The following is a 52658-nucleotide window of genomic DNA, read 5'->3' as shown; positions in this document are numbered from 1 at the left end:
TGGGACTGCCCAGATTTGAACTGGGGACCTCCACCATGTCAAGGTGACGTCATAACCAGACTAGACCACAGTCCCGTGTAGTTTTCTGGAACCCCTGAAGGCAATTCAAAGTTTCGAATAGGAAAAGGGGGCTCCGTTAAGTTTAATACTATGTACAAAATAGTTCATTAAAGGACATATAAAGTCATTGAGGATATAAAATGCAAGAGTATATTGAACGTGTGACAGAGGGAACCGATCTGACGCAACAAGAATCGAGGAATGCAGCTAAAATACTATTTGAAAATGCTACAGATGCACAGATAGGAGCTTTGTTGACAGCTTTGCGATCGAAAGGAGAGACAGAAGGTGAAATTGCAGGGTTTGCCGAAGGTATGCGGGATGTGGCACGTAGGATTCATCCAAAAAGAGACCCACTGGTCGATACATGCGGAACTGGAGGAGATGGGAAAAATACAATTAACGTGTCGACAGCGAGTGCAATTGTTGCGAGTGGGGCAGGAGTTGCTATAGCCAAACACGGAAACTATTCTGTTTCATCTTCATCGGGTAGTGCAGATGTGTTATCTGCATTGGGAGTAAGAGTTAATGCAGAACCAGAATTGGTTGAAACGTCTATAGAAAAACACGGGATCGGGTTCATGTTGGCCCCAGTATTCCACCCTGCGATGAAAGCGGTCATAGGACCTAGGAAGGAGTTGGGAATGCGCACTATTTTTAACATACTTGGGCCTTTAACAAACCCAGCAGGGGCTAGTGCACAAACAATTGGGGTATATTCTGAAGAATTGGTCCCCCTAGTTTCTAGGGCTCTGAAAAAAATGAATGTTAAAAATGCAATGGTAGTACATGGATCGGGATTGGATGAAATAACGATTCACGATTCGACCTATGTTTCAGAAATAGAAAATGGAAAAATCAAAGAATATACCATAACCCCAGAAGAATTTGGGATAGATAGGAGTTCATTAAAAGAGATAAAGGGCGGGAGTCCCGAGAGAAATGCGAGCGACATACTTGAGATAATTGATGGAAAATTAACAGGAGCAAAGCTTGACATAATCTTATTAAATTCAGCTGCTGCAATTTATGTTTCGGGGATTGCAGATTCGGTGTTGGATGGAATTGAATGTGCTCAAAAATCAATTGCGGATGGATCTGCAAAAAATAAGCTCTCCGCATTAAAAAAATCCAGAGATCGATGATGACAAAAACTAAAATTTGCGGAATTACGAATGAGGACGATTTGGTTGCTTCGATAGAATGTGGAGCCAATTATGTTGGATTTATTGTGGATATTTCTGTAGAATCACATAGGAAAATATCTCCGAAATTTGCGAATGAATTAGTTTCAAAGGTACCATCGGGTGTGACTACGACTATGGTTACTATTTTAGAAGATGTAGATAGGACACTTGATTTTTTTGAACAAGTTGGTGCAGATGCATTGCAGATACATGGTGATCTTACACTCGATGTAATTCAAAAAGTTTCAGATTCAATTGATGGAAAATTAATTGTTTCAGTGGATCCGAATGCCACAATTTCTAATCAACTTGAGGGTATTTCGAATGCTGCGCTTTGCGATTCTCAGAGAGAAAAGGGTGCAGGAGGAACCGGGAAGGTAACTGACTGGGAATCGGTTAGAAAATTTAGAGAGAAAACTAAACTTCCAGTTATACTTGCAGGGGGTTTAACACCTCAAAATGTATCTCATGCCATCAGTTTGGTAAAACCATTTGCAGTGGATGTGGCAAGTGGGGTTGAGGGCCCAAATGGATTAAAAGACCATAGTGCAATTCGTGAATTTATAACCAATGTTCATAAAGCAGAAGGGGGAAAATGATGAGTTCATTTGGAGTATCGTTTCAAGAATTTGAAGAGTTAGTTGAAAATCGTCCTTGTATTGCATATGCTTCTGCAGAGATCGTCATAAGTGCGACACCCTTGGCAGCATATTCTACGATGATTGAGGAAGGTGGACAAGATTACTCCTTTTTACTAGAGAGTGGAGAAAAAGGTGCCCACAGTGCCTCGGTCCAAAATGAAAAATCAATTTCGGTAAAGGGACATGCACAATATTCATTTATAGGATATGACCCAGATGCAGTGATTACAGTGGGGTCAGAGGAGTCAGAAATTCTTGTTTTGAAAGAGTCTACAATGGCAGATCAAATAGTAAAGGGCAAAGGGGACATATTAGATATATTGCAAGGGGCCATTCCAAAATACCCCTTATATGGATTTCCCGATACAGATAGACAGCAGCTGTTAGGAGGGTTGATTGGGTTTTTATCATATGATTCTGTGTACAACCTATGGCTCGAAAAGGTGGGAATACAGCATAGTGAAACAGATATCCCCGATGCACAATTTGTTGTGAATACAAAAACAATTATTTTTGATCATAATAGCGACAAAACGTTCGTTGCATTTACACCTTTAATAACTGAAGAAACCGACTTAAAAATCCTATATGATTCATTGTGTCAAGAGGCGGGCGAGATAGAAAAGAAACTGAGGGATGCAGAAGAACCAAGAATGGGAAAAGTCACAATTTATGAAGAAAGGATAGGCAGTAGAAAGGAATATGAATCCTCAGTGGAACGGGTAATCGAATATGTGTTAAGCGGGGACATATACCAAGGAGTGTTATCTAGGAAGAGAGAGATACAGTGTAAAGTAGACCCCGTGGAACTTTATGCATCGCTAAAAAATGTGAATCCATCTCCGTATATGTATCTTCTAAAATTTGGTAATTTTGCCATAGTAGGGGCTAGTCCAGAAACCCTAATTTCGATTAGAGATAGGCGTGTGATTTCAAATCCTATTGCAGGTACTTGTGCAAGGGGAAAAAATCTAAATGAGGATCTATTATTTTCTCAAAAAATGTTGTCAGACAAAAAGGAGTTGTCAGAACATACTATGCTTGTGGATTTGGCTCGGAATGATGTAAGAAGAGTTTGTTTGCCCGGCACGGTCGAAGTTGAGGAATTCATGAATGTGTTAAAATATAGTCATGTTCAGCATATAGAAAGCACAGTCACGGGAGAACTGGATCTGGAATATACTTCATTTGATGCTACGCGTGCTACATTCCCTGCAGGGACGTTGTCTGGCGCCCCTAAAATAAGGGCAATGGAGATTATACATGAACTAGAATCCACACCAAGGGGTGTGTATGGAGGAGGTGTTGGGTACTATTCATGGGATGGTGATGCAGATTTTGCCATTGTAATTCGAACTGCAACTATTGAATTGGGGGAAGTGGATACAATAACCATACAGGCAGGGGCAGGAATTGTAGCAGACTCTATTCCAGAAAAGGAATATGAAGAAACGGAGAAAAAAATGCATGCAGTTCTAGAATCGGTGTATCGGCTAGTGGAGGAGGATCAAGAAGAATAATGACGAAAACACTTTTCATTGATAATTTTGATTCGTTTACATATAATCTTGTAGATTACGTAAGTGCTCATTCAAAAACTGAAGTACTGCTCAACACTGCTTCAGTGGAAGAGATATATGAAATGGAACCGGATGCGATAGTGATTAGTCCAGGACCAGGGCACCCAAAAAATCCAAGAGATGTGGGAGTAACTTTGGAGGTACTGAAAAGGGTAAGCCCCACGATTCCAACATTCGGTGTTTGTCTAGGGCTGGAAGCTGCAGTTTATGCGTACGGTGGTAAAATTGGCCGGGCCCCATCTCCCATTCATGGGCAATCTTCGCAAATAAGCCACGATGGAGAAGGTGTTTTTGAAGGTATAGATCAAAATTTTGAAGGTGCACGTTATCATTCTTTGGTTGCCACAGAAGTTCCAAAATGCTTCAAAGTTACTGCGACCACAATGCAAGGGGAATCTGAAATTGTGATGGGAATTAGGCATGTTGACTTCCCGATAGAATGTGTGCAATTCCATCCAGAGAGCATACTCACAAAAGTGGGTAAGAAAATAATATTAAATTTCACCTCGAAGATTGTCTGACAAAAGTAAAATTAAAGGTGCACTTCTACTGGAAAAACGAATTGATTGGCTTAGGTAGGAATTATAAATTATTACTTTCACCATGCTCACAAGAGACTTATATTGCCAGAGTTACCTAAACTAAAACCTCTAATAAGTTGATCGAGGTAACACGGTTCGCCGTGCAGAATAACTTATAGCGCTGCTAGCGCTGCATGTGGAGGAATTATGAAAAAAACAGACTCAATGATTAAATTAAATGGCAGGGGTGGAATGGGAAATGAGTGAAACAAGGACTCGGACGGATAAAGATGCAATTGTACTTCCAGTGAAGCGTACCGATGGGGCGACTTTGGAAGAGCGCCTTACAAAGAATGCATATCAGAACATCCTCCCCGCGAGGTACCTGAGAAAGGATGCAAAAGGTGAGATCGTAGAACCTCCTGAGAAACTATTCAGGCGGATTGCAAACAACATCGCCCTGGCGGAAGCAGTGTATGAGGCAGATAGACAAAATGTGAAAATAACAGTTACCCCAGATCAGATTAAGCCCGATCATCCACGGAGGGAAAAATTAATTAAAGAAGTATTTGGAGAGGGGTCCACTGACAACGGTGAGATCATAGTTGCAGATAACATGAGCACGGAATTGACGGATCGGAATGTGAGTAAATTCAGTTATGAAACAATTATACCATTGCTTCCAGAGGATGTTCGGAAACATGTAGAATCTATTGCAGATCAATTTTGTGAATTCATGGAAGATTTATCATTCATACCAAATTCTCCGACTATAATGAATGCAGGGGATGAACTCCAACAACTTTCGGCTTGTTTTGTTGATTCCCCGAAAGATGACATAGTGGATATTCATCACACAGCATTGGAAGCAGCCCAGGTTTTCCAGTCAGGGGGAGGGATGGGTTATGCGTTTTGGCGGATACGACCATATGGAGATACAGTGGGGTCCACAGGCGGAATTGCTTCAGGTCCAATAACATTTATGGAAACTTTCGATCAGATGTGTGAGACAATCGCACAGGGTGGGTCAAGAAGGGGTGCTCAAATGGCAATTATGCGCATTTCCCACCCGGACGTGATTGAATTTATTCATGCTAAAAATAAAGATGTTTCACTCGCACATTCTCTCAAATTGAACGATCCGGACGACTATACATACACGACATTTAACGAGGCACTAGCAGAAGCTAGGACTCTTCTTGATGAAGAAGGACGAGTTCCCAAGCATCTTAGGAATGCAGTGGAAGGTCACTTATCTAATTTTAATGTTTCCGTTGGTGTGACTGATGAGTTCATGAAAGCATTGGAAGAAAACAGAGAATATACTTTGTTAAATCCACGAACGGGAGATCCCCACATTGCTACAAAATACACTTTAGAAATGTATGACAGATATGATTTGGGAGACTATGTGGAAGTTGGAAAACCGCTGTCAATCCCTGCATCGATTTTATGGGAACGCATCGTAGATGGTGCATGGGAAAATGGTGAACCAGGAATAATATATCTTGACCGCGTGAACCAAGATCACTCGTTCCCCGTTGAATCGACTCCAACCGGAGATTCTTCTCCTTATGAGATTTTAGCAACAAATCCTTGTGGAGAGCAGCCGTTAATGGAATATGAAGCGTGCAATCTAGGCCATATCAATCTTTCTACACTTGCATCTTTGGATGCCCCTGATTGGAGGACGTGGTCGAATCAAAAAGGAAGATCAGATAGAGAACTCGGGGAGTTGATGTCGGATTTCATCCACGTGGCGATGGACATTGAAGAATTCGATAGGCGGATTGAATTGGGCACTCGTTTTCTTGAAAACGTATGTACTATGTCAGATTTCCCAGTAGAACGGATCGAAGAGACAGTTTACAACAATAGAAAGATAGGGTTGGGCATAATGGGTTTGGCTCAACTATATGTTCAGCTTGGTTTGAAATATGGATCACCTGAAGGAAATGAACTAGCTAGGCAAGTGATGATTTACATCAATCATGCGTCTAAATGGACTTCTCATGAATTGGCAGAGATAAGAGGTTCGTTTGAAAATTGGCCAGATTCTAAGTACGCAGACCCTGTGAAATATGCAGAATGGTTTACAAAGGAAACGGGATTGAACCCCGAAGAGTGGAAAGGAGGATTCCCAATACGGAATCATAATACCACCACAATAGCACCTACTGGAACGACGAGTATGATTGCAAACACCACAGGAGGGTGTGAACCAATATACAGTGTGGCATATTATAAAAATGTGTCAGACGATGTTCAAGGGGATGAGATGTTAGTTGAGTTTGATGATTATTTTTTAAGAACAATAGAAGCTAATGGGATTGATGTGGATGTGGTGAAAGAGGAGGCACTATCCCAGATGCAAAATAATGAATTCAAAGGAATTGGTGGATTGACAACGGTCCCAGATGCAATTGGAGAATTGTTTGTAGTATCTTCTGAAGTTTCAGCCATAGAACATGCAAGCGTCCAATGTGCATGTCAAGAAGGTGTGGACTCGGCTATTTCTAAAACTTGCAATTTTCCAAATGACGCAACGGCAGAAGAGATGGATGAAGTGTATCGCTATATTTACCGAAATGGGGGGAAGGGTGTAACAGTATACAGGGATGGGTCTAGAACTAAACAAGTTCTCACAACTCGCGCGCAAAATGCGGAATTTATAGAATCGGGAGAAGGTGGATCTGCAGATCATCTGTTAGAGTATATCAATACTCACTTTGACAGTTTGTCAGAATTTTTGAATCATGAAACGATTCGTGCTAAAATTACAGAGGAATGGAAACACCATGGAGAAGATCTCAGTATATGGGATGTTCCAGCACTTGCTTATGGCAAATCTCGAAAAAGACCACGCCCAGGTGTCCTGTATGGACTTACACAAAGGATAGACACCGGGTATGGAAAATTATATGTAAATATAAATGAGGATGAACAAGGGCGACCATTTGAATTGTTTGCAAATATCGGAAATTCGGGAGGATTTACGGCTAGTTTTACAGAAGCGTTGGCAAAGATAGTTTCTACTGCATTGAGATCCGGGGTTGATCCCCGAGAAATTGCAGGTGAGTTGAAAGGGATCCGATCACCTAAAATTGCGTGGGATCGAGGAGGTCAAATACAATCGATACCGGATGCGATAGGCACCGCTATGAAACGATACTTAGATGGTGAAATTCACAAAGAGTATCCTCAACAAAAGAACTTATCTGAAATTAGCAAGGGGGAAGCTAATCAAGAAGCTGTGAAGAAAGTTGCACCATTGGTAGTGGATGTAACTCAATCGTTAATCGATGCAGGAGAAAGTCCAGAATGCCCTTCGTGTGGATCTTTGACATTGAATTTCTCAGAGGGTTGCAAGACGTGTGAATCGTGCGGATGGTCTGAGTGTTAGGATCTGGATGCCACAAGAGAAAATAGGAAAGGGAATGGAAGACTTAGAGAAATTCGCAGAACTAATGCAACGTGGAGCGCGGGTGGGAATTACGTTGTCCATTTTATATACATTAGTTCGGGCAATAACTGAACAGGGGATTGATTGGTTAGTTGCAGATATCGTGGTGGTGTTTGCATTCTCACTGATCTGTCTCATGATGTTTTTAGGGGCATGTTCGGGTCATGCGCTGGATATGTTTGAAAATCCACCACAAACAACTAAGCAGATGTTAAAATCACTGGACATACCTCCAAAAAGTAGTAAAGGGTGGTGGTTTTTGATAGGTGCAGTTGTGACCATTGTGATGGTGACTGTGGTAGCTCTGTACTTCCTTGACAGATATTACTGGATGGGTTATCAATGGCAGATAGCACCATTGGCAGGTTTTGCGGTCGTAGTACTAGAGATGATACTCATAGCCACTGGAGGCAGTAATGCGGAATTTGTACTAAAAACTATCCGTGCATCAGGGGCAGTTGGCAGAGGTAATAGACACAGGTAGAAAGAAGTTTAGAGAAAAAATAGGTACAATAACTTTTTAGTAAACAAAGGGATTAGCTGGTGGTATGCATGGATCGAAACTATTAGTTTCAGTATTAGAGGACACCGGTGTAGATTGTGCATTTGGATTGGCAGGATCTACCAATCTAGGTATTCTCGATGAGATCGCAAAGAGCAAGATTAAATTTTACACTACTCGGCATGAACAGGTCGCCACAGGAATGGCAACCGGGTATGCGCTTGCTACAAGGAAACCAACTGCTGCAGTGGTACATGTAGGCCCAGGGGCTGCTAACATGATTTTGGGGATAGCCTCAGCATATAGAGAGAATGTCCCAGTGGTTGCTATAACGGGTAACGAACCTAGCTATAACCTTGGAAGAAATGTAAAGCACGAATGGGATGTACTCCAAGTTTTTGAACGTATTACTAAATACAACGTCCGGATGGGAAGGGAAAATACACATGACCAGATTCGAGACGCAGTAACACAATCGGTAACGGGAATCCCCGGACCAGTGCACATAGATGTACCTCATAATTTGGAAAATGAAACATTTCCAGATCTTGATGAAAACTTGAGGAAAAAAACGAGATCGCATGAATATATAGCATCGATGAATAGGTGCCGTCCAAGTCCGGAAAAATTGGATCAGGTTATTGAGCTGCTTTCCAAATCAAAACGTCCTTTAATAATTGCAGGTAGTGAAACCAGGTGGTTTGATTCTTCTAATGAATTAAAAATGCTTGCAGAGAAAATGCAAATCCCAGTTGCAAATACACACAATGCACGAGGGGCACTATCAGAAGAGCATCCATTATCAATTGGTCTAGTTGGTTGGATCGGGCTTAAACCAACAAATGGCTACCTTGAAAATTCGGATCTCATTATAGCGATAGGTGCCAGTTTATCAGACTATACTACTTCAGATTGGAAGAGGATTAATCCGGATGCATCTATCGTACACATTACTATGCGGCCGAGAGAACTAAATCGGCAATATGTGGCCGATGTCAACGTGATGGCAGATTCTACATCCGCAATAGTAGATTTAAATGGCAAACTTTCAATAAGTAAGAAAGATATTTCATTTAAAAATATTTCTTCAGTGGCAAGGAAGGAATATCAAGATGCACGAGAATCTATTTTTAATGTTAAAGAGACCCGTGGCGAGAATGGTGTTGATCCGGCACCGATACTCCACTTGCTAGATGGTTTTGCAGGAGATTATTCATTTGTGACAGGAGGAGGAATACATGCTAAATTTGCGCGGCATTTGCCAGTGACTAGCATCAATGGGCATTTTGGAACTCTTAATTTTTCGGGCATGAGTCAAGGTTTGCCGCTGGCTATGGGGGCTCAAATAGCCCTTGATGAGCAAGTATTCGTGTTTGAAGGAGATGGGGGATTCGCGATGGTTATGCAAGATCTAGAAACTGCAGTTAGAGAATCAATACCCGTGAAAATAATAATTTTCAATAATGATGCATATATGTCCCAAACCGTGAGGCAGCATCGGGCGTATGAGGGCAGAACTACAGGTTCTGTGTTCAAAAATCCAGACTTTGCAGCTTTTGCGAGAGATCTAGGTATGTTTGGGGAGTCAATTGAAGACAGTTCTCAGATTAAAGACACGATTGAGCGTTTTGTGGAGGTAAAGGGACCTGCACTAATTGATGCCCATGTTGATCCCTGGATTGGAACTGAGTTTCTTAATGCAGAATTAAATAAATAAAATATATAGTGGATTGGTATCGGTATGATAATAATCATTGGAAAGCTAAATAGAAGTACATAATGCAGCCATTCAGACTATTTCTTCCAGAATCTTTTGAAGAAGCAATTCAATTAATGAAAGAACATGGTGCAAAACCGATATCGGGGGGTACTGCAGTTACAACTTTAATTAAAGAAAAGATATTCCAACCAACGACGATGGTGAATCTTAGAAAATTGGAGAAGGATCACGCCTATATTATAGAGGAAAATGGACAAATTAAAATTGGTGCGTTGACCACATTGCGGGATATAGAAACAAGTGAAATTGTGAAAAGAAATCATCCTGTTGTTTCAAATTGTCTTTCAAAAATTGCGAGTATTAGGATCAGAAATGTTGCCACAATAGGTGGAAATTTGGCCCATGCAGATCCGGATCTGGATCTCCCCCCAGTTTTAGCAGGATTAGATGCCCACATAGACATAATAGGAGAAGATGGAGAACGTTCCATGGACATCAAAGAGTTCATACAAGGGTATTATGAAACCGATTTAAAAGAAGGAGAATTAATAAAATCGATTAAAATACCGATCATGCCAGATAGAAAGGGAATTTATTTGAAACACCGTGCGTTGTCAGAGGCAGATTGGCCGTGTGTAGGCGTCGCTGCGTTTGTTGATGAAGCCCCGGGTTCAGTTCCCGTGGTATTCATAAATTCGGTTGCAGACACACCCATAATGAAAGTTGAAGGGATACAAGAAATATTCTCAGAGGGAATAACTACAGAGGCGATCGACAAAGTAGGAGAACTTGCGGCAGACCAATGTGAACCAATAGGAGATGCGCGAGGATCGGTGTGGTATAAGAGGAAAATGGCAGGGGAATTTACGATACGTGCCCTGAGAGAAATTACCGGAGTTGGGGAGTCACTAATATAACTGGATAAGAATCAATGTCAACGCAAATACCCATAATAGAACAGGATGGAAAGGCCAAGAAAACAGGAACCATAGGAAAGCATGTACTTCGGTTAGATGGTGAGAGCAAAGTCACAGGATCCGTGGCATATACAGATGACCTCCCTTTTGAAGGATATTATGCAGAAGTCGTCAGGAGCAATATTGCCCATGGAGAAATAATTTCTATCTCTACAGAAGCTGCAGAAGCCATACCAGGAGTCGTTGCAGTTGTTACAGGGAATGATCTTGAAAATGCAGATTGGATCTCTCCTTATGTGGGGCCGGCATTTAGAGACCAGCCTGTTTTGGCTATTGGAAAGGTCCGGTACGTGGGAGAACCAGTTGCGGCAGTTATTGCAGAACGTCCAGACATAGCATCGTTGGCAGCTACCGAAGTGGTTGTAGAATGTGATAAGCTGAGAAGTGTAACTGACGTGAATAAAGCTAGAAAGAAAACCGCTCCATTGTTGCATGAGAGTGGCGAATCTGCTGCGGTTTTTGAAGATCTATCTACAGTTCATCGTAGTGAAGAGCCCAATGTTGCATACACTTATGAACTAGATGTGGGAGACGTAGAGAAAGGATTTGAAGAAGCCGACATAGTCCTTGAAGGAAAATATGCCACACCAATGGTTCAGCACACACATCTTGAACCGTTTGTGACAATTGCTAGTTATAATGCATCAGATAATTCTTTTAAGATAATAACAGGAAATCAAACCCCGCATTTTGTCCGTAGAGAAGTTGCCCGCATATTTGACATCCCTTCTTCAAAAGTCGAAGTTGAAGTTCCACAGATGGGGGGTGCATTTGGTTCGAGGACATATGTCAGAATAGAACCATTGGCTGCGGCATTATCTAGATCGGTAGAAGCACCAGTAAAACTCCGTCAAACATCTAGTGAATCATTCGATACTTCGGTCAGAGATGGGACCCAAACAAGAGTTAAGACGGGGGTGACGGTTGATGGAAATATTGTAGCTCAAGAAGTGGAGGTCATATGGGATAGCGGGGCATATGCCGATATCAGTCCCAGAAAAGTGAAGAAGGCAGGGTATACCGCCCCAGGGGCATACGATATTCCCAATGTCAAAGTCATATCAAAATCGACGTATACCAATAAACCACCTGGTGTGGCATATAGAGGATTTGGAGTGGCGCAGACCGCCTGGGCTGTGGAATCACATTTCGACGATGTTGCAAAGGAGATGGGAATGGATCCAGTAGAATTAAGAATCAAAAATATCACCCAAGATGGGGGAACATATAATGGCGTTCCCATAGAACCTCATGGTGCCCCCCAATGTCTCCAAGCCGTAATTGATGAAGTGGACTGGTTCGGAAAGGACTTGGAACAAGAAGAATCAAGGGGGAACCATATTAAGAAAGGAAGAGGGGTTGCAGTTACTTTGAAGGCCACAATAACGCCTTCGACGTCGGAAGCCATCTTGCTATTAGATTGTGATGGTAGTGTAAATGTGATTACAGGGGGAACAGAAGTTGGCCAAGGTATAATTACAACTTTGGCCCAGATAACTGCAGATGGGTTGGGAATAGGAGTAGAATATGTTAATGTGAATACACCAAATACCAACAGCGCCCCATTCAATACCTCTACAACAAGTAGCAGATCTACATTCCACTTGGGAAATGCCATATTGAGGGCGGTTGATGAATTAAAAGATCAATTAATTGACATAGTGGTGCAAAAACAAGGTGTAGAAAGAAAAGAGGTGATAGTTGAAGGGGGCCTAGTTAAGAGTCCTTCAGGAGAAGAATCGATAGGGGCAGTAGTTTCCTCTTATTTCGTGGGAGGAGGGGGAACGCTCATAGGGAAAGGGTATTTCTCTACTGAAGCGAGTAGTGGTGACCGATATGCATCTGCATTTTGGATGACAGGGGCCACATATGCAGAAGTATCAGTAGATACAAGAACGGGAAAATATACAATCGATAAATGGGTTAATTCGGCGGACTGTGGCAAGGCAATAGACCCTATTAGATGTGAAGGTCAAATTTTAGGGGCTGCAGTTCAAGCGTTGGGTCACACGATGAGTGAAGAGATGGTATTTGAATCGGGACAACAAGTAAATAAGTCACTATTGGACTACAAAGTTCCTGCAATCGGAGATGTGCCCAAAGAATCAAAGATAATTGTAGTAGAGTCAGGAGATCCAAATGGGCCCCATGGTGCAAAAGGGGTGGGAGAATCAAATACAGTTACAGTACCTCCTGCAATAGGAAATGCGATTAAAGATGCTTGTGGTGCTAGAGTTACTGAACTACCGATAACTCCGGGGAAAGTTTTGAAGGCAATAGAGGAGGTATCAGAATGAATAACTACACACAGGCTACACGTCACGAGATAGAATTCAGACTCAATGGGGAAGAATATGCGATTGAAATTCCGGCCAATCTAACTTTGGTAGAACTATTACGTCAAGAATTGCACCTTACAGGTACAACAGAAGGTTGTGGGGTGGGAGTTTGTGGTTGTTGTACGGTACTGGTAAATAATAAAGTCGTTGCCTCTTGTTTGGAATTGGCCGTCAACATAGATAGAACGGAAGTATTGACCATAGAAGGATTGGCAGACACATACCAGAATAGTGAATTCCATCCACTTCAAGATTCTTTCAGAGAATATGAGGGATTCCAATGTGGTTACTGCACTCCTGGAATGTTGATAGCTTCAAAGGCGTTACTTGATCAAAATCCAGATCCATCTGATGATGATATAAGGGAATTTCTTTCTGAAAATATATGCAGATGTACAGGATATGATAGCATCATCATGGCGGTTAAAAGTGCTTCCAAAGAGATGAACGCATAGGATTATTGAAAATATTAAAGAATGTGTTCGTAGACAACGACCTCTTCATTCTCAAAAACAAGTTTTAAATAAGGATCGTCGAAAGTAGATACCTGATAAAGACTTCGCTCATTTTTCCCCACATAAACATATTTGACATCGTAAAGGAGTAACAATTCTTTTCTAAGTTCAGAAGACCCCGTGTATATTTGGTTTACATGAGTGACTCTCTGTAAGTACGGTTCTTCTCCGCGATAGCCTACCTCATGGGACCATCCTGCGACCGTGGGGATTCCTGTGAAACTAGAGGGCGCATTAACCCACCGATAGGGAAGAGTTGTTTCAACAGAATTGCACCAGCACCCAGGTGCCGTGACTATAGTTGGTGACCCTGGTTGGTCTCCTATAAATGTAATTGCAGCCCATTCATGAGGGTGATTTATAGTAGCGTCTAGAGTGGCATCGAGGGTGAACTTAGGTTCGTTAGAGAAATGTTCCCCTATAGAAAATCCAGCATAGAATGTGGTGGAAATGATGAGTAGGGATAAAAATAGAGTTGTGAGTAGCTTATAACTTTTTTTCGAAGGGGATCTACTTTTTAAAAATTGATCACTGAATAAACGTGTGAGTGCTATTGATGCCCCAATGGAGAAGAATATCCAAACTTGCATGTAGATTTTAAATACAGTGTTCATTCGCCCAGGTCCAGCTTGTTCTTGGATAAATAGAAATTCAGTTAGAAGAATGAGTACTGCGCCAGCAAGAAATAAAACCAATTCAAATCCAACTTTTGAGGAGAAATGCTCTAGTAGCAGCCAGGAAACTATGCATAAGGGGAGAAGTATTGCTACAGCGGGAGCGCCAAACAAAAGTCCTGCGAAAAATAATAGTGCGCATAGTAAAAGTATCCTACTGTGACTATGGGATAGTTCAGTGGATAGTATAGAATACATATAGATTGAAAATATAAGTATGAAAAATAAATACACAAGAAGAAATTCGATGAGTCCACTTCGAGGGGGGAAAAATGCAATCGTGCGTAAAGATGCCGATTGAATGAAAAATGGGATGACTGTTAAAGACCCTAATAAAATTACGAAAATGGATAGGAATAGGGAAGTGATAATACGAAAAATTTCACGTCTGAAACTCTCCAAATTGATTTTTGAATTCAGAGAAGGGGAAATTATAGAAAGTGGGTCTGTTGGGGAAAATACCAATGTCAAAAATAAAAGTCCAAAAACAGTAGGATAGCTCCATGTGTTAACTACAGCTAAAAGTCCAGATAGAAGAGGGAGTATAATCAAAATTAATAATCTTCGTTCTCTGACTGAATTTGCAGGTGATAGATAATATGCAAACATGGTAAATAAAATGAGAATCATAAAAGGAGTGCTCATCATGTGTGCATGGAGATCCCCATTTAGCCATGCAAAAAATGGAAATTCATTGATAGTTCCCCGAATGACTCTGCTAGAAGTCCAATAGAAAAAAGAATCGGGATGTAGCAAATACAAAGGTTTTAAATCGGTGGTGTTTCCAACAAAACGCGCGATAGAGTTCGCTAGTCCGAGGGGGAGGACCCAAAGAAAAATAGAAAATGCAACTACAAAATTAGAAGATATTCCAACTATGATTGCCCCAAGAGACCCTGCAAATCTATGAGAATGGCCATAAAAGGTAGAAAGGGACCCAGAGAGGCCATAAGCACCCGAAACGAGAGCGCCGAAGAAACTAGCCAAAGCTAAATTGTATGCGAATTTTGCAGAGATTCCAGATAGCATAGAAAGTATCGCCGAAATTAAATGGCCGCCATAGTAATATCGGACTGTCTCTCCCGCGAACCAGAGATCTTCGGGTGGCAAAACGGAAGAGCGTAGGATGGACTGTAGAAGTCCAAAGTCTAGAAATTTTTCACCCCCAATGGGGTATATAGAGGGATCTGCCGATCGTATAGCAACGATTAACATAAATGCCATTGTGAAAACGGCGAAGGATTCTGAAAATCTTTTGAGGGGTAGCTCAGGTCTTTTTACGAAAAGAACACCCATAGAGAGGAGGACGAGGGTGGCCAATCCTAGTAATACTGTGGAAAGACTAAATGAAAAGTGACCCAGCCAATAAATAGAAAAAAAGAGCGCTGTCAAGCTAAAAGTGAGCGCAGCTGACGCCCCTTTATCTGACAATCTCCAAAAAAGGGAAGATGTTATTGGTAAACCTATAAGTGACAGTATAAGTAATAAAATCCACCAGGTGAAAATTAGAGTAAACTCCATTAGGGAGAAAGAACATCCAAAAGTACTAATTATTTTCGTATTCTAATACTGGGAGTAATGAAAAATTCTATTGGGGTGGTCATTCCAGCTTACAATCCAAATTTAAAGACGCTAGAGGGATATGTAAGAGATTTAGACGAAGTACTTTGTCCAGATGTAATTCTAATAGAAATAGACGATCCGAGTGAGCTTGTGTTAAGTCAAATGGGAGGAATATCTGCAAGATTCGAAGTATCCGATAGAAAGGAGGGAAAGGGGGCGGCCATAACACGTGGTTTTAACAAATTAAAATCGGATGTTCTGGTCTTTGTTGATGCAGATGGAAGTATTTCCGCAAAATCTGTTAAGAAGGTTTGTGATTCGATTATAAAATTGAATGTGGACTTGGCAGTTGGGTCGCGTAGACATCCAGATTCGAATATAAAATTTCACCAGGGCAATATCCGGAAATTACTAGGAGATGGATTTTCAGTTCTATCACGTGTTTTGTTGGAAGTGAAACTGCATGATTACCAATGTGGTGTAAAGGCAATAGATAGAAAGGTATGGGAAGAAGTGCAAAGAGACATAGAAAGAAAGGGGTTCTCGTGGGATATTGAACTAATTTCAATTGTGTCGATGCGAGGATATAAGATTGAAGAAATACCCATAGAATGGGATGATCAGCCTGGATCAACTGTGAAAATAATCCCAACAGTGTTAGAGTTATTTAATGCGTTGTTTACAGTTCGTAGAAAAATTAAAAAGTTGAGAGAGGCGGAGTGATGATAAGAGGGATGAAAGAAGAAATGGTTAGAATTTTTAGAATAGGGAATCTAAAATATTTGTTCTCCATTACCAAATTCTCGAAATTCACAGTGGTGGGAATTGTGGGAGCGGTGATAGACAATATAACATTGAGTTTGTTAGTTATTTCGATGGGAGTTCCATTGGTCCCTTCCAAACTGGTAGGTGCAGAACTTGCAATTATATCTATGTTCTTATTAAACGAAAACTGGACGTTCTTAGAAGATGGATTAAATGGAAAATATCAGAGACTAATTCGATTTATAAAATCAAATATTGTTCGGTTTGTGGGTGTCATGGTAGCAACTGGCGTCATGGTTACCATTGTAGAGAGGATGGGAGCAGAACATGGATGGGTTGGACTCATTTCTGCAAATATAATAGGTATATTAGTAGGATTGGTTGTCAACTATACTCTTGAATCCCTCATTACATGGCAAGTTGGGATTAAAAGCAGTTAAGAAGAGGTTGCTTCACTGATGGATTGCCACACCTTCTCATCAGTTATTGGGAGGTCTATATGAGAAACTCCAAAAGATTCAAGTGCATCGGATACGGCGTTTGCTATTGACGCAGGAGATCCGATAGTGCCACTTTCTCCAGCTCCCTTTGTCCCAAGTAGATTACTAGGTGTGGGAGTGACAATATGATCTGTTTCGATGTCGGGTAGGTGCATTGCACGGGGCATTGCATAATCTTGCAAAGTCCCAGATACTAGATTGCCAGAGTTGTCGTAAACAGCTTGTTCAAATAAGGCTTGTCCAATTCCTTGGACAATTCCCCCAACAATTTGGCCCTCGACGATCATGGGGTTTAATATAGTTCCAACATCATCGACTCCAACATAGCGTTTTAATTTAACCTCTCCAGTCTCTACATCGACTTCAACGACGGCTATGTGGGTTCCGTAAGGCCATGCCTTTTTATTATTTTCATAAACCGTTGTTATTTCAAATCCACTTTCAACACCGTCGGGCAGATTGTTCCCATAGGCTGCTGCTGCAACTTCTGCGAAGGTTACGGAATCGTCTGGAGAGTCTGTTGCGTGGAACGTGCTGTTTTCAAATGATATATTAGAAGTAGTAGTATCCAAAATATGGGCTGCGATTTTTTCTCCTTTTTCCACTACTTGCTCAGTACATCGGAGAAGTGCACTACCAGCCATGGAACCAGTTCTACTGCCAAAGGATCCAGTTCCACTAGGTAATATTTCACTATCACCTGCAACGATCTCAATATCTTTGAATTGTACACCAGTTCCCTGAGAAATTAGTTGAGTGAAGGGGGTTTGGTGCCCTTGTCCGCAGTCGGCAGAACCAACGTATGCAGTTATTGCACCAGTGGGGTGTATTCTCAACTTTGCAGTTTCGGTTCCACCACCACTTCGTTCTATGAAAGAACAAAGTCCAATTCCAATATATCTCCCTTCGTTTCGGAGAGAAATTTGTTCTTTTCTCAACCCTTCGTAATCAATTGTTTTTAACGCTAGGTCAAGTGCTGCTTCATAATCACCACAATCATATTCCGCAATGATTGGTGTTTTATATGGAAATTCATCCTTTGGGACGAAATTTTTTCTGCGGATCTCAACAGGATCCATTCCTAGTTTCTTTGCGGCTAGATAGACAAGTCGTTCAACAACGAATGCCGCTTCTGGCCTCCCCGCTCCACGGTAAGCGTCCACAGGAGCAGAATTGGTGAATACACCAGTCATCCTAACAAATACTGCAGGGATTTTGTAGAGGCCAGAAAGGAGGACACCATATCCTCCTGTTTGTAATGGTGCTTTTGTAGAAACGTATGCCCCGATGTCAAGATAAGTGTGGGCTTCGAGGGCAGTGAACGTTCCGTCTTTATTAAATGCTATTTTTGCCTTGGTAGCATGGGATCTTCCTTGGGCATCGGTTATATGTGCCTCGGAACGGGTGTTTTGCCATTTGACAGGTAATCCTAGTTGGACGGAACACCATGCGCAAAGTAACTCCCCAGCATAGAATTTACTTTTAGATCCAAATCCGCCGCCAACGGCAGGTACTGTGACATGGACTTTGTGCAAAGGAATACCTAGCGACTTTGAGAAATAATTCCGATGTCCAAATGCGCCTTGGCTCGAAAGTTTAATGGATAGTTTTCCAGAAGATGGCGAATAGTCTGCAAGGGCTACGCGGGGTTCAATTGCATTTGGTATTAACCTGGGTAAAACTAGGTCTAATTCAACTACATGGTCGGAGTTGCTAAATGCGACCTCTACATCTTTTTTATTTCCATTTTCCCAATCGTAGGAAATGTTTCCAGGGGCCCCTTCATGTAATTGGGGTGCGTTGGTGTCGGTCGAAGCAGAAATTCCAGTAACTCCTTTTAAAGACTCATATTTTACGTCGATTAGATCGAGAGCGTCATATGCAGAATAACGATCAGTGGCTACTACGACGGCAATCCCTTCACCAGTATAACGAACGATGTCTTTCGCTAGCATTGGCCTGAATGGTTTGAACAGCTCAGTTCGAATAGAAACGGGAGAATCTGGCCCGGGGTTGAGAAGTCCAACAGGAGATAGAACCTCTCCGAGTACTCCTGAGGCTTCGACGTCTTGTGCTGTGTAAACGGCTACTACATCCTCATGCGCTTCTGCTAAACTAGTATCCACAGAGGAAATTTTGGCATAGGCATATTGACTCCGAAGAATAGCGGCGTAAAGCATACCTGGGGCTGAATAATCATCAGTATATTGGGCCTTTCCAGTTACGAGGCCCCCGTCTTCTCTACGGACGATTCTGTCACCTACATCGACCACGTCTGTTGGATTGGTTACTGTTTCTGCTGTGTGAGACATATGAGTACCTAGATGATAGGGGGAAGCTTAATATTTGCTTTACAGGATAAAATAGATGTAATGGATAAGTCAAAATTGATAAGTGCCTTCGGAGATATTAAAATTCGAGTGAAGGGATAGAGTATGGCCGATCCAAATAAAGAGTTAAAGGGGCATGCGTCTAGAGTTGTTGATATTTTATTTCAAGAGTATCCTGATGCCGAGATTTCGCTGAAATACTCAGACGAGTTTGAATTGCTAGTTGCAGTTATTCTTTCGGCTCAATGTACGGATGAGAGGGTCAACAAGGTTACTGAAGTGCTTTTTAAAAAATATAGAACCATAGAAGATTATGCAAATAGTAGTGCCGAGGAATTTTCAAAAGATATAGCTTCAGTGACTTATTTCAATCAAAAGGCGAGGTGGATAGTAAACACTGCGATATGCATCATAGAAATGTATGATGGGGAGGTTCCAGGGACAATGGAAGAGCTTCTTGGATTGCCAGGAGTTGGTAGAAAGACAGCGAACGTTGTTTTGCAGCATGCGTATGGAGAAACAGAAGGAATAGTTGTAGACACGCACGTGATGCGGCTTTCTCGTCGGATGGGACTTGTGGGAAAAAGGAATCGCGACGCTATTGAGATAGAATTGATGAAAATAATTCCAAAAGAGAAATGGCGAAGATATACCCATCTAATGATTGCCCATGGCAGATCTATCTGTAAAGCTCGAAGTCCAAAATGTGATTTGTGTCCAATGGGAGAAATATGCCCATCTTCGTGGACATATTCAGAGATGGACCTAGCAAGTGGAAAATTATGGAAAAATGAGGGGAAGAATTAATCAGATAGGGTTACTTTCCAAGTGGTTGATCTTCCACGTCCCCACTTTTCAATTTGTACACCGTCTGTTTTGAGTGACAATCTAGCTAGTCTTGCCCCTACCTGTTTTGCAGATAGACCGAGGACGTCGGCGATGTATTTTGCCCGGAAGTATTCGGACCCCCGAGATACATGGTCGACTAGATATTCAAGCAATTGATCATCCTCATTTGCTATAGTAGACACAGTGAATAATATAATACAATCAAGTAAGTCCTTTCCTATTCGAAAATTTTGAATACTCACTCTATTGATACGTATTCTGAATTCTGATTTAGTGATAAATTTGTGGCAATTTCCACATTCCGCATTGCATAACCAGCGGAGCGTGTTAAACTATGGAGTACCTCTGTGAGAAGTAATAAATCAACATTGGTCATGGGAGATGCTTCGCTTATGAGAGATTCCCCTAACTGGTTGATTTCAGAGAAAAGGTCACGGCAAGTTACAGCAATTCCAAAATCGAAGGTTACGACGGATTGGACGGCATTATAGGTTAAATCATCTACTTTTTCTACGAGTTTTAATAGCGTTTTAGAAGTGCCAGTGTCGAGATCAATTGTGTGGGCATCAGATTCAAGAACCTTGTTAGCTATATCTTCGGAATCGTCTGCAGTCAATTCTAGGTTCTTTGCTATGGAGCGGTAACTAATCAAAGGGAAAACATCCTCAAATCCAACTGAATGTGCTACAACAGGGTTCTGATAAGAAATATAGATTAAACGCAAGAGTAAAAGGAAAATTTTGTTAGCTTGGTTTTCTCGATTGAGTGCGCGTTGTGCCATGTCTTTATTGCCAGTCATAAACGCGTTAATGGACTCATCTCTCATAGTTCTACCAGTAATTTCAAGTCGGGTTAGCAAATCATTTAGATTGAAATCGGTGGGGTCAATTGAGCAATTGATAACAATGGCATTTGGAGTTTCTTCTACGACCCCAAGCCCCATCAATTGAGTTTCGGCTTTATAGATGGCATTGATTATTTCAGAGTTAAGAGTGACAGCATTCTTGATGTAAATAACGCGCCTACCTAAAACATATTGTGCAATAATAGCACGTTCAATAGTAGAAGAGTTCATGTGTTCTACATGGATAGTTGCAGTGGGTTTTTGATAAGTTGCAGATGCAGGAGAGACTGCCATTACACCACTTTTTAGCTGTGTGAGAGATAGTTCATCCCCCTTTTTTACTTCGAATTCTCGAACCCAATCAGAGGGGAGAGTTATTGCCAATGTCGAAGGTCCAAGCCGTTGTACTTTCCGGGAATCGGTCATGAGACGATTAGGTTGAGAGATAATATAACCTTCCTGATACAATATAGACAATATTAATATGTAGGATTAAACGACTTCTATGAGTCGGGTTTCAAACCGCCCTATGTGAATTCTGTGCCATCCACGTATTTTAGAATCAATATCAGGGTCGCCAGTGTCTACTCGGAGTACATCAATCGCTTCTAGTTTTGCCCGGGATCCAACTATTTTGATAGTGCAACGTTCTAAAACAGAGGGTGATATTTGCCCATTTCCGCGTCCGAGGATGAATCCCTGACCCCCGATGGGAGATACTATAACAACATTAGTATCTGTTAAAGAAGAGAGGATGGCGGATTCGTTTGCGTCTTTTGTTATCACAGTTCCAGAAGGGTAGGGGGGAGAAGAAGAGGAAGTTGATTGATTTTGATTTTCGGGAGGGTAGGTCCTCCATATGTCTACTCCGAGTAGTGTCCCTTCGAATCCTATTTCTTTTTTTAGCTGATGAAGTGTCCCCCCAGGCCCTAGTATATATGTAACGTCGGTAGAAAGTTCAGACAACAATCCTTCTATCGCACCTTCTACAGTTCCGCCTAAGAGTTGCTTGGATGATTGCAGTTCTTCAGATAAGGGGACGGGGCGGATGGAGTGTATATGAGGGATAATTTCCCCTTGACGGTACGCATCTTCATCCAAATCCATTACCTCACGAAGTTCTGTTGTTGAATAAGAAGATATGATAGAACCAACGTCGTGTGGAGAATTGGCGAATACAGAGGAATAAACTTTAACACCGGAAGGGATTCCCAAGATAGGAATGGAAGATTGTAGTTCGTCCAAAGTATGGGATATATCGACAGCAGTTCCATCTCCCCCTGCAAATAAGATCAGATCAACCTTTTGGGATACGAATGAGTGGATTGAGTTTTGAGTGTCGATGGCGGATGTTTTTTTGTTTTGAGGATATCCAACAACGGTAGGACTGAACCCAGCTTTAAGCGCGATTTCTTCGCCCATGCTAGAGCCATAAACTAATAATTCGGAGATGTGGGTATGAGAAAGGGATAGTAAAGCTATCAACGCCCTATCGGGGGAACTGGGTTTTGCACCCATTTCAATTGCTTTTTGAACGACGTTATCGGTCCCTTTTAATCCTACTTTCCCCCCCATTCCAGCGATGGGGTTAATTAAAAATCCAATCCGCATATAGCACCATATCAGATACGAATAGAGAAAAATCTACTCAGAAAGGGGAATTTGATTTTTGAGCCACGATACGGCTTGTTCAACGTTGGTTGGGTCAGTTCCTTCTATTCTTATTTTTACCCCACCTTTTTGAGGATAACTGCCAATCGTAACATCAAAATTTGTTAATAAATAGTCAAAATGTTTGACCAATCTACTTTCTCCAGTCTGGGTAAATACAAAAACTCGTGTTTTGATAGGGCCACTAAAATTTGAAGATATTTGTTCGAACATGGCTTTCATTTCAGAAGGCACACCGGGGAGGATGTACAGGGGGACTTCATTTTGTGTAGTTACAATTGCACCAGGAGCAACTCCAACGGTATTTTTGATCATTAGCGATCCACGGGGTAACTCTGCAGTTCCAGGAGATAGCTTTCTATCTTTATATCTAGGATGTTTTTTGAGCCAACGTTTGGCTTCTTCATGAGGTTCTAGAGGTTGTCCTACAGCTTTTGAGACCCCTTCAAGAGTGATATCGTCGTGGGTTGGTCCCAAACCGCCTGTGATTATTATTGCCTCATATTTTGACTGGCATTCATGGATAGCTGAGACTATTTCTTCTATGATGTCAGGGATGACGAGAATTCTTCCGGTCGATGCACCACAACTGGTGAGTTGGGCACAGATCCAGGTTGCATTTGTATTCACCGTATCACCAGAAAGTAATTCATCTCCGATAGTGATAATGGCAATATTCATAGTGCTAGTTGGTCCTGATCGCCTAAATATGAGTGGGTTATTGTAGAGGGGGGTCTGTTTCGAATTTGTTTTTCCGTATACGTTTCATTTGTGACCAGAAGAATAAGGAGTACAAAAGTAGAGATGCTCCGCAAAAGAGCAATAATCCTGCCAATAATTGTGCGTCCCGGGCTAGATAATATTGAACGTAGATTGCCTCGCTAGAGGGATCATTCCAGTGCAAGTGTAGCTGATTTGAAGTAAATGTGGTAGTATAGTTAGAAGGACTAACTTTGCTAAGAAGCGGGATGCTAACATCAGAATCTTTGGGTAAAATCACAACGTAATTTCCAGAAGTAATTACAGGTGCTTGAAAGGATTTTCCAGATCTCAGGGAAGTGAATCCAAGTTTACCAGGGCTACTGGGCAGAATTATAGAAGTTGAAAATCGACTCTGCTCTATTGAAAGCTTATCTTCAAAAATTATAGTTCCGTTGGGGTGCCTAAATTGAACATTAGATAGATCAAGGGGCCTTTTTGTGTTGATTCGGTGGATGCGGTATAGATCTATTTTTGATTCATCTTCAATGGAGTACACAGCTTGGTATTGTTTTTTTTCTAGTTGAAAGAGAGCGCCTTCGTCGTGGCCCCAGAGTGATGTATAGGCAAGGGGATCTGGCGATGAAGGTTCAGATTCCATTATAGAAATTGTTTGGCATCCAGCGCAGATGACTATGAATAGCAAAAGAGTGGTGGTAAGAAATCGAGATGTCATAAGGCGTGCTATAGAGGTATCACACACTTCATTTCAGAAGGGAGGTAAGGACCTATCGCTGCTAGAATTCCAGGAGGGTCGGTTCCTGCAGAACAAATAATACTTTGCTCTAGAAGGCCGACACGTTCGACGGAAACTATATCTTTTGCATGGCCAGATTTGTTTACTGTAGCCCGGACCTCGCTTTTCGTGGCACTGTTAACATTTACACGACCAAGCCCACGCCTCCAACTATACAGCCTATCTAATTCTTTCTTAGATAGAGAAGCAGGTTCTCCTTGAATAAAGGTGAGGGGCATATGCTGAACAAGTCCGAAACGTTGTTTAATTTGGGCAGGAGTTCCAGGGCCGAGTCCCAAATTATTTGACGGGATGTGGACGGGTTCAAGCGAATCAAGTAAGAAGCCCTGGTCGTCCCAAGAAGATAAGGTCCCAATATATTCAGAACCATTCTTCACAGGAGGCAAAATTTCACCCCACGTCTCAATTAAAATACTAGTCGCCGCCACCTCATCTTCCCCGTGTATGCTTATTTCAGGAAAGTGTTGAGGGGTGAAGGAAATATCATAGGACACATTAAGTTGACCTATGTCGTTGGAGATTATAGAATCAAGAGATCGAATTGCCCTATCCCTTGCATCCCCTTTGACATAAATTTTGGTTGCCAGGGTTACCATTATAGCTTCATTGATAATAGCGCGAGTTGATCTTGAAGGCCATCGAGGCGGTTTTTCATTGAATTGAGAAGTTGAGAATTGTCCATAATATTCAATTTAGAACTACAAGTGGGACAAACAAAACTTTGATCAAGGGCGTCTGAAAAACTGAATCGGAGAGAGCACGTTCCGCATAGATAAAATTCATTTTGGGATTCGAAATCGTGACGTTTAGATAGGTACTCCGAAAGAGTAGACATCGCTTCTAAAAGATTTATTCTTATTTGATCATAATTGAACGTCCAGAGGTATGTTAGCCAGCCAGAATCTTCATCCCGAACACGTCGATAGCTAGCTAGCTCGTTTTCATATAAAATGAATAATGCTCGTCGAACATTGTTTAACTCCAAACCTAATTTCTGAGAAAGCTCTTCGTCGGTGACTTCGCCTTCGGGAGGGGATGCCGCCACAGGCATTCCTCGATCCCCAACTAGCTCGTGGAGATATTTTTGTACTACTTCGTCGTGTAGTAGATCGTCGAAAGCCATTATATAAAGGGGGGCAGCAACTGGCTTTAAAGTTACTCACTCGTGCCTGGGCAAAAAGAATGCCAAAAAATTAATTACCTTCTACAAGTTTTCCTGATTTTTGAGGGATTATTTTTTGTTTTGCATCATCCCAAGATTGATTTAATTCAGTGCCTTGGAATAGTCGGTCTAAGAAGATAGCTAGTGCTGCGATTTCAGAATGAGGTTGGTTTGTTACAGATAGATTCCAATCTGCTGCCTCATAAATGAAAAAGGGGACTTTTTCCGCGCCAACAATTATGAGAAGAGGGTCAGAATGATGAGATATGATTACGTCATCTATAAGAGATTCTATCGGCTGCCCATACATTGTTAGATGGACTATGGAGCCATTCCAGGACTTAACAAACTTGGAAACATTAGTTATAGATTCTGCTCTAAAGGATCCACCGAAGTTTAAAGAAACTTCGTTGATAGTAGATGAGGAGGAACTTGCAGCATCGGGGAAAATTACTCTGTCAGCACCAAATGCACGTGCCACTAGACCGACATGAGTAGTGATTCTTTCATCCCTCCCAGGACGATGTCCAATTCTCAAAATTGAAACTTCGTGTTTACCATCCATAGAGTAATATTGCCGAAATGACATTAAATAGCTTAGCTAATTTTTCGAAGTAGTAAGGGTCTTGTTAGCAGATACCTATGAAAGGCTTGTGAACCTTGATGGCAAACAGATTTTGATCACTGGAGGATATGGATTTATAGGATCCCACTTAGCAGAACAATTGGCCTCTAACAACAACGTGACTATTGTAGACAGATCTGAAAACCAAATTGGTGTTGAAGAGGTGAAAGGAATAGAAGTGATTGAGGGGGACTTATATGATTTATCAGTGGTGGAGATGGCAATCACATCTGAAACAGATATGATTTTTCATTTAGCGGCCGATAAAGCTGTTAATTCAGAGAATATTGCTGCTCAATTCGATTTTAATAATACCATGACGTCGAATATATTGTCCCGTATGAAAGAGGTGGGAGTAATGAATATTGCATTTGCATCTTCATCTACAGTATATGGAGAAGCAGAGTGTCCAACTCCTGAAAGTTATACGCCTCTAGAGCCAATTAGTGTATATGGGGCATCGAAACTGGCTTCAGAAGCACTCATATCGGCATATGCACACGGGTTTGATTATACAACATGGATATTTCGATTGGCAAATGTTGTGGGACCACGTCTTCAAAAAGGGGCAGTAATACCAGATTTTATTGAAAAATTGAAGAAAAATCCAGAATTGCTTCATGTACTGGGGGATGGGCATCAAGAAAAATCCTACATATACATCGAAGATTGCATAGAAGCTATGTGTTGGATAATTGAAATGACATCGGACCCTACAAACGTGTATAATATCGGGACAAAGACTACAATTTCCGTTAGAGAAATAGCAGAAATAGTAGCCAACCAGATGGATTTGTCTCCAAAGATAACATACACTTCTTCGGATAGAGGATGGGCGGGTGATGTCCCTCGAATGAGCTTGTCGGTTGAAAAATTGATATCATTGGGGTGGGGCCCAGAACTTGAAAGCGAGGACGCAGTCAGACGCACTGTCAGAGAACTGGTGTCAAGTCAATAGTGCAAATTGTTGGATTTGAATCAGGGTTGGATGTGCTCGAGTATGACTTAATAGATGGAACGAATAATGAGCCAGATGTCCCACATTTAATACTAGAAAAAAATGGAGAATTGGATCGAATATATCTTGAGCAGGGAGAATTTGTAGACTATAAACTTGGTGAACGTCGATGTGCAGGGAGTATTACAAATGGTGTGCATGAATCTTGTGGAGAGGATAAAGTCCCATATTGTATAGAACATACAAATGACTGGATATGTGCGAGATGCACAGGTAATTGTGATTTGCCCCTGCCATCTTGCAAAGAAATACATGCAGTTTACATAGCAGGTTTTTCCCCTTCTACTTTCAAGGTAGGAGTAACGCGGATGTCCCGTCTAATAACGAGACTGAAAGAGCAAGGTGCCCGTAAAGCAGCCCATATTGAAACGGTTTCAAATGGCAGAACTGCGAGACAAATAGAACGGGGGATAGCAGATAAAATTAAAGATAGAGTGATTTCTAAAGAAAAGATAAATGGCATTGGTCAATATGTTAGTGAGAAAGAGTGGAATACCATTATAGCAGATTATAAAACAGTGAAAACATTTGATTTAGAGTATGGATTTGAGTTGGAATATCCCCCCATCCCTGCGGTGATATTATCAGGAGAAATTATAGGTATTGAAGGAAGGTTTTTGATTTTAAAAATCTCCAATGACAACTATGCGGTGGATTTGCGGGATTTGATTGGATACGAAATAGAAGAAGGGAATCAAGAGATTAGCCTTCAAACTAGTTTGAGAATGGTAAGCAAAATATAATTATAAAAGAGATTGGTATAACTGAGATAATTGGTCAATTGTGGCATCGATGGAAATAGAATCTCGATGGGATATGCAATTTTTACAAAGATTTTTTCTATTTGAGAGAGAATCCAATGTTTTTTCAATTAATGATGAGGGGCTTCCAGACTGATAGTGAGTTCCAGTTACTCCCTCGGTGATTGTTTCTAAAAGAGCACCTTGATCTGCTGCCACGACAGGGGTGCCACAAGCAATAGATTCGAGGGCCACTATACCTTGGGTTTCGACGGGGCTAGGAAATATAAAGAGGTCCAATGCCGAATAAAATGCAGGTAAATCTTCCCGGGGGAGGCGGCCTAAGAATAAAACATTGGCATCAAATTTGTTTGCTTGGGATTCAAGATTTTTTCTATCAGGCCCATCACCCCCGATCAATATTGTTGCGTCGATGGAAGAGGCTAGTTGGATTAGTTCATGGATATTTTTTTCATAGCCATGACGCCCGGTATATCCTAGGATGGTTTGATCAGAATTTAGACCATGATCGGTGAGAAAGGATTCGGCGTTAACTGGTTTAAATAGAGAAGTGTCGATCCCATTTTTCAGAAGAGTTATCGGGGAGGTCACTCCTATTTCCCGGAGATCTGTGAGTGCATTTTCACTGTGGACAAGAATTAAATCTGCCCTATTTAGAAAGCGAGATTCCCAACGATTGCTAGTTTTAGAAAGAGATCTGGAAATCAAAGCAGTAGGAGAGATATAACCAACGTATTTTGAAAGAGGAGTATGATAGGATGCCACCAGCGGTAGGTTATATTTTTTGGCCATTTTTTGCCCTGCTAATCCAAGGGAGAACGGAGTATGGGTATGGACAATATCCATGTTTTTGTGAGGGGCAGGGTTGAAAGGAAATGCAAGTCGGTACCCGGGATAAAATGGAAATGGGACACTACTGACAGGCCACTCTTTCTGTTGTGGGTCATATTTTGATTTGGGGTAGATGACATGCATTTCCCCCCCACGAATATCCCACCACTTTTTCCAAGTAGCTATGGTATAGGTAACGCCATTGAGAGTGGGGAGGTAAGTATCAGAAAACGAGGCTACAGAAGGCATCATATGGTGTTATCAAAGGTAGAGACATAAATATCTTCTAAGTTTTCAGAAAGTATATTTAAAGTATGTTTATTTGCTGTTTTTTGTGCATTCTTACAAAGTTTTTTATATAAAGAATCATCTTGGTGGAGCAGGTCGATAGCATTTTTAAAATCATCTATAGAATGGCACATCAAACAATCTTTTCCATGGGTATAATATTCTTCAAACACGGGGATGTCGCTTAACACAACAGCTTTGCCACATGCCATGGCTTCTAAGACGGAGATTCCCTGGTTTTCAACTTTAGACGGGAAACAAAATATATCTCCTGCGGCATACGCGCCTCTCTTGTCTGGGATCCATCCGGTGAAGGTTAGATTTGGTAAGTTAATCCGAGTCCATTTTTTAACAGAAGGACTTGCAATAGGGCCTGTTTCATAAGGACCGAACCAAACAAAATTGTAGTTAGTGGATTGGGCGAGTGTACAGAATGTAGTGAGTCCCTTTCTCTCAAACACGTTTCCGACACTAAACACAGTTAGGCCGGATAGATCATATTTGGACCTATAATCTTCACGGAGAGATTCAAACCCTTGGAGGGAATCTATATCAACTCCATTGCTCATAACAGAAATGGGAGATTTAATGGGATAGGATTGGAGGATATTTTTTGTATAATTGCTGGGACAGATCACGCGGTCTGCCTGTGAGTAAAACCACCTAAGGTAGGATCTTAATGGGCGGGATAGTTTGGTAGATCCCCGAAAGCTATCTGCGAAATCTTCTGCGGTGACGTGGGCATGTAGGATAAGAGGTTTCTTGCGGCTTAGTGCCGTTTTTGCTACGAGCACACTATAGGGTCCAAAAAGATTGCAATGGGCGATATCAAATTCACATATCACCGAGTGATTGGGTTTATATTTAAAATTCCAAGGAGAAGATACCACGTTAAAATCGGTTAGGCCTAGTGCAGTGCGCTGGTGTTGAGTCGAAGTTCCGATCCCACTTCGATGAAGGCGACTTTCCATTTCCAGATAATTAAGAACTTTCAATACATCGGACGTATGGGCAGAACTTAAAAGAAATTACCGGATATTAGTTAGGAACAGTGTGCTGAAGGTGATGGAGGCCTCGGAGAATATTTAATGGAACACGTTGTGGCAAGGTACGGAGAGATAGATCTCATTAAGCAAAGGGTTAATTTCGGCGAACTAGTAGCAATCGCGAAAAAAAAATATTGAGAAGGTAGTACTAAAGGTATAAAATGATTGCAGAAGAACGAATTGAAAAGCTGGCAAAGTTGGCAAAAGAAGCAGGAGTTAGTGGAGAAACTGTTCGAGCGAAACGTTATGTGTATTTGGCCCACAAAATTGCACAAAGGCACCGACTAAAGTTTCCTGCAGATTTAAAAAGATTCACATGTTCAAAGTGTGGCACATATTTGATTCCAGGCAGGAATGCTCGATTTCGTACTAATAATAAATGTGTGGTGGTTTCATGTGAATGTGGAGAATATCATAGATATCCATACAAAGGAGGGACAAGGGGAATAGGAAATGGTGAAGAAAAATATGAATAAAAAAGAACTAAGAAAATTATCTCATGAAACTGATGCGACGATATGGGTAGGAAAAGAAGGGGTAGAAAAAGTAATTGAAGAATTAAAAGGCCAATTGAGAGAGAGAAAGGCTGTTAAAGTCAAATTATTACAGTCTTCAAGAGGAGAAAAATCGACGGAGGAATTAGCATCTATTTTGGCAGAAAGGTCGGGGGCAAAAATGTACGAAACGATAGGGAATACTGCTATATTCGTTCGCTAAAATGGAATAAATGAAGCGGAAATAAGGTTTGCCCGACTTCTCAGAACGGGTTTATCCTATCGCCTTCTCCACCCCGCACCCCATTGAGCGACAGATGTCCGACAATTCGCTGTTCACTTCCGTGCCTGACGAGTTGTTGTCGATTAACTCCATATAAACGCACCTTCATGCATTTACTAGAGACCTCTGCCCCCAATGGACAAGGCTTCTCAGTTGGGTCCAGGGACCTGAACCAATTTGGAACAGACGCACCTTGGTTTCGATTCTCGCTTAAGACCATATTGCGAGCATGAAGCGGGGCCTAACCGCCCAACCTATCCGCTTGTTTTAGTAATAAAGGACAGGGTAAGTGCCTTTCGGCAGGAACTTTAGAGCCCCATAATCCGGCGATGTTCTACCATTAAGCACTCATCTTGGATCACAATTCTGCCCTGAGATTCTGCTAATTTTGCAGCTTCTGGGTGGCTTATTCCTAATTGCATCCAAAGGATATTAGAATCATCCCTATTGAGGATTGCATCAACTACATCTGGTATTTCTGAAGAGGGACGGAAAATGTTCACCATATCTATTTTAACAGGGACTTCGGCGATGGTGTCATACGTAACCTGGTCAAAAATATTCTCAGTAGTATGAGGATTTATAGGGATAACAGTATAACCATGTTCATGCATGTATTTTGGTATATTATGGGCAGCTTTTGCAGGATTAGTAGAACATCCTATCACCGCAATTGTATCTAATCCAAAGATATCATGGAGTAGGTCATCACTGGGCAAATTCATCTAGAGCACCCCGCTGATGATGAGTGAAAATATAGCTAAAAACATACCATATTTTAAATAAAGTTGGCCTTTGGAAGGGTTTGTAAAAGAGATGAAAATGGCAAATGCCATCAGGGAATCTGCGACGATTATTGCAAATAAATAAAATAGGCCAAAAATTCCATTCAAAAAGGGCAAGGGGCTGATTAGAATGGCCATCAAAAGAGATATTGTAGAGATTGCAAGAGAAGGCTTAATCCCAATTGTTAGGGGGAGTGTTTTGAGAGTTTTGATTTTATCGCCTTCCATATCTTCAATGTCTTTGATTATTTCTCGTGAAAATGTGGAAAGTACGATGAGAGAAAAAAGGACTAATAATGTTTGATACTGAAGAGCTTCCACTCCGATAAGTGAAGCAGATCCAAAAAGAATGGTACTCCCTCCAAGATAAGAGACTACAAAGTTCCCTACAAGGGGCATTCCCTTGAATAAAGGAGTATACAAAATTAGTAAAACAAAATTGAAGATTGCTATGAAAATTGCAAAGAGTGGAAGTGTCAAGCAAATCAGTGTTGCTATGAGAAATAGAAATATGCTGAATTTTAAAGCGCCGTTTTTAGAGATTATACCAAGGGGGATGGGCCTAGAGGGAGAGTTTATTTGATCGATATCACTGTCAAAATAATCATTTAGAGAATTTCCTGCGGCAGTTGCCAAGATGGTGGCAAGGAGAGGGGATATAATAAAAACAAGTTCCCAACCACCGTGAAAACTTAGTGTCATCAAGGAGCCAAGAAGGGTCAACAATCCAGCTGCAAATGCATTTAATGGACGTGAAAGGCGCAGATATTCCCCAATGACAGAACTCATTTGAATGGACCATAACCATGAAAAGGTTAAAATCCTGCGATGATGCAGTATCGCCGGGGTTAAACGGTTGCCTCAATAATTGACAATTTAGGGCATGTAACTCAGCTTGGATAGAGTGCTTGGCTTCGGACCAAGATGTCGGGGGTTCAAATCCCTTCATGCTCGTCTATATTCGAATGGAAAGGTCGTCACAAATGACATCAGAAAAGAAAAAATTTGGAGAGTTGACAAAGGCGGAAATGCCATTGTTCATAGATCTATATGAATTGACGATGGCCCAAGGGCATTTGGAGCGGGGTCACAATATCACCTCTTCGTTTGATCTGAGTTTTAGAGAAATGCCAGAGAATCGAGGATACGTCATAGTGGCAGGATTGGAAGATGTTGTTGACTATGTTGAATCTATTTCATTTGAAGAAGGGGCGTTGGAGTTCTTACAGGGAATGGGGTTCAAAAAAAGTCTTTGTGAATATTTGGCGGATTTTAGATTTACAGGAGACATGAGAGCAGTGCCAGAGGGTTCGGTCGTGTTCCAACATGAGCCCATAGTTGAGATAACCGCTCCAATAGTGGAAGCCCAGATTCTAGAAACTGTATTGATTAATCAGATTGGGTTTCAAAGTTTGATTGCTACAAAGGCTGCAAGAATATATGATACAGTGCAAAGATATGGGCAGGGGCAATCACTTATAGAATTTGGGGCTAGAAGGGCACACGGTGTTGAAGCGGGGATCAAAGCTTCAAGGGCAGCATACATAGGTGGGTTTGAAGGTACATCTAATTTAGCTGCAGGAGTCATGTACGGAATTCCAGTGATGGGGACTATGGCTCATTCATGGATGCAGAGCTACGAAACTGAAGAAGGGGCATTTGAGTCATTTATAGAAACATACGGTGAAGAATCGATTCTACTTATTGACACATATGATACGATAACAGGTGCAGAAAGGGTAAAGGAAATTGTACAATCTAAGGGAGTTAACATAAAAGGCGTCCGATTAGATTCGGGAGATCTGGTATCACTATCTAAACAGGTGAAGGACATAACAGGAGAATTGGGGATATACATCACATCGGGATTAGACGAGTACAAGATTGATCAATTTTTACAAGACGGAGGGATTGCAACGGGATTTGGAGTGGGTGGAAATTTAGTAACTAGTCGAGAGATCCCTGTTGCAGAGATAGTGTACAAACTAGTGCAGACAGAAGAAAATGGAAAAAAGACACCAAGTATGAAATTTTCAGACGGGAAACGAACATATCCAGGGGAAAAGAGCATACTCAGGATTGTTAAAAATGGAAAGTATCAGAAAGATGTTCTTGCGCTGAAAGGAGAGGAACTAGAAGGGCAAGAACAGCTAGTTGACATATACAATAATGGAAAGCTTGTGTACGAACTTCCTAAATTAAAAGCAATACAGGAAAATGCGATAGAATCTATTTTTTCACTTCCAAAATCTTGTAAGAAAATTGAGAATCACGAACCCTACAAAGTAGAGATTAGTGACGGGATAAATGCTCTAGTTGAGACATTATTATAAACTTAATTGGTAAAAAATGGAGTTAGTAGTTAGTAGTTAGTTTACATATATGCATATATTAGCGTATAAGCATACGTAGCTATATTTGCAAATGTTTAAATATATGCATACCTAATAAAGCTCGCGGGGGAGGAGGATTGTGAGGAAATGGCGCGTACACGGGCAATAATAACTGAAACTGAAAGGAAATATATTAGCAGAGAAATCAGAGTCAGTGAGAACAAAAGATATCAGGCCATTTCTAGAGTTCGGGATAGATTGGAGGAATTAAGAGTGGATGTGTCGTTATTGGAAATGTACCATCCACAACTTCTCTCAGAACTTAGGGAGGTTGTTTATGAAACAGAAATTGAAGAAGACACGACATTATAAGTAGAGAGGACTCCACTCTACGGTGTTAGGAAAATGATTAAAGGGACGGTGGAGTTAATTCACACAGCTAGTCAGGGAGCAGAAAAGGTCACTTCAAGAGAAGAGATTGTAGTCATAGCAGGGAGGGGAATCGAAGGTGATCGATATTATGAAGGGAAAGGTACATTTTCTAAGAGTAATAGATATGCAGAAGGGTCAGATACTAATGGGAGGGATCTGACGTTGATAGAAGCAGAAGCGGTGGAGGGAGTACTTAATGAGTATCAAATTGAGATTGAACCAGGAACACATAGGCGGAATATAACTACAAGGGGCGTGGCTTTGAACGACCTTGTTGGAAAAAAATTCAGGATTGGGGAAGTGGTTTGTAAAGGAATCTGTCTTTGTACCCCTTGTCGCCACATGGAGGCTCTTACTACAAAGGGTGTTATGGAGGCATTAGAAAATAGAGGAGGCCTTAGAGCAGACATACTGGAAGGGGGGGCGATCAAAATTGGAGCAGAAGTGGAAGAAATAATAGGATAGGGGCTGAAAATGGAGAGAACATTTATAAATTGAGTTTAACACCGAACAAGCCCCAAAGGGCCCCCGGGCAACTAACATAGAACGATTATAATCCATCATGCCACAGTAGTTATTATGATAGTGGCACAAGTCATGATCAAAATTCCCATAACCAATCTCCACGAAATATGCTCTATATCTTGAAGCCATATGTATGAAAAAACAACAACAAATAAAGGGCTAGTTTGAAGGAACGGGACTACAAAAACCACGGGGGCTATTTCTATAGCAGTATATAAAAATATCAGCATAGAGGTACTAGCCAGCCCAGCTAAAATATACCATTTAGCAGTAATTTTATTTTCAAAAATTTTCCCAATATTTGGCATATCTCCCTTTACTATAAAATATGCTAAAAAACCAATTCCAGGAACTATCAGTTTTATACCCAACCCCACATGTCCAGGTGTACCTTCCAATACACCAATTCTTGCAAGTACGGGCTCAAAGCCAAAAAATATTGCAGCAGCTATCGGATATAGTACATCCGCCCTTCTACTTGTAATTCCTTCAATGGTTTTGTCCGGTGTCAAGTCCAATGAGATTATCCAAACTCCAACTACGATGGCAATTATTCCGAGAATATGAATCAGACTGGGAGATTCTCCTATCAATACTATCGCAAGAATTGTAGCAATTATCGGTGTAGTTGCTTTAATTGCATCTGATCGACTAGCGCCTGCTCTTTTTATACCTTCAAAATAAGCAACACGCCCTATCAAAGTCCCCGCCAATCCGGCGCCTGCGAAAGCAATAGCTGATTTTAGAGTTATTCCATAGTCGGGAAAATAAACCACGGCCACAACTGGGACTACTAGAATCAGATTCATAATCAAGCTCACAATAACTGCATAAAACGCTTTACCACCATTTATAGTTGAAATTCTGACAAAAATGGCCATTGAAGCAATAGATACTGCCCCGCATAATGCAAAAATTATCCCCCAAAAAATATCCATTTTAGAAGCCTGAGGAGAGGATCGAACTCCCGACATATTCCTTACGAAGGAATCACTCTACCAACTGAGTTACACAGGCACGTGAATTTGTTAAAAGTATATAAGTGCGATATATACAAGAGCGGCTCCAAAGACGATGCCTTTGAGCCATGCCACCCAAAGGAGTTGATAGTCCGAAATTCCAAAGATTTCCTTCGTTTTTTCGCACATCTTCTTGCTCCATTTTATGAGCACATTAAGCATAACACAAGTGTTGAGGATGCAAACGGGCATAAATCATTCCACTACTATCGAGTGAGGAGTGCGTCGATACAGATATGCACTTGGCTAGGGGAGTAAGAACGAATTATTGTTTCATTCAAGATGGTGACTTCGTGTTCTTGACTCACATTTTGAAGGACAGATATATCTGCAGTAAAGGGATCATCAAGTTCGGAAATGGAATAATAATGCAGGATGCATTTTTTTCCTGCGATATTAAATGCGACATCTAAAAAATCATTTGCGGAATGGGGAAGATTCATAATAATTCGATCGGCCCAATGGGAGTAGTCATCGGCGATGTTTCTAACATCACCAATATGTGCAGTTACGTTTGTTTCTACGCTATTTCTAGAGATATTTTTCCGGAGATACTCGATCGCATCATCATTTATGTCAGTTGCCGTGACTGTTGCCCCTTTACTAGCTATGGGAACTGTAAATGGCCCGATTCCAGAAAACATGTCAAAGACCCGTTCTCCAGAACATACTTGGCCAGTTACTCTTTGGCGTTCAGTGACAAGACGGGGTGAAAAATATACTTTGGATATATCTACAAGGAATTCAAATCCATATTCTTTATGAACGGTTTCGGTAGAATTTCCAGATAGGAGAGACCACTTTCTAACCCGCGTGTCACCTTGGATTTCTGAGGCCTTGTTAAGAATAGTTTTAAACTGAATATCAGAAGCCAATAAAGCAATGGTAGCAGCTGTTGCTTGGTGTGCGTCGGGTTCATCCAATAAAATGATGTCCCCAAGTCGTTCGTAAGTTATTTTAAAGGGCAAGAGGTCGGAGGGGAGAAGTCTATTTTTATTAGGCAAAAGGTCCATATAAACAACGTCCATGTTAGAAGGGGGAGTTCCATCTTCAGTGATTGGAATGTATAGGTACCCTTCGTGAGAGAGTATTTTGTACTCATGGTTAAGAATTTCAAGAGAATCTAAAGTGACTCGGGTGGATTCACCATCCACAGGAAGTACTTTCACGCACTTGCAAGACATTGGTGATAGAACAAAGAGACTGAAAGATAAAAAGGACACTTTTCACAGGAAATAGATCGGTAAGAGCCAAGAACGTGGCAAACGATGGGAAATACATGAGTGAAGTCCACGAAGTTACGTTGATAGTAGAAAATATTGAAAGATCAAGGGAGTTTTATGAAAATGTGTTAGGATTCAAACGGATAGAAAAACCAGGTAGCAGAGTTGAATTGGGAGCAGGAGGATGTTCGATAGTATTAGAAGAAGATTTTGAAGAAGAGGTTTTTGCACAGTATAATTTGAGGAAACCAACTGGGAAAAGAGGAAACGGATTGGTTCTAGAATTAAATGTAGATGATGTTGAAAAAATATACGAAAATGCTGTTAGTATGGGTGTAGAAATATTAACAGAACCAAAAGTTATGTGGGGAAGAAACCACTTTTTATTAGAAGATCCAGATGGGTATGTACTGGGAATTGGAAAATCGGTGTGAAGCTATTGAAATGCAGGTAGAACTTCGTCTGCAAATCGCTGCATTTGCCCTAGTTGGTCGAAAGACCCGAATCGCATGATAAATGTTTCACAGCCGATATCTGCGAAAGTTTCAATCCACTCAATTACATCTTCGGCGCTTCCGATAGGGCCCCATTCATTCAAATTATAATACTGCGTTGGGTAATAGCTCCCGACGTATTCTTCCATATCTTTTATCGCTTTTTCTTTTGAATCAGAAATGTGGAGCGTAACTTGATAAGATTTATGGATAGTTTTGGGATCGCGGCCCTGCTCTCTTGCGTGAAGATCTATGGCTTCGCATTGGGCTGCGTACTCCTGAGGTTGTGCCGCCCTGCAACAAGTCATCCAACCGTCTCCGACTTCGACTATTCGCTGGATTGCAGGGCTGTAAACTGCTTTGTTTCCGCGTGCACTAGGGTTACTGATGACCCAGATGGGAGGGTTTTCTTGAACGGGTGTATAAGGAACTTCTTCATTTCCTGTTTCGAAGGTTACATTTTCGAAGTTGAAATGATCTCCAGAATAATTGACCACTCCGTCTTTCCATAACATTTTCATCACCTCGATGTGCTCATTGAAAATGGCAGATCGTTTTCTAGGGTCGAGCCCAACGACTTCGTACTGGAGTTTTCCACGATCGTCGTCTGCAGCGGCCATACATGCCCCCAATATCATTCTTCCTTCAGAAAACATATCGAGAGTTGCCCACGCCTGACCGAATTGTATAGGATTCCGAAGAGGAGTGACCATGCATGCAGTTCCCAATTTCACTTTTTTAGTTCTGTCTGCGAGTACAGCAAGAGTTGCAATTGGATCTAAACGTGGTTTTTCCAATAGGCTGTCTCCAACCCAAACGGAATCAAAGCCTAGATTTTCTGCTTCTGCCCCCATGTGAAACATATCAGGTATAGAATATTTTTTTGTGATAAGGGGTTCACGGTTATTAACATTGATTCCAAAGTTAACCATTGATTAAATTTAGGTTAGTACGGCCTTAAGTGTGAGGAAAGCGAATGGGATGGTGAGTACAATGAGTAAGGAAACTCGAAGCTATAATTACCGACCGATTACCAGAAGTGAATTTGAGTTGCCAGGGGACCAAGATATAGCAGTCTGGGTAGTCATAAATATGGAATATTTTGAATATGAGATTCCATATCCTGCAGATGGAGACAAGAGTGTTCCAAATGTAATGACATATAGTTGGAGAGAATATGGTTCGAGAGTAGGCATTTGGAGAATATTGAAGATACTAGATAAATATGGCGTTAAACCAATGGTGGCACTTAATTCGGCTATATGTGACCACATGCCAGAAATAGTTGAAGCACTTGTGGAGAGAGAAGTTGAGATCATAGGCCATGGTATAACAAACTCACAGAGATTAAAGGGGCTAAGTCCAGAAGAAGAACGTTTGGTGATAAAAAGTTGCAAAGATCGGATAGAAGAATCGACGGGCGAAGTTCCAAGAGGATGGTTAGGTCCAGGGTTATCAGAGAATTTTAGTACAATAAATACGCTGATACAAGAGGAATTTGACTACGTGTGTGATTGGTGTAATGATGACCATCCCTACTTTTTTGAGACAGATTCGGGGAAGATTTTATCGATGCCATATTCAGGTGAAATAAATGATGTTTCCCTTTTTACAAAAAAGAATTTAACAGGGGGGCAATTTCAGAAAACGGTCATGGATCAGTTTGAAGTTTTGTCTGAAGAAGGAAACAGATTGATGCCGATTGCCATCCACCCACATATAACCGGACAGGCATTTCGTTCGAAATATTTTGAAGGAATTATAAAGGAAATAAAAAATAAAGAAAATGTCTGGTGGCCTAGTTGTGGCGAAATGTGCGATTACTATAAAGAATGTAAAACCACTTAAGTAATAACGCTGTGTGAATCATATTTAATAGAGAGTAAACAATGGATAAAAAGAATGACGATATAGTAGAGAGGGCAATCGTTGCTCTGACAGATGGGGAGCCAATCTTGATACATGATTTTGAGGATAGAGAGAATGAAACAGACTTAGTTATTGCTGCTTCAAAAATAACCCATACACTAATTGCTAGGTTTAGAAACGAAGCGGGTGGATTGATATGTGTTGCAATTTCAGATGAAGCGTCGGAATTGTTGGGACTGCCATTCCTCAGTGACATGATAGATCACCCATTAACAGAGAATAGTGATTTGAAATATGACACTAGATCGGCTTTTTCACTTCCGGTGAATCATCGTGACACATACACGGGAATAACAGATATTGATAGGGAAACGACGATCAAGAGGCTCGCTGAGGTTGCATATGCTGCAGAGAGTGGAGAATATACTGCAGAACAATTTGTTAAGGAGTTTAGGAGCCCGGGGCATGTCCAGATTCTAAGATCTGCACCTTCTTTGAAAGAAAGGAGAGGGCACACAGAATTGGGAATAGCACTTTCAAAGGCAGCAGGAATGGAACCCGCAGTTGTGGTGTGTGAGATGTTAGATGATGTAAGTGGAAAGGCCAGTTCGAAAGAGGAGATGCAAGAGTATGCCGAAAAGAACGGATTATTGTTTGTAGAAGGGAAAATACTGGTGGAAGCCCTAGAGGGGAAACCAAACAAATAGTTGTGTATAACCAAATGTTCTGCGCCGTGGTTGAAGGGCAAGGGAAGGGGGCATATTTCATCGAGGAATCAAAAGGGGAATTAGAACCAGTTGTGGGCTTCATTCCATTTCATGGGACATTAAATCTGAGGAATGTAGATACTAGAGGATTGCAGTCAGAAAATATAGAAGAATTGGGAGGTGGAGAATGCAAAGGGGTAGTAGTTCACCTATGTAGAATTAATGGGATTGTTGCAGGTACGACAGTCCCCCTTATAGAAGGGTATCCAGAGGAAATAACCGAAGTAATTGCCCCTGTAAAATTGAGAAAATTATTTGATTTAAAGGAAGAGGATGAAGTGGTATTTTCTCCAAGGGAGGAGGTATGGAAACCGAATGGATCAATCGTAAAACACGAAAACATAAATTTATTTGAATCGGTTATTTTTGATTTGGATCAAACTTTAGTCCATCTAGATGTAGATTGGGAAGGTTCTTATGAGGAATTGAAGGTACTGATGCAAGAGTACGTAGAGGGGGACATAACAGAGTATAGGCATGAAGATGTGTTTCAAATTGCAGAGGAAAATGGATTGTTTGGAGGTGTAGATGACATATTAACAAAATATGAGATTGAAGGGGCAAAAAAAGCAAGTCCTTTAAAATTGATTGAATTCTTAGACAAACTATCAATTCCCATTTCAGTTTGCACGATTAATTCCCCAAAGGCGGCTAAAATCGCCCTAGAGGGGTTAGGAGTTATGGACAAAATAGAATGTATAATTGGAAGAGATAGTGCAATAACCAAGCCAGATCCAGAGCCATTGTATAGGTGTCTAGAGCATATGGGAACTTCTAAGGGAAATTCGATATTTATTGGAGATGCCAGATCTGATGCAGAAACAGCATATCGAGCGGAAATGTCATATCTACATCCCGATCAATTAGTATAGTAGAGAACATATGAAAATAAATGCTGAAACGCCTGATGAAATTACAGAACTATTGCAGAAAGCAGGGTATATCTCAAATATAGGAATTTCAACGGCTTTGTTATTGGCCTCCAAACTGGCTAGGCCATTACTGATAGAAGGCCAACCTGGGTGTGGGAAAACATCACTAGCAAAGGCATTATCAGATGTTACAGAAGGAGATTTGGTTCGTCTACAATGTTATCGGGGTTTGGGGATTGAGAACACAAGCTACGAATGGGACCACATGAGACAATTTCTTAGAATTCGGATAGAAGGGGAACTAGGAGAACAAGAATCAACAGAAAATATAGAAAAGTCTATTTTTGAAGAAGAATACTTACTTGAGCGCCCGGTACTTCAAGCACTACGGAATTCGGATAGATCAATATTATTAATAGATGAGCTAGATAGAGCAGGGGAAGAAATAGAAGCATTTCTGTTAGAAGTGTTAGATGAGAATCAACTTACCATCCCAGAGTTGGGAACAATAAAATCGGACGACCCACCAATAATTATAATAACATCCAATAGGACGCGTAAAATTAGTGATGCACTGAAGAGGAGATGTCTATATCTATATTTAGAGCCTCCAGAAATGGACCGTGAATTGAAAATTGTTCGGATGAAAGTTCCAAGTTTAGATGAACATATTACGACCCAACTAGTGGAATTCATGCAGACTATTAGATACCAAGAAAATCTTATGAGGATTCCAGGAATATCAGAGACGCTAGATTGGGCCATGGCCCTTGCAGAACTAGAAGTAGAAATCATAACACCAGATATTGTGAAACGGTCTTTGTCTACTATTGTGAAAGAACCAGAGGATTTAGAATTATTAAAAGGCGAGACTGTCGATCGGATATTGGAAAATATCAATAAAGGGTCGGGGACATGAGGGATTTGGAGGGTAGAATAGCAATTGTGACAGGGGGGGCTTCGGGGATAGGCAGGAGTATAGCATTAAAGCTAGCGACCTACGGTGCAAAAGTTTCTATTGGAGACCTACAAGAGCTACCGAGAGAAGGTGGGAAAACAACAGAAGAGATCATTACAGAAAGTGGAGGGGAAGCCATTTTTACAAAAGTGGATATATCGAAAAATAGCCAAGTTGAAGCATTGGTGGGAAGGACAGTGGAATCATTTGGAGGGATAGACATATTAGTAAACAACGCTGCTGCAGACCAATCTGCAGGCACCATAGAAGAAATGAGCACTGACGAGTGGGAGAGGGTTATACGGACTAACCTAACAGGGATGTTTTTGTGTGCTAAATGTGCAATCCCACATCTCAAACAATCGGAAAATTCGCGGATTGTCAATATAGCATCCCAATTGGGGTTGGTGGGTTATAAGAATAGGCCTGCTTACTGTGCATCAAAAGGGGGAGTGATCAATTTTTCAAAACAGCTTGCGGTAGAATATGCAGAGATTCCGATACTAGTTAATTCAGTATGTCCAGGTTTAATCCAAACCCATCGGACAAAGAAAGTTTTTGAGAATGAAGGTGTGAAACAAAGGTTGGAATTAGAAACCCCACTCCCCTACTTTGGAAATCCAAATGATGTGGCAGAAGTGGTTTTATTCCTTGCATCAGATAGGGCTAGGTATATCACGGGTGCAGATATTGTAGTGGACGGGGGGTATACGGCTAAATAATATGGTACAGATTGACCATAAGAAGAAATCATATACAGAGACATTGGTCCAATTTTGCCGGGCTTTGAGGGAATCAGGGACGAGAATTTCGGTTGATGAGTCTATTTCTGCGGCAACTGCATTGAGAGAGATAGATCCCACTAATAAAGATCAATTTTACTATGCATTATATACTAGTTTGATAGACAACCCAGAAGAAAAAATCCAATTTGATGAATTGTTTAATTACTATTGGGAAGAAACGTGGAGGGACGGGTTAGAAGATGGGGATGACAGGGTAAAAGAAGATGTGGAGAGTAGAGCAGGATCTAAGGAAGAAAAACTATCGGAAGTGGAGGTTAGGAAGCCATTGGAAGCGTCGATGTTGGGTGAAAATAAAAAAGGTAAAAATTCAGAAAGTCAAGATAAAAATCTTGTTTCATCCGAAGTGGAAGAAAGTAAACAAGATAAGATCGGTACAAATGAAACAGATAGTGTTTTTTTTGAAGGAGGGCTAGAAGAAAAGGCCCAAGTAATGGAGAGCTCATTTGGGGATTTTGGATCGGATCAAATAGTATTTTGTGTAGGGGAAATGGGAGACAAAATAGGAACGATAAGAGGGTATGAATCTATCCAAGATAAAAATGGTTTGATCGATTTGAGGCGGTCGATGGGAGTTATTAAAGAACTTCCCCCCGACAGACTCCCTAGAATAAATAAAGACAAATCGTTGGTCAAAATGTCGATGTTTATTGATGTGAGTAGATCGATGATCAGGAATATAGACCGAGAATTTTTGTTTAAATTTGTGTTTGAATGTGTGCGCCAATATGCAGAAATCAGAGTGTTCTTTTTCGATACAGATATAACGGAAGTGACAGAATATTTTCAGACACCGAGTCTCAAAAACTCAGTCGAGGAGATGGAGCGCGCCAGAACAAAATGGGGATCTGGGACACGAATAGGAGAATGCATAGACAAGATTATTTCGAAAGATCCGTTTATAGTTGATCGGGATACTGCAGTGGTGATAGTAAGTGATGGATGGGATGCGGGAGATTTGGGTGTTTTGTCTAAACGAATGGCAGAAATAAAGAGAAAAAGTAATATTTCGATTTGGTTGAATCCACCAGCAAGTTCAGATAATTATGAGCCAGAGGTCAGGGGGATGAAAACTGCACTTCCGTATATTGATTATTTTTTTGGATTCAACTCAATTGAGGATTTAGAGAAAATGACCAGGAGTTTAAAAAGTAGTTTGCCGTAAGAGGAAAAATAGAGGGAATTATTGAAACACAGTTTGGAGGTTTGTCCCAATCTCGTCTATGCGTTTTTTTGCTACGTGTTTAATCATTCGGAATCCAATTGAAGCTAATTTTCCACTTACTTCGACGTCCATTGTGTACTGAATTCTAGTTTCTTGTCCTTCTTCAGATAATTCGAATGTTGCAGTCCCTTGAACACTTGTATTGCTACCGGGAGCCTCACCAGTTATAGTTAGTTTGACCAGGTCGGGGTCACGTATTTCGACTAGCTCAAGTTCGGTTTCAAGTTTCATTGAAATTTTGGAAACTTTTTCATTTAAAACTGCCACATACTTGTTATCTTCTACTTTTTCTACAGATTCACAATTGGGCAGGATTTTTTGAATCATTTCTGGTTTTTGCATTTCGTCGAAAACAAATTGTCTTTCTGCAGGGACTAGGATATCTCCTTCAAATTCCATGGTAGATTATTGGTGAAGAGCTAATTTAAACCTTGTTTACTGTGCCGAGGAGGGATGGAGAGGCCATAAAACAGGGACTCAGAGGAATCGATTAAAAACAAAGCCGATAATATACCTCACGCACAATGAGAAAGTATAGTGACAAATGCTCAATTGACATTGATACAGATAGATAATTATGGACCGTGGACGGTGACTCCAAAACCTAGAAGAGAAGTGGATCTACAGACACTTCAGTCAAGATTATATGCAGACTTTTCGCAATTGTTTGGCATGAAAAAGGGATATGTTTTTTTCTCAAGGTTTGACAACATGATTGCCGTAACGAATGGAATCGATAGAGAATATCACGCATTGATCCAAGAATCGATTGGGAATCGATATCCCGTAACAGTTAGTCTGAGTATAGCGAGTGACAAAGATCCCGCAAAGGCCCTCGGGAAAGCAACTTCTCAATTACAAGTGACAGGTAGTGCCCAAGATAGTAGCCGTGTGCAGATTTTAGAGGGAGAACCTATAGAGGAAGAAAAACGGACAGAGAAAGATCTTCAAATAGCGCACTTTGACGTGAATGATGCAACTGGAAAGTATACTGATAAATTGAATGAATTTGATGCATTTATTGAAATAGAACATGGGTATGCGGAATTGATGCGATATATGCGCAAGGAATATAGCTCTTTGTCATTTTTTGTAGGGGGTGACAATGTTATTACAGTATGTTCGGAGTTGGGAGAGAAAGAATATGAGAAAGCCATTAATCATGTTCAGCAAGAAGTGGGTGTAGAACTAAAAGTTGGGGTTGGATGGGGGAGATTGGCCCAAGATGCGGGGATGGCAGCAAAACATGCACTAGAACGTTGTAGAGAAGATTCGACTATGATTGAATTCGAGTACTAAAGATAGTTGGTTAAAGATTATAATTCGCGCAGGCCTGCTTCAACTAGAGCTGGTAAGACTCTAGAAGGGGACAGAGGTAGCGTTGGGAAGCGAATTCCGGTCGCATCTGCAACGGCGTTTGCTACAGCAGGAAAGATAGTTACAGTCGCGCATTCTCCCAATCCTTTTTGTCCAAATGAAGTGGTTGGGTCAGGAGTTTCTACGTGGATAATTGAATCTTCAGGTAGCAAAGGCATGTCTGCAACGGTTGGTAAATGATAGTCAAGTAAAGTTCCAGTTGCAAGTGAGCCATCAGATTCATACTGATACCCCTCAAGAAGGACCTCTCCAAGGGCTTGGATTACGGCCCCTTGGACTTGTCCAGAGGCTAGTTTTGGATTGATTATAGTCCCGGCATCTTCTGCAACTGCGATATCAACTATATCGATTTCCCCAGTGGATAGGTCAACATCTACAACAACGGCTGCGGAAGAGAAGGTATAAACATGAGATACACTCCCAGTACCATATTCATCCATAAATTCACCTTCTTGGGTTTCAAATCGTGCTTCGCCAACAAGGGAAACTCCACCTTGTAAATCGGAGGGGCGGTTGGTTTGGTCACCATATGTAGCAAGATTTGCAAACTCTTCAATTGACATCCCATTTTCTGGTTTATTGGATTCGAAGATTCGGTCGTTGGAGATGATTACATTCGATTCAGAAATATTTAGCAGATGAGCAGCTAGTCGAATGATTTTAGCTTTGAGGTTTTGTGCAGCCATGGTTGCGGCAGTTCCTGCGAAAACAGAGGAACGGTCCCCCCAAACCCCCATATCTTCGGGAGTTATATCAGTATCTCCAATGACTATATCCACACGGTCCACGGAGACGCCCAGAGTGTCAGATACCATTTGAACAATACCAGTGGTGGTCCCAGTACCAATACTAGATGTTCCTGAAAAAACAGTGACAGATCCAAAACGGTCCATGCGAACAATTGCTCCGGAGTAATCTGCTCCTTTTGCACTTTTGTTCCCGTTGCGTTGCATAACAGTCCCCATTCCCACTCCGCGGAGTTTACCATCTTTTGTTCGATGGCCACCGCGATTTGAATCCCAATCAATACGTTCTCGGAGTTGAGTGAGGCATCCATATACATCCATATCCCGGAGTTTTAATCGTGTTGCAGTTCGCAAAGGGAGATCGGATATTTTGGGCACATTAAGTAGGCGTAAATCAAATGCATCCATACCTAGCTCCTCTGCAGCGAGGTCTATGAGCTGTTCAATTGCATACATAAATTGGGGATTTCCAAATCCGCGTACTGCAGTCCCAGGCATTATATTTGTGTAAACTAATTTATACCGAATTTCTTGGTTGGGTATGAGATAAGGGCCTCCACAAGTGAGTGCTGAAGATTTGGCAATCACAGCCCCATAGTTTGCATAAGCTCCAGTGTTTTGGAGCATATCTATATCAAGCGCCAACATTTTCCCTTCTTTTGAAAGGGCCAATCTTCCATTCATGGTTTCGTCGTAACGCCCACGTCCAGCTTGCATTTCTTCAATTCGATCTAAAAACATTTTAACAGGTTTTCCAGTGTACATAGAAAGAACGCATGTTGCAACGTGATGAGAATATCTACCAACTTTTGCTCCAAATCCCCCTCCAACATCTGAGATTTTACAGATTATATTCGTGGGGTCTAGGTCCACAACTGCAGTGGCTATAAGTTCGGGTAATCGGTGGGGAACCTGGGTAGATGCCCAAAGGGTTAGTTTTTGACTTCCATTATTCCAATCTGCTATACAACCATGAGGTTCGAGAGGAGACGGATTCGTTTTATTATTTGTAAAGGTTGCTTCCACAACTACGTCTGCATTAGAGAGGGCAGTTTTAGTATCACCTCCAACGGTTTTTCCAGCATAGATTAGATTTCCATTTATCGGATTTTTTGGGTCGGAAGATAGGTGCGGGTGGATGATAGTGGCACTATCAAGTAAGGCCGATTCCGCGTCGATTACAGCGGGTAATTTTTCATATTCGATCTCGACCGAGTCTGCTGCTTCTATCGCGGTGTTTCTATCTTTTGCCAACACAATCGCTACTTCATCCCCAACATATCGAACTCTATCGGAGGCAAGTACCTCTTCATCCACAAAACCTAGATGTTTCGCGTTTTCAGGATGGCTAAATGGGAGTACATAAGGATCAATATCCTCGGCAGTCCAGACTAGTTCTACACCAGGAATATCCATGGCTTTAGAAGTATCAATATTTAAAATTCTAGCATGGGCATGGGGACTGCGAACAAACCGTGCGTGAAGCATTCCAGGAAGTACTATATCATCTAAAAATCTGCCAGTACCAGTTACAAGTTTTCTTCCAATTTTGGTATTAATTCGCGCACCTACTACAGCGCTGGTAGAAGCAACTTGCTTGGGCGATTTGAGTTGGGCTTTGCTCATCAGGATCCCTTGTTTATTCGGTGTGCCGCGTCCTGGACACTTTCTATAATTTTAGTATATCCGGTGCATCTACAGATATTTCCAGCTAAACCGAATCGGATTTCGTCTATGGTGGGGTTAGGGTTTTCATTTAGTAATGCAGTTGAGGCGATAACGAAACCTGGCGTGCAGTAACCACATTGCATACCATGATTGTCCCAGAAAGATTGTTGGACTGGGCTGAGTTTTCCGTGGTCATCTAAACCTTCAACCGTGGTTACGTTTCTGCCATTAGCCTGCGCCGCTAGTACGTTGCAAGATTTTACTGCTTTTCCATCAAGTAAAACGGTGCATGCACCGCATTTTGCAGTTTCACAACCGCGATGAGTTCCAGTAAGATATAGATGCTCTCGAACATATTCTGATAATAGAGTTCTTGCAGGGATGATTTCACCCGTTTTGGATCCATTTACAGTTATGGTTACTATTAACTCTGATTGTGGTTCTTGGTTTGCATTAGACATTTTTAAGCACCTCCTTGGGCACAATCTACCGCAGTGGTAATTGCACGTTTGGATAAAGTTTTCATTAATTCTTGTTTGAATAGAATAGACCCTTCTGCGTCTTCAATTGGGTCTGAATTTTCGCCAATAGATATGGCAGCTTCTGTGATGAGTTCAGTTGTGGGTTTTTGTCCGAGGAGAATGTTTGCTGCATCCTCAGAAAAGGTTGGCCCGGGTTCAATTGCACCAGTTACTATTTTTGCTTGAGAGATGAGGTCGCCTTCCAGGGTTATTAGTGCACCAACAGTGGCTACGGGGTAGGCGCCTTCGCTCGGCTCCCATTTTTCATATCCCACCCCCGTCGGGGAAGAAATCTTGGGGAATCGAACTTCGGTTATGAACTCATCTTCCTCTAGATTGGTGGCGTAAAAACCCTGGAAGAAATCGCTTCCGGAATAAATGGTTTCGCCGCGAACAGATGTAGCTTGGATTTCAACATCTAGAAGAGCAGATAGGACAGGAGGGTCCCCTGCAGGATCTGCATTGGCAACAGATCCACAAATAGTACCCCGGTTTCTAACTTGTACATCTCCAATATGGGATGCTACTTGAGATAGAACGAGACAATGATTCTTTACAGTTTCAGATTCGGCGACTTCTGCGTGTCGCGCAGTTGGTCCAACTTTTACTTGTTGGTTTTCAAAGGTTATGTAATTGGCATTTTTTAGTCCATTGATATCAATAAGACAAGAAAGGTCTGCTGCTCTAAGGCGCAAAAGTGGTAGAAGGCTCTGGCCACCTGCAATTAGAAATGCATTTTCCTGCTCGGATAGCAACTGACAGACTTCATCAATAGTTTCTGGACAAATATAGGTAAAATCCCTCATGATTGGTGTTTTCCACGGTAAATTACCTCTTTGACTATAATGACGTTTGCGGTACGACGGTTTTGCGAAAAGATCTTTTTGTAAGAGGAACAGGAATTCAATATGGCAGATATATTGATTACCGATGGTGTCGTGATTACGATGGATTCGGACAGATCCGTTATTGAAAATGGAGCAATTGCAATTGAAGGTGAACAGATCATTGACGTGGGCCAATCAGAGGATATTAAATCAAGTCACGATGCGGACGTGGTTATTAGTGCAGAAAAGCATGCAGTAATACCAGGATTGATAAATACCCACACACATGTTGCAGATATTCTTTTAAGAGGGGGCGGACAGACAGATAGGGCTCTTTATGATTGGTTATTTAATGTGACTAAACCTGCCCGGGCAGAAATGAACGCAGAGGAGCATGCAATTGCTTCTGCATTGTACTGTTTAGAATCAATTGAATCGGGAACAACTACATTTGTGGAAAATGCGATAGGGGGTGGATCGGGTTATGCAGATGATATTGTAAAATCAAAATTAGAAGTGTATGATCAGGCAGGAATGAGAAACATATATTGTCAATCTTTTATCGATGAAAACATGGAATCTGCGTTGTCTGACTTTGTTAAATTATATCGAGATGCTGCCCCAGGTGTAAAACGTGCAAGCACGGATCTAGATGATACAGATGGGTCTATTAAAAATATTGAAGATCTTATAAAGAAATGGAACGGGTCAGCAGAGGGTAGACAAAGTATTTGGCCGGGTCCATTATCTCCACGATGTACAACTACAGATGGGCTACAAGCATGTTATGCCATTGCAGAAGAACATGACGTGATGACAACCACCCACGTTTCAGAGACGTATCATGAGGAATTGGCATTGGGGGGTGGGCATTTTTCAATGACAGAATATATGAATGTCATTGGATGCTTAGGGGAAAGGGCCTTATTTGGCCATTGTGTTCACTTGAGTGAATCGGATATACGACTGATGCAACAAACGGATGCGCGAGTAGCGCACAATTGCATTTCAAATTTGATGTTGGGGTCGGGCACTGCACCCATACCAACTATGCTCAATTATGGAGTCACAGTGGGGATTGGAACCGATAATGCGAGTTGCAGCGATACAGTCAATATGATAAACGATATGCGATATGTTGCGTCACTCCATAAAGGAGTTCACTCGGATTCGACTATCATGACTCCGGAAAAGGCACTCGAGATGGCAACCATAGATGGGGCCCGGGCAATAGGACAAGAAAAAAATTTGGGGTCCATTGAACCCGGAAAAAAAGCAGACATAGTTCTTTTAGGACTAGATTATACACATTTCCAACCAATTAGGAATGTAGTTTCTGCAATCGTATATCAGGCCCAGGGATTTGAAGTTGATACAGTTATTTGTAATGGGAAGGTGATCATGAAGGATAGAGTAGTGGATGGGATTTCAGTGAATTATCCTGATTTGTATGAACAGGCTGCTGATGCGGCAGATGCCGTTATTAAAAGAACAGGTTTGGAGAAAATAGTACTTGCAAACAGACCGTGGAAATCAGTAGGCCACGTGGAAAGATAAGCGTCAGGAGTAGACAGGTTTTACACATAGCGGGGTTTCAGGTATAGTGAGATTGACTAACATGAGTGAAAAAAATGAAAAAGAATACACTATTGCTGGTAGAAAATTTAAAATGTCGGACTTTCCAGATTATGTTGGAGGAATGCCACCAGATCCGGCGGTAATTCACGATATAGATTATTTAGACGAAATGGAGAAGATTTGGGGTAGGAAATGGGGAGATCAAGGGATTGGTCAATTGAAAGAAGTCGCCCTAGTCATGGCGACTGATCATGAAAACCACGAGATATTCCTAGATAAACGGAATCAAGAATATTTTATGATGACATATGGAGAGGCAGATCTACCAGCTTTGCGGGGGCAGCAGGAAGATTATGCAAGGACGTTGGAAGAAGAAGGGGTGAAAGTTAGATTTATGGAATATGAGGATCCATGGGGAGCATACGGACCGCTTAGAAAGATGTTCGTTGGAGCACTTCTGGGTACAGTGTTGAGAAATGGTGTGATACTTAGAAGATATGGTCAAGGGGCATACCTGAGGGGTTTGAATCGGCATACACAAAAGTTCTTCACAGATATTGGGTGCCCAATCTCGTTGCAAATCACAGGTAAGGGGATATTAGAACCCGCATGGCCATGGGTTGCAGAAGGAGTGGTTGTAGGAGGATTTGGTAGGGCGTGTAATCGTGAAGGATTGGAACAGGCACTACCACAATTCAAAGCGGCAGGCCTAAGAGAAATTGTGATGGGAAGTAGCTCTTCGATTCATGCCACGATGCAATCGAGTGGTGCATTCCATATGGATGGTGTATTGAATATTGTTGATGTGGGTCTTGCAGTTGTGTACCCACCTCAACTAGACTTTGGAGTTTACAAGTGGCTTGCAGATCATGGTATTGAGATGATTGAAGTTCCACCAGAAGAACAGCATTTGCTCCCATGCAATGGTATGCTACTAGAACCTGGTAAATTAATTCAAGGGGTAGAAACACCGAAAACTAATAAGGAACTAGAAAAAAGAGGAGTAGATGTAATTGAAGTGGAGACATCGCAAATAAAGATGGGTGGCGTAAATGGAATTCGGTGTATTACCTGTAGATTGCATCGAGAACCTGGACCAGAATTAGAAGAAGTGGCTAGAAGGATTCCGGATAACAAACCGGATGGGCTAGTCAACTTCGTCAGTGGAGACAATTACGAGAAAGGCAATTTTTAATTTATTAATTATTCAGTCTCAGAGATTTTTAAATAGATATCTTCAGGAGTTATAGGCAACTCTTTAAATCGATGCCCTGTTGCATCTCTAATCGCGTTTGCGACTGCAGGGATTACAGCGACTGTGGGGGATTCTCCGATACCTTTTGCCCCGTATGGACCTTGAGGATGGCCTTCTTCTAAGAAAATTGGAACTACCACCGGGTGTTCATGAATCGTTGGGATTTTATAATCGGAATAATTTGCATTGATGGTTCTTCCTGATTTTTCGTCGTAAACCATTCCTTCATATAAAACTCCTGCGAGTCCCATGCTAATTGCCCCAATAATTTGTTCATCGACTAGTTTTGGGTTGATAGCTTTTCCAACATCGAAGACCCCAACTATTTGGTCCACTTTGACCTCTCCAGTGTGGAGATTGACACGGACACTTGCACTAACTGCCCCTTCTGAATAGAATGAGTTCACACGACCTGGTTTACCGGGTTGAGGATCTCCAGCTTCAATAACCCAGGTGTCTTTTCCAATGATTTCTCCACCCCGTTTTAGGAAGTATCCTGATTCGTAAATGGCTGCAGTGAACACGTCTGTTATTTCAATTCCTGCATCGGGATCTCCTTTCGGATATATTCTACCGTGGCTTGTATCTAGGTCTTCTGGTGGAACTTCAAGAATCTGCGAAGCGTGTTGGAACAAATCATTTTTTGCATCAGCACA

The 52658-nt window shown here is 41.4% G+C and carries 52 protein-coding genes, 2 tRNA genes and 1 other RNA gene; 31 read left to right on the top strand and 24 right to left on the bottom strand.

The genetic code is table 11. The features are described from left to right. Positions 1-75 (bottom strand) — tRNA-Val (locus ACM9H2_RS04380). Positions 76-200: 125 nt separating this feature from the next. On the opposite strand from ACM9H2_RS04380, the gene trpD reads away from it, so the two are divergent. The 10 genes from trpD (at position 201) to ACM9H2_RS04330 (ending at position 13445) form a co-directional block, all read left to right on the top strand. Beyond that, on the top strand, positions 201-1205 hold the full coding sequence (gene trpD, locus ACM9H2_RS04375; protein ID WP_415488614.1) for an anthranilate phosphoribosyltransferase: 1005 nt from the start codon (positions 201-203) through the stop codon (positions 1203-1205). Beyond that, the gene (locus tag ACM9H2_RS04370; protein ID WP_415488612.1) at positions 1205-1846 is read left to right on the top strand and encodes a phosphoribosylanthranilate isomerase; all 642 of its coding nucleotides are present in this window, start codon (positions 1205-1207) and stop codon (positions 1844-1846) included. Before trpD ends, ACM9H2_RS04370 begins: the two co-directional genes overlap by 1 nt. Beyond that, positions 1843-3408 carry an anthranilate synthase component I gene (gene trpE / locus ACM9H2_RS04365; protein ID WP_415488610.1) on the top strand — a complete coding sequence of 522 codons (1566 nt, stop codon included), beginning with the start codon at positions 1843-1845 and terminating at the stop codon, positions 3406-3408. The genes ACM9H2_RS04370 and trpE overlap by 4 nt, the downstream gene beginning before the upstream one ends. After that, complete coding sequence (locus tag ACM9H2_RS04360; RefSeq protein WP_415488608.1) at positions 3408-3989, top strand: glutamine amidotransferase-related protein; 582 nt, start codon at positions 3408-3410, stop codon at positions 3987-3989. Before trpE ends, ACM9H2_RS04360 begins: the two co-directional genes overlap by 1 nt. A 259-nt stretch (positions 3990-4248) precedes the next feature. Next, positions 4249-7392: an adenosylcobalamin-dependent ribonucleoside-diphosphate reductase gene (locus ACM9H2_RS04355; protein WP_415488606.1), complete on the top strand. Its 3144-nt coding sequence runs from the start codon at positions 4249-4251 to the stop codon at positions 7390-7392. A 7-nt stretch (positions 7393-7399) separates the two neighbouring features. Continuing rightward, positions 7400-7936 carry a hypothetical protein gene (locus ACM9H2_RS04350; RefSeq protein ID WP_415488604.1) on the top strand — a complete coding sequence of 179 codons (537 nt, stop codon included), beginning with the start codon at positions 7400-7402 and terminating at the stop codon, positions 7934-7936. 64 nt (positions 7937-8000) lie between these two features. Beyond that, positions 8001-9671 (top strand): thiamine pyrophosphate-binding protein, encoded by a 1671-nt coding sequence (locus tag ACM9H2_RS04345; RefSeq protein WP_415488602.1) that lies wholly within the window; start codon positions 8001-8003, stop codon positions 9669-9671. A 62-nt stretch (positions 9672-9733) separates the two neighbouring features. Then, complete coding sequence (locus ACM9H2_RS04340; RefSeq protein ID WP_415488600.1) at positions 9734-10591, top strand: FAD binding domain-containing protein; 858 nt, start codon at positions 9734-9736, stop codon at positions 10589-10591. 14 nt (positions 10592-10605) lie between these two features. Next, positions 10606-12948 carry a xanthine dehydrogenase family protein molybdopterin-binding subunit gene (locus tag ACM9H2_RS04335; RefSeq protein ID WP_415488598.1) on the top strand — a complete coding sequence of 781 codons (2343 nt, stop codon included), beginning with the start codon at positions 10606-10608 and terminating at the stop codon, positions 12946-12948. After that, the gene (locus tag ACM9H2_RS04330) at positions 12945-13445 is read left to right on the top strand and encodes a (2Fe-2S)-binding protein (protein WP_415488596.1); all 501 of its coding nucleotides are present in this window, start codon (positions 12945-12947) and stop codon (positions 13443-13445) included. The genes ACM9H2_RS04335 and ACM9H2_RS04330 overlap by 4 nt, the downstream gene beginning before the upstream one ends. A 14-nt stretch (positions 13446-13459) precedes the next feature. Here ACM9H2_RS04330 and ACM9H2_RS04325 read toward each other — a convergent pair whose 3' ends face one another. Further along, positions 13460-15700 carry a DUF2298 domain-containing protein gene (locus ACM9H2_RS04325; RefSeq protein WP_415488594.1) on the bottom strand — a complete coding sequence of 747 codons (2241 nt, stop codon included), beginning with the start codon at positions 15698-15700 and terminating at the stop codon, positions 13460-13462. A 57-nt stretch (positions 15701-15757) separates the two neighbouring features. Here ACM9H2_RS04325 and ACM9H2_RS04320 point away from each other — a divergent pair, with 57 nt between their 5' ends. Together ACM9H2_RS04320 and ACM9H2_RS04315 are read left to right on the top strand one after the other, a co-directional pair. Next, on the top strand, positions 15758-16465 hold the full coding sequence (locus ACM9H2_RS04320) for a glycosyltransferase (RefSeq protein WP_415488592.1): 708 nt from the start codon (positions 15758-15760) through the stop codon (positions 16463-16465). After that, entirely contained in the window at positions 16465-16947 is a 483-nt protein-coding gene (locus tag ACM9H2_RS04315) for a GtrA family protein (RefSeq protein WP_415488590.1), read from the top strand. Before ACM9H2_RS04320 ends, ACM9H2_RS04315 begins: the two co-directional genes overlap by 1 nt. On the opposite strand, the gene ACM9H2_RS04310 is transcribed toward ACM9H2_RS04315, so the two are convergent. Then, positions 16944-19319, bottom strand: coding sequence for a xanthine dehydrogenase family protein molybdopterin-binding subunit (locus tag ACM9H2_RS04310; RefSeq protein ID WP_415488588.1), 2376 nt, complete (start codon positions 19317-19319; stop codon positions 16944-16946). The genes ACM9H2_RS04315 and ACM9H2_RS04310 overlap by 4 nt on opposite strands. Before the next feature lie 123 nt (positions 19320-19442). Here ACM9H2_RS04310 and nth point away from each other — a divergent pair, with 123 nt between their 5' ends. Further along, positions 19443-20144, top strand: coding sequence for an endonuclease III (gene nth / locus ACM9H2_RS04305; RefSeq protein ID WP_415488586.1), 702 nt, complete (start codon positions 19443-19445; stop codon positions 20142-20144). On the opposite strand, the gene ACM9H2_RS04300 is transcribed toward nth, so the two are convergent. The 8 genes from ACM9H2_RS04300 to ACM9H2_RS04265 form a co-directional block, all read right to left on the bottom strand. Next, positions 20141-20368 carry a hypothetical protein gene (locus tag ACM9H2_RS04300; RefSeq protein WP_415488584.1) on the bottom strand — a complete coding sequence of 76 codons (228 nt, stop codon included), beginning with the start codon at positions 20366-20368 and terminating at the stop codon, positions 20141-20143. The two genes, nth and ACM9H2_RS04300, sit on opposite strands and share 4 nt — an antisense overlap. A 56-nt stretch (positions 20369-20424) precedes the next feature. Continuing rightward, on the bottom strand, positions 20425-21456 hold the full coding sequence (locus ACM9H2_RS04295) for a PhoU domain-containing protein (protein ID WP_415488582.1): 1032 nt from the start codon (positions 21454-21456) through the stop codon (positions 20425-20427). Positions 21457-21522: 66 nt separating this feature from the next. Beyond that, positions 21523-22641, bottom strand: a complete 1119-nt coding sequence (locus ACM9H2_RS04290) for an ATP-NAD kinase family protein (RefSeq protein ID WP_415488581.1) — start codon at positions 22639-22641, stop codon at positions 21523-21525. 33 nt (positions 22642-22674) lie between these two features. Then, complete coding sequence (locus ACM9H2_RS04285; RefSeq protein WP_415488579.1) at positions 22675-23382, bottom strand: competence/damage-inducible protein A; 708 nt, start codon at positions 23380-23382, stop codon at positions 22675-22677. Positions 23383-23419: 37 nt separating this feature from the next. Next, positions 23420-24136: a DUF5803 family protein gene (locus ACM9H2_RS04280; RefSeq protein ID WP_415488577.1), complete on the bottom strand. Its 717-nt coding sequence runs from the start codon at positions 24134-24136 to the stop codon at positions 23420-23422. A gap of 8 nt (positions 24137-24144) precedes the next feature. Beyond that, positions 24145-24813, bottom strand: a complete 669-nt coding sequence (locus ACM9H2_RS04275; RefSeq protein ID WP_415488575.1) for a DUF2110 family protein — start codon at positions 24811-24813, stop codon at positions 24145-24147. After that, positions 24813-25340 carry a transcription factor gene (locus ACM9H2_RS04270; protein WP_415488573.1) on the bottom strand — a complete coding sequence of 176 codons (528 nt, stop codon included), beginning with the start codon at positions 25338-25340 and terminating at the stop codon, positions 24813-24815. The genes ACM9H2_RS04275 and ACM9H2_RS04270 overlap by 1 nt, the downstream gene beginning before the upstream one ends. Positions 25341-25410: 70 nt before the next feature. Further along, positions 25411-25944 (bottom strand): tRNA (cytidine(56)-2'-O)-methyltransferase, encoded by a 534-nt coding sequence (locus ACM9H2_RS04265; RefSeq protein WP_415488571.1) that lies wholly within the window; start codon positions 25942-25944, stop codon positions 25411-25413. A gap of 88 nt (positions 25945-26032) precedes the next feature. Between ACM9H2_RS04265 and ACM9H2_RS04260 the strand changes: the two genes are divergently transcribed. Together ACM9H2_RS04260 and ACM9H2_RS04255 are read left to right on the top strand one after the other, a co-directional pair. Continuing rightward, positions 26033-26962 (top strand): NAD-dependent epimerase/dehydratase family protein, encoded by a 930-nt coding sequence (locus ACM9H2_RS04260; protein ID WP_415488569.1) that lies wholly within the window; start codon positions 26033-26035, stop codon positions 26960-26962. Then, on the top strand, positions 26962-27765 hold the full coding sequence (locus tag ACM9H2_RS04255; RefSeq protein WP_415488567.1) for a DUF2797 domain-containing protein: 804 nt from the start codon (positions 26962-26964) through the stop codon (positions 27763-27765). Before ACM9H2_RS04260 ends, ACM9H2_RS04255 begins: the two co-directional genes overlap by 1 nt. Here ACM9H2_RS04255 and ACM9H2_RS04250 read toward each other — a convergent pair whose 3' ends face one another. Then, positions 27766-28866, bottom strand: coding sequence for a glycosyltransferase (locus ACM9H2_RS04250; RefSeq protein WP_415488565.1), 1101 nt, complete (start codon positions 28864-28866; stop codon positions 27766-27768). After that, positions 28863-29897: a glycosyltransferase family 4 protein gene (locus ACM9H2_RS04245; RefSeq protein ID WP_415488563.1), complete on the bottom strand. Its 1035-nt coding sequence runs from the start codon at positions 29895-29897 to the stop codon at positions 28863-28865. The genes ACM9H2_RS04250 and ACM9H2_RS04245 overlap by 4 nt, the downstream gene beginning before the upstream one ends. Positions 29898-30109: 212 nt before the next feature. Between ACM9H2_RS04245 and ACM9H2_RS04240 the strand changes: the two genes are divergently transcribed. Both ACM9H2_RS04240 and ACM9H2_RS04235 read left to right on the top strand, forming a co-directional pair. Then, on the top strand, positions 30110-30424 hold the full coding sequence (locus tag ACM9H2_RS04240; RefSeq protein WP_415488561.1) for a ribonuclease P protein component 4: 315 nt from the start codon (positions 30110-30112) through the stop codon (positions 30422-30424). Next, positions 30417-30665, top strand: coding sequence for a YhbY family RNA-binding protein (locus ACM9H2_RS04235; RefSeq protein ID WP_415488559.1), 249 nt, complete (start codon positions 30417-30419; stop codon positions 30663-30665). The genes ACM9H2_RS04240 and ACM9H2_RS04235 overlap by 8 nt, the downstream gene beginning before the upstream one ends. Positions 30666-30677: 12 nt before the next feature. Here ACM9H2_RS04235 and ffs read toward each other — a convergent pair. From ffs to ACM9H2_RS04220, 3 genes are all read right to left on the bottom strand, one after another. Beyond that, an RNA gene (ffs, locus tag ACM9H2_RS04230) (signal recognition particle sRNA) lies at positions 30678-30990 on the bottom strand. A gap of 43 nt (positions 30991-31033) precedes the next feature. Further along, positions 31034-31450, bottom strand: a complete 417-nt coding sequence (locus ACM9H2_RS04225) for a CoA-binding protein (RefSeq protein ID WP_415488557.1) — start codon at positions 31448-31450, stop codon at positions 31034-31036. After that, positions 31451-32299 (bottom strand): geranylgeranylglycerol-phosphate geranylgeranyltransferase, encoded by an 849-nt coding sequence (locus ACM9H2_RS04220; protein WP_415488555.1) that lies wholly within the window; start codon positions 32297-32299, stop codon positions 31451-31453. A gap of 90 nt (positions 32300-32389) precedes the next feature. Here ACM9H2_RS04220 and ACM9H2_RS04215 point away from each other — a divergent pair. From ACM9H2_RS04215 to ACM9H2_RS04200, 4 genes are all read left to right on the top strand, one after another. Next, a tRNA-Arg gene (locus tag ACM9H2_RS04215) sits at positions 32390-32464 on the top strand. Positions 32465-32493: 29 nt separating this feature from the next. Further along, positions 32494-33843 (top strand): nicotinate phosphoribosyltransferase, encoded by a 1350-nt coding sequence (pncB, locus tag ACM9H2_RS04210; RefSeq protein ID WP_415488553.1) that lies wholly within the window; start codon positions 32494-32496, stop codon positions 33841-33843. Between the two features lie 147 nt (positions 33844-33990). Continuing rightward, a complete protein-coding gene (locus ACM9H2_RS04205; protein WP_415488551.1) occupies positions 33991-34215 on the top strand; it encodes a hypothetical protein in 225 nt (74 codons plus the stop codon). A 33-nt stretch (positions 34216-34248) separates the two neighbouring features. Continuing rightward, positions 34249-34740, top strand: coding sequence for an MOSC domain-containing protein (locus tag ACM9H2_RS04200; protein ID WP_415488549.1), 492 nt, complete (start codon positions 34249-34251; stop codon positions 34738-34740). 95 nt (positions 34741-34835) lie between these two features. Here the strand turns inward: ACM9H2_RS04200 and ACM9H2_RS04195 are convergent, their stop codons facing one another. Both ACM9H2_RS04195 and ACM9H2_RS04190 read right to left on the bottom strand, forming a co-directional pair. Next, a complete protein-coding gene (locus ACM9H2_RS04195; protein ID WP_415488547.1) occupies positions 34836-35738 on the bottom strand; it encodes a DMT family transporter in 903 nt (300 codons plus the stop codon). A gap of 287 nt (positions 35739-36025) precedes the next feature. Further along, a complete protein-coding gene (locus tag ACM9H2_RS04190) occupies positions 36026-36988 on the bottom strand; it encodes a class I SAM-dependent methyltransferase (protein WP_415488545.1) in 963 nt (320 codons plus the stop codon). Between the two features lie 89 nt (positions 36989-37077). Here ACM9H2_RS04190 and ACM9H2_RS04185 point away from each other — a divergent pair, with 89 nt between their 5' ends. Beyond that, on the top strand, positions 37078-37476 hold the full coding sequence (locus tag ACM9H2_RS04185; protein WP_415488543.1) for a VOC family protein: 399 nt from the start codon (positions 37078-37080) through the stop codon (positions 37474-37476). Between the two features lie 2 nt (positions 37477-37478). Here the strand turns inward: ACM9H2_RS04185 and ACM9H2_RS04180 are convergent, their stop codons facing one another. Continuing rightward, positions 37479-38468, bottom strand: a complete 990-nt coding sequence (locus ACM9H2_RS04180) for an LLM class flavin-dependent oxidoreductase (protein WP_415488541.1) — start codon at positions 38466-38468, stop codon at positions 37479-37481. Positions 38469-38529: 61 nt separating this feature from the next. Here ACM9H2_RS04180 and ACM9H2_RS04175 point away from each other — a divergent pair, with 61 nt between their 5' ends. Genes ACM9H2_RS04175 through ACM9H2_RS04150 form a run of 6 tightly spaced genes read left to right on the top strand, consistent with a single transcriptional unit; the run spans position 38530 to position 43970 of the window. Then, positions 38530-39384 carry a polysaccharide deacetylase family protein gene (locus ACM9H2_RS04175; protein ID WP_415488539.1) on the top strand — a complete coding sequence of 285 codons (855 nt, stop codon included), beginning with the start codon at positions 38530-38532 and terminating at the stop codon, positions 39382-39384. 41 nt (positions 39385-39425) lie between these two features. Next, positions 39426-40112: a 3,4-dihydroxy-2-butanone-4-phosphate synthase gene (gene ribB, locus ACM9H2_RS04170; RefSeq protein ID WP_415488537.1), complete on the top strand. Its 687-nt coding sequence runs from the start codon at positions 39426-39428 to the stop codon at positions 40110-40112. Positions 40113-40138: 26 nt separating this feature from the next. After that, positions 40139-41044: an HAD-IA family hydrolase gene (locus ACM9H2_RS04165; RefSeq protein ID WP_415488535.1), complete on the top strand. Its 906-nt coding sequence runs from the start codon at positions 40139-40141 to the stop codon at positions 41042-41044. A gap of 10 nt (positions 41045-41054) precedes the next feature. Then, on the top strand, positions 41055-41963 hold the full coding sequence (locus ACM9H2_RS04160; protein WP_415488533.1) for an AAA family ATPase: 909 nt from the start codon (positions 41055-41057) through the stop codon (positions 41961-41963). Next, positions 41960-42724 carry an SDR family NAD(P)-dependent oxidoreductase gene (locus ACM9H2_RS04155; RefSeq protein WP_415488531.1) on the top strand — a complete coding sequence of 255 codons (765 nt, stop codon included), beginning with the start codon at positions 41960-41962 and terminating at the stop codon, positions 42722-42724. The genes ACM9H2_RS04160 and ACM9H2_RS04155 overlap by 4 nt, the downstream gene beginning before the upstream one ends. A 1-nt stretch (position 42725) precedes the next feature. Further along, positions 42726-43970 carry a VWA domain-containing protein gene (locus tag ACM9H2_RS04150; protein WP_415488529.1) on the top strand — a complete coding sequence of 415 codons (1245 nt, stop codon included), beginning with the start codon at positions 42726-42728 and terminating at the stop codon, positions 43968-43970. An 18-nt stretch (positions 43971-43988) separates the two neighbouring features. Here the strand turns inward: ACM9H2_RS04150 and ACM9H2_RS04145 are convergent, their stop codons facing one another. Then, entirely contained in the window at positions 43989-44429 is a 441-nt protein-coding gene (locus tag ACM9H2_RS04145) for a CoxG family protein (RefSeq protein ID WP_415488527.1), read from the bottom strand. A 138-nt stretch (positions 44430-44567) separates the two neighbouring features. On the opposite strand from ACM9H2_RS04145, the gene ACM9H2_RS04140 reads away from it, so the two are divergent. Next, positions 44568-45329 carry a GTP cyclohydrolase III gene (locus ACM9H2_RS04140; RefSeq protein WP_415488525.1) on the top strand — a complete coding sequence of 254 codons (762 nt, stop codon included), beginning with the start codon at positions 44568-44570 and terminating at the stop codon, positions 45327-45329. A gap of 17 nt (positions 45330-45346) precedes the next feature. Here ACM9H2_RS04140 and ACM9H2_RS04135 read toward each other — a convergent pair whose 3' ends face one another. From ACM9H2_RS04135 to ACM9H2_RS04125, 3 genes are read right to left on the bottom strand one after another with little or no spacing between them, the layout of a single operon-like run. Continuing rightward, complete coding sequence (locus ACM9H2_RS04135) at positions 45347-47779, bottom strand: xanthine dehydrogenase family protein molybdopterin-binding subunit (RefSeq protein ID WP_415488523.1); 2433 nt, start codon at positions 47777-47779, stop codon at positions 45347-45349. Continuing rightward, positions 47779-48282 carry a (2Fe-2S)-binding protein gene (locus tag ACM9H2_RS04130; protein WP_415488521.1) on the bottom strand — a complete coding sequence of 168 codons (504 nt, stop codon included), beginning with the start codon at positions 48280-48282 and terminating at the stop codon, positions 47779-47781. Before ACM9H2_RS04130 ends, ACM9H2_RS04135 begins: the two co-directional genes overlap by 1 nt. Positions 48283-48284: 2 nt before the next feature. Then, positions 48285-49148 carry an FAD binding domain-containing protein gene (locus ACM9H2_RS04125; RefSeq protein ID WP_415488519.1) on the bottom strand — a complete coding sequence of 288 codons (864 nt, stop codon included), beginning with the start codon at positions 49146-49148 and terminating at the stop codon, positions 48285-48287. A 102-nt stretch (positions 49149-49250) separates the two neighbouring features. On the opposite strand from ACM9H2_RS04125, the gene ACM9H2_RS04120 reads away from it, so the two are divergent. Beyond that, a complete protein-coding gene (locus tag ACM9H2_RS04120) occupies positions 49251-50726 on the top strand; it encodes an amidohydrolase (protein WP_415488517.1) in 1476 nt (491 codons plus the stop codon). 61 nt (positions 50727-50787) lie between these two features. Next, complete coding sequence (locus ACM9H2_RS04115) at positions 50788-51942, top strand: arginine deiminase family protein (protein ID WP_415488515.1); 1155 nt, start codon at positions 50788-50790, stop codon at positions 51940-51942. 8 nt (positions 51943-51950) lie between these two features. On the opposite strand, the gene ACM9H2_RS04110 is transcribed toward ACM9H2_RS04115, so the two are convergent. Further along, a partial coding sequence (locus tag ACM9H2_RS04110; protein WP_415488513.1) for a xanthine dehydrogenase family protein molybdopterin-binding subunit occupies positions 51951-52658 on the bottom strand: 708 nt, incomplete at its 5' end.

Source organism: Candidatus Hikarchaeum yamanae, assembly GCF_009889665.1.
Taxonomy (GTDB): Archaea; Halobacteriota; Halobacteria; order Halobacteriales; family Hikarchaeaceae; genus Hikarchaeum; species Hikarchaeum yamanae.
Note: the sequence above shows the minus strand (reverse complement) of the source record. Positions and strands in the feature narration are given on the sequence as shown.

Bases quoted from the DNA above. Each gene is read 5' to 3' on its own strand.
- ACM9H2_RS04335 (WP_415488598.1), top strand. From the start codon at position 10,606: ATGTCAACGCAAATACCCATAATAGAACAGGATGGAAAGGCCAAGAAA.
- ACM9H2_RS04225 (WP_415488557.1), bottom strand. From the start codon at position 31,450: ATGAATTTGCCCAGTGATGACCTACTCCATGATATCTTTGGATTAGAT.
- ACM9H2_RS04350 (WP_415488604.1), top strand. From the start codon at position 7,400: ATGCCACAAGAGAAAATAGGAAAGGGAATGGAAGACTTAGAGAAATTC.
- ACM9H2_RS04265 (WP_415488571.1), bottom strand. From the start codon at position 25,944: ATGGATGGTAAACACGAAGTTTCAATTTTGAGAATTGGACATCGTCCT.
- ACM9H2_RS04345 (WP_415488602.1), top strand. From the start codon at position 8,001: ATGCATGGATCGAAACTATTAGTTTCAGTATTAGAGGACACCGGTGTA.
- ACM9H2_RS04330 (WP_415488596.1), top strand. From the start codon at position 12,945: ATGAATAACTACACACAGGCTACACGTCACGAGATAGAATTCAGACTC.
- ACM9H2_RS04250 (WP_415488565.1), bottom strand. From the start codon at position 28,866: ATGATGCCTTCTGTAGCCTCGTTTTCTGATACTTACCTCCCCACTCTC.
- trpE (WP_415488610.1), top strand. From the start codon at position 1,843: ATGATGAGTTCATTTGGAGTATCGTTTCAAGAATTTGAAGAGTTAGTT.
- ACM9H2_RS04160 (WP_415488533.1), top strand. From the start codon at position 41,055: ATGAAAATAAATGCTGAAACGCCTGATGAAATTACAGAACTATTGCAG.
- ACM9H2_RS04355 (WP_415488606.1), top strand. From the start codon at position 4,249: ATGAGTGAAACAAGGACTCGGACGGATAAAGATGCAATTGTACTTCCA.
- ACM9H2_RS04275 (WP_415488575.1), bottom strand. From the start codon at position 24,813: ATGGTAACCCTGGCAACCAAAATTTATGTCAAAGGGGATGCAAGGGAT.
- ACM9H2_RS04180 (WP_415488541.1), bottom strand. From the start codon at position 38,468: ATGGTTAACTTTGGAATCAATGTTAATAACCGTGAACCCCTTATCACA.
- ACM9H2_RS04360 (WP_415488608.1), top strand. From the start codon at position 3,408: ATGACGAAAACACTTTTCATTGATAATTTTGATTCGTTTACATATAAT.
- ACM9H2_RS04325 (WP_415488594.1), bottom strand. From the start codon at position 15,700: ATGGAGTTTACTCTAATTTTCACCTGGTGGATTTTATTACTTATACTG.
- ACM9H2_RS04125 (WP_415488519.1), bottom strand. From the start codon at position 49,148: ATGAGGGATTTTACCTATATTTGTCCAGAAACTATTGATGAAGTCTGT.
- ACM9H2_RS04135 (WP_415488523.1), bottom strand. From the start codon at position 47,779: ATGAGCAAAGCCCAACTCAAATCGCCCAAGCAAGTTGCTTCTACCAGC.
- ACM9H2_RS04115 (WP_415488515.1), top strand. From the start codon at position 50,788: ATGAGTGAAAAAAATGAAAAAGAATACACTATTGCTGGTAGAAAATTT.
- ACM9H2_RS04290 (WP_415488581.1), bottom strand. From the start codon at position 22,641: ATGCGGATTGGATTTTTAATTAACCCCATCGCTGGAATGGGGGGGAAA.
- trpD (WP_415488614.1), top strand. From the start codon at position 201: ATGCAAGAGTATATTGAACGTGTGACAGAGGGAACCGATCTGACGCAA.
- ACM9H2_RS04175 (WP_415488539.1), top strand. From the start codon at position 38,530: ATGAGTAAGGAAACTCGAAGCTATAATTACCGACCGATTACCAGAAGT.
- ACM9H2_RS04310 (WP_415488588.1), bottom strand. From the start codon at position 19,319: ATGTCTCACACAGCAGAAACAGTAACCAATCCAACAGACGTGGTCGAT.
- nth (WP_415488586.1), top strand. From the start codon at position 19,443: ATGGCCGATCCAAATAAAGAGTTAAAGGGGCATGCGTCTAGAGTTGTT.
- ACM9H2_RS04205 (WP_415488551.1), top strand. From the start codon at position 33,991: ATGGCGCGTACACGGGCAATAATAACTGAAACTGAAAGGAAATATATT.
- ACM9H2_RS04130 (WP_415488521.1), bottom strand. From the start codon at position 48,282: ATGTCTAATGCAAACCAAGAACCACAATCAGAGTTAATAGTAACCATA.
- ACM9H2_RS04295 (WP_415488582.1), bottom strand. From the start codon at position 21,456: ATGACCGATTCCCGGAAAGTACAACGGCTTGGACCTTCGACATTGGCA.
- ribB (WP_415488537.1), top strand. From the start codon at position 39,426: ATGGATAAAAAGAATGACGATATAGTAGAGAGGGCAATCGTTGCTCTG.
- ACM9H2_RS04240 (WP_415488561.1), top strand. From the start codon at position 30,110: ATGATTGCAGAAGAACGAATTGAAAAGCTGGCAAAGTTGGCAAAAGAA.
- ACM9H2_RS04340 (WP_415488600.1), top strand. From the start codon at position 9,734: ATGCAGCCATTCAGACTATTTCTTCCAGAATCTTTTGAAGAAGCAATT.
- ACM9H2_RS04145 (WP_415488527.1), bottom strand. From the start codon at position 44,429: ATGGAATTTGAAGGAGATATCCTAGTCCCTGCAGAAAGACAATTTGTT.
- ACM9H2_RS04285 (WP_415488579.1), bottom strand. From the start codon at position 23,382: ATGAATATTGCCATTATCACTATCGGAGATGAATTACTTTCTGGTGAT.
- ACM9H2_RS04155 (WP_415488531.1), top strand. From the start codon at position 41,960: ATGAGGGATTTGGAGGGTAGAATAGCAATTGTGACAGGGGGGGCTTCG.
- ACM9H2_RS04280 (WP_415488577.1), bottom strand. From the start codon at position 24,136: ATGACATCTCGATTTCTTACCACCACTCTTTTGCTATTCATAGTCATC.
- ACM9H2_RS04120 (WP_415488517.1), top strand. From the start codon at position 49,251: ATGGCAGATATATTGATTACCGATGGTGTCGTGATTACGATGGATTCG.
- ACM9H2_RS04200 (WP_415488549.1), top strand. From the start codon at position 34,249: ATGATTAAAGGGACGGTGGAGTTAATTCACACAGCTAGTCAGGGAGCA.
- ACM9H2_RS04270 (WP_415488573.1), bottom strand. From the start codon at position 25,340: ATGGCTTTCGACGATCTACTACACGACGAAGTAGTACAAAAATATCTC.
- ACM9H2_RS04235 (WP_415488559.1), top strand. From the start codon at position 30,417: ATGAATAAAAAAGAACTAAGAAAATTATCTCATGAAACTGATGCGACG.
- ACM9H2_RS04370 (WP_415488612.1), top strand. From the start codon at position 1,205: ATGACAAAAACTAAAATTTGCGGAATTACGAATGAGGACGATTTGGTT.
- ACM9H2_RS04320 (WP_415488592.1), top strand. From the start codon at position 15,758: ATGAAAAATTCTATTGGGGTGGTCATTCCAGCTTACAATCCAAATTTA.
- ACM9H2_RS04195 (WP_415488547.1), bottom strand. From the start codon at position 35,738: ATGGATATTTTTTGGGGGATAATTTTTGCATTATGCGGGGCAGTATCT.
- ACM9H2_RS04315 (WP_415488590.1), top strand. From the start codon at position 16,465: ATGATAAGAGGGATGAAAGAAGAAATGGTTAGAATTTTTAGAATAGGG.
- ACM9H2_RS04150 (WP_415488529.1), top strand. From the start codon at position 42,726: ATGGTACAGATTGACCATAAGAAGAAATCATATACAGAGACATTGGTC.
- pncB (WP_415488553.1), top strand. From the start codon at position 32,494: ATGACATCAGAAAAGAAAAAATTTGGAGAGTTGACAAAGGCGGAAATG.
- ACM9H2_RS04220 (WP_415488555.1), bottom strand. From the start codon at position 32,299: ATGAGTTCTGTCATTGGGGAATATCTGCGCCTTTCACGTCCATTAAAT.